39 protein-coding genes and 2 pseudogenes are annotated in these 46055 nt (G+C 71.8%); 22 read left to right on the top strand and 19 right to left on the bottom strand.

What is annotated here, in order from left to right:
• The first annotated feature begins 347 nt into the window (after positions 1–347).
• From AB0R04_RS34540 to AB0R04_RS34515, 6 genes are all read left to right on the top strand, one after another.
• The gene (locus AB0R04_RS34540; RefSeq protein WP_363377546.1) at positions 348–1811 is read left to right on the top strand and encodes a DUF2971 domain-containing protein; all 1464 of its coding nucleotides are present in this window, start codon (positions 348–350) and stop codon (positions 1809–1811) included.
• A gap of 193 nt (positions 1812–2004) precedes the next feature.
• A complete protein-coding gene (locus tag AB0R04_RS34535) occupies positions 2005–2277 on the top strand; it encodes a hypothetical protein (RefSeq protein WP_363377545.1) in 273 nt (90 codons plus the stop codon).
• A gap of 418 nt (positions 2278–2695) precedes the next feature.
• Entirely contained in the window at positions 2696–3679 is a 984-nt protein-coding gene (locus tag AB0R04_RS34530) for a hypothetical protein (RefSeq protein ID WP_363377544.1), read from the top strand.
• A 133-nt stretch (positions 3680–3812) separates the two neighbouring features.
• Positions 3813–4571, top strand: coding sequence for a chitinase (locus AB0R04_RS34525; RefSeq protein WP_363377543.1), 759 nt, complete (start codon positions 3813–3815; stop codon positions 4569–4571).
• 16 nt (positions 4572–4587) lie between these two features.
• Positions 4588–5436 carry a thaumatin family protein gene (locus AB0R04_RS34520; RefSeq protein ID WP_363377542.1) on the top strand — a complete coding sequence of 283 codons (849 nt, stop codon included), beginning with the start codon at positions 4588–4590 and terminating at the stop codon, positions 5434–5436.
• Between the two features lie 89 nt (positions 5437–5525).
• Positions 5526–6344 (top strand): glycosyl hydrolase, encoded by an 819-nt coding sequence (locus AB0R04_RS34515; protein ID WP_363377541.1) that lies wholly within the window; start codon positions 5526–5528, stop codon positions 6342–6344.
• 562 nt (positions 6345–6906) lie between these two features.
• Here the strand turns inward: AB0R04_RS34515 and AB0R04_RS34510 are convergent.
• Positions 6907–7236, bottom strand: coding sequence for a hypothetical protein (locus AB0R04_RS34510; protein ID WP_363377540.1), 330 nt, complete (start codon positions 7234–7236; stop codon positions 6907–6909).
• Between the two features lie 265 nt (positions 7237–7501).
• Between AB0R04_RS34510 and AB0R04_RS34505 the strand changes: the two genes are divergently transcribed.
• Complete coding sequence (locus AB0R04_RS34505) at positions 7502–7852, top strand: beta/gamma crystallin domain-containing protein (RefSeq protein WP_063351706.1); 351 nt, start codon at positions 7502–7504, stop codon at positions 7850–7852.
• On the opposite strand, the gene AB0R04_RS34500 is transcribed toward AB0R04_RS34505, so the two are convergent.
• From AB0R04_RS34500 to AB0R04_RS34490, 3 genes and pseudogenes are all read right to left on the bottom strand, one after another.
• On the bottom strand, positions 7819–8214 hold the full coding sequence (locus AB0R04_RS34500; protein ID WP_363377539.1) for a hypothetical protein: 396 nt from the start codon (positions 8212–8214) through the stop codon (positions 7819–7821). The genes AB0R04_RS34505 and AB0R04_RS34500 overlap by 34 nt on opposite strands.
• 803 nt (positions 8215–9017) lie before the next feature.
• Positions 9018–9344 (bottom strand): DUF6299 family protein, encoded by a 327-nt coding sequence (locus AB0R04_RS34495; protein WP_363377538.1) that lies wholly within the window; start codon positions 9342–9344, stop codon positions 9018–9020.
• A gap of 402 nt (positions 9345–9746) precedes the next feature.
• Positions 9747–10699: pseudogene (locus AB0R04_RS34490) on the bottom strand (zinc-binding dehydrogenase).
• Between the two features lie 167 nt (positions 10700–10866).
• Here AB0R04_RS34490 and AB0R04_RS34485 point away from each other — a divergent pair.
• Complete coding sequence (locus AB0R04_RS34485; RefSeq protein ID WP_363377537.1) at positions 10867–11511, top strand: helix-turn-helix domain-containing protein; 645 nt, start codon at positions 10867–10869, stop codon at positions 11509–11511.
• A 344-nt stretch (positions 11512–11855) separates the two neighbouring features.
• On the top strand, positions 11856–12605 hold the full coding sequence (locus tag AB0R04_RS34480; RefSeq protein WP_363377536.1) for a hypothetical protein: 750 nt from the start codon (positions 11856–11858) through the stop codon (positions 12603–12605).
• Between the two features lie 203 nt (positions 12606–12808).
• Here the strand turns inward: AB0R04_RS34480 and AB0R04_RS34475 are convergent, their stop codons facing one another.
• Genes AB0R04_RS34475 through AB0R04_RS34465 form a run of 3 tightly spaced genes read right to left on the bottom strand, consistent with a single transcriptional unit; the run spans position 12809 to position 13821 of the window.
• Positions 12809–12988 (bottom strand): hypothetical protein, encoded by a 180-nt coding sequence (locus AB0R04_RS34475; RefSeq protein WP_363377535.1) that lies wholly within the window; start codon positions 12986–12988, stop codon positions 12809–12811.
• Positions 12989–13017: 29 nt separating this feature from the next.
• Positions 13018–13395 (bottom strand): hypothetical protein, encoded by a 378-nt coding sequence (locus AB0R04_RS34470; protein WP_363377534.1) that lies wholly within the window; start codon positions 13393–13395, stop codon positions 13018–13020.
• Positions 13396–13437: 42 nt separating this feature from the next.
• Positions 13438–13821, bottom strand: a complete 384-nt coding sequence (locus AB0R04_RS34465) for a hypothetical protein (protein WP_363377533.1) — start codon at positions 13819–13821, stop codon at positions 13438–13440.
• A 300-nt stretch (positions 13822–14121) separates the two neighbouring features.
• Here AB0R04_RS34465 and AB0R04_RS34460 point away from each other — a divergent pair, with 300 nt between their 5' ends.
• Entirely contained in the window at positions 14122–14694 is a 573-nt protein-coding gene (locus AB0R04_RS34460; RefSeq protein ID WP_363377532.1) for a 3'-5' exonuclease, read from the top strand.
• Between the two features lie 182 nt (positions 14695–14876).
• Here AB0R04_RS34460 and AB0R04_RS34455 read toward each other — a convergent pair whose 3' ends face one another.
• Positions 14877–15461, bottom strand: coding sequence for a DinB family protein (locus AB0R04_RS34455; RefSeq protein WP_363377531.1), 585 nt, complete (start codon positions 15459–15461; stop codon positions 14877–14879).
• A 687-nt stretch (positions 15462–16148) separates the two neighbouring features.
• On the opposite strand from AB0R04_RS34455, the gene AB0R04_RS34450 reads away from it, so the two are divergent.
• From AB0R04_RS34450 to AB0R04_RS34415, 8 genes are all read left to right on the top strand, one after another.
• Positions 16149–17522, top strand: coding sequence for an NUDIX domain-containing protein (locus tag AB0R04_RS34450; protein WP_363377530.1), 1374 nt, complete (start codon positions 16149–16151; stop codon positions 17520–17522).
• 157 nt (positions 17523–17679) lie between these two features.
• Positions 17680–18162, top strand: coding sequence for an NUDIX domain-containing protein (locus tag AB0R04_RS34445; RefSeq protein WP_363377529.1), 483 nt, complete (start codon positions 17680–17682; stop codon positions 18160–18162).
• A 170-nt stretch (positions 18163–18332) separates the two neighbouring features.
• Positions 18333–18809, top strand: coding sequence for an N-acetyltransferase (locus tag AB0R04_RS34440; protein ID WP_363377528.1), 477 nt, complete (start codon positions 18333–18335; stop codon positions 18807–18809).
• Complete coding sequence (locus AB0R04_RS34435) at positions 18806–19318, top strand: HIT family protein (protein WP_363377527.1); 513 nt, start codon at positions 18806–18808, stop codon at positions 19316–19318. The genes AB0R04_RS34440 and AB0R04_RS34435 overlap by 4 nt, the downstream gene beginning before the upstream one ends.
• Positions 19319–19320: 2 nt before the next feature.
• Positions 19321–19833, top strand: a complete 513-nt coding sequence (locus AB0R04_RS34430; protein WP_363377526.1) for an NUDIX hydrolase — start codon at positions 19321–19323, stop codon at positions 19831–19833.
• 39 nt (positions 19834–19872) lie between these two features.
• A complete protein-coding gene (locus tag AB0R04_RS34425) occupies positions 19873–21918 on the top strand; it encodes an ABC transporter ATP-binding protein (RefSeq protein ID WP_363377525.1) in 2046 nt (681 codons plus the stop codon).
• A 470-nt stretch (positions 21919–22388) separates the two neighbouring features.
• Positions 22389–22628 carry a DUF397 domain-containing protein gene (locus tag AB0R04_RS34420; protein WP_063351721.1) on the top strand — a complete coding sequence of 80 codons (240 nt, stop codon included), beginning with the start codon at positions 22389–22391 and terminating at the stop codon, positions 22626–22628.
• 139 nt (positions 22629–22767) lie between these two features.
• Entirely contained in the window at positions 22768–23865 is a 1098-nt protein-coding gene (locus AB0R04_RS34415; RefSeq protein ID WP_363377523.1) for a helix-turn-helix transcriptional regulator, read from the top strand.
• Here the strand turns inward: AB0R04_RS34415 and AB0R04_RS34410 are convergent.
• The 8 genes from AB0R04_RS34410 to AB0R04_RS34375 all read right to left on the bottom strand — a co-directional run bounded on the left by AB0R04_RS34410 (position 23862) and on the right by AB0R04_RS34375 (position 37740).
• The gene (locus AB0R04_RS34410; RefSeq protein ID WP_363377522.1) at positions 23862–24680 is read right to left on the bottom strand and encodes an SAM-dependent methyltransferase; all 819 of its coding nucleotides are present in this window, start codon (positions 24678–24680) and stop codon (positions 23862–23864) included. The two genes, AB0R04_RS34415 and AB0R04_RS34410, sit on opposite strands and share 4 nt — an antisense overlap.
• A 196-nt stretch (positions 24681–24876) precedes the next feature.
• Positions 24877–25296, bottom strand: a complete 420-nt coding sequence (locus AB0R04_RS34405; protein WP_363377521.1) for a hypothetical protein — start codon at positions 25294–25296, stop codon at positions 24877–24879.
• Positions 25297–26047: 751 nt separating this feature from the next.
• Entirely contained in the window at positions 26048–27550 is a 1503-nt protein-coding gene (locus AB0R04_RS34400) for a hypothetical protein (RefSeq protein ID WP_363377520.1), read from the bottom strand.
• Positions 27551–27566: 16 nt separating this feature from the next.
• Complete coding sequence (locus AB0R04_RS34395) at positions 27567–28481, bottom strand: ATP-grasp domain-containing protein (RefSeq protein WP_363377519.1); 915 nt, start codon at positions 28479–28481, stop codon at positions 27567–27569.
• Positions 28478–29239: a hypothetical protein gene (locus tag AB0R04_RS34390; RefSeq protein ID WP_363377518.1), complete on the bottom strand. Its 762-nt coding sequence runs from the start codon at positions 29237–29239 to the stop codon at positions 28478–28480. Before AB0R04_RS34390 ends, AB0R04_RS34395 begins: the two co-directional genes overlap by 4 nt.
• A gap of 7 nt (positions 29240–29246) precedes the next feature.
• Entirely contained in the window at positions 29247–30221 is a 975-nt protein-coding gene (locus AB0R04_RS34385; protein WP_363377517.1) for a hypothetical protein, read from the bottom strand.
• Between the two features lie 37 nt (positions 30222–30258).
• The gene (locus tag AB0R04_RS34380; protein WP_363377516.1) at positions 30259–34098 is read right to left on the bottom strand and encodes a hypothetical protein; all 3840 of its coding nucleotides are present in this window, start codon (positions 34096–34098) and stop codon (positions 30259–30261) included.
• Between the two features lie 3 nt (positions 34099–34101).
• Positions 34102–37740: a hypothetical protein gene (locus tag AB0R04_RS34375; protein WP_363377515.1), complete on the bottom strand. Its 3639-nt coding sequence runs from the start codon at positions 37738–37740 to the stop codon at positions 34102–34104.
• A 671-nt stretch (positions 37741–38411) separates the two neighbouring features.
• Here AB0R04_RS34375 and AB0R04_RS34370 point away from each other — a divergent pair.
• The 3 genes from AB0R04_RS34370 to AB0R04_RS34360 all read left to right on the top strand — a co-directional run bounded on the left by AB0R04_RS34370 (position 38412) and on the right by AB0R04_RS34360 (position 41467).
• Positions 38412–40625, top strand: coding sequence for a hypothetical protein (locus tag AB0R04_RS34370; RefSeq protein WP_363377514.1), 2214 nt, complete (start codon positions 38412–38414; stop codon positions 40623–40625).
• On the top strand, positions 40622–40774 hold the full coding sequence (locus AB0R04_RS34365) for a hypothetical protein (RefSeq protein ID WP_363377513.1): 153 nt from the start codon (positions 40622–40624) through the stop codon (positions 40772–40774). The genes AB0R04_RS34370 and AB0R04_RS34365 overlap by 4 nt, the downstream gene beginning before the upstream one ends.
• A gap of 162 nt (positions 40775–40936) precedes the next feature.
• Positions 40937–41467 (top strand): RHS repeat-associated core domain-containing protein, encoded by a 531-nt coding sequence (locus tag AB0R04_RS34360; protein WP_363377512.1) that lies wholly within the window; start codon positions 40937–40939, stop codon positions 41465–41467.
• 270 nt (positions 41468–41737) lie between these two features.
• Here AB0R04_RS34360 and AB0R04_RS34355 read toward each other — a convergent pair whose 3' ends face one another.
• Positions 41738–42958 (bottom strand): RNA-guided endonuclease TnpB family protein, encoded by a 1221-nt coding sequence (locus tag AB0R04_RS34355; protein WP_363377547.1) that lies wholly within the window; start codon positions 42956–42958, stop codon positions 41738–41740.
• Positions 42959–43108: 150 nt separating this feature from the next.
• On the opposite strand from AB0R04_RS34355, the gene AB0R04_RS34350 reads away from it, so the two are divergent.
• On the top strand, positions 43109–43582 hold the full coding sequence (locus tag AB0R04_RS34350) for a hypothetical protein (protein WP_363377511.1): 474 nt from the start codon (positions 43109–43111) through the stop codon (positions 43580–43582).
• Between the two features lie 370 nt (positions 43583–43952).
• Here the strand turns inward: AB0R04_RS34350 and AB0R04_RS34345 are convergent, their stop codons facing one another.
• Together AB0R04_RS34345 and AB0R04_RS34340 are read right to left on the bottom strand one after the other, a co-directional pair.
• Positions 43953–45464 carry an HNH endonuclease gene (locus tag AB0R04_RS34345; protein WP_363377510.1) on the bottom strand — a complete coding sequence of 504 codons (1512 nt, stop codon included), beginning with the start codon at positions 45462–45464 and terminating at the stop codon, positions 43953–43955.
• A 411-nt stretch (positions 45465–45875) separates the two neighbouring features.
• A pseudogene (locus tag AB0R04_RS34340) lies at positions 45876–46055 on the bottom strand (hypothetical protein); the annotation flags it as partial.

Genomic DNA, 46055 nt, shown 5'->3' with positions numbered 1-46055 from the left:
CGGTTACGCAAGGCCGAAGAACAGGCCCAGCCGTCCGGGTACTGGGTGCTGTGGCGCTGGCCGCACCAGAACTCGGCAGCCAGGTCACCGACCTGTCATCCCAATTTGGTGACCACCGATCTGCGTCTCCCGCCACCCGGCTACCCTCCCCCAGCCGGGCACATTCACGTGTACCTGCCTGAGCGCTTACCCGTGTACGCCGACACCCCTGACCCAAGCACCGGAGAACCCCAGACATCACACACCCTACGCCATTATCGTCATTCAGACGATAATGGCGTAGGGTGTGGGCACCGGAAGGCCCGTCCCGAGGGGGGACCGCCGGTTGAGCGGCAGGAGAAGGCCGGATGTCCAGGTCACGGCAGGTGGGGACGCTCCAGGACCCCTTCGAGGCGTTCGCCGAGCGCGGCGCCCGGAGGGCGAAGCCGACGGAGACCGGCGATCTGTACCACTACACGAGCGCCGACGCGGCGATCACCGGGATCCTCGCCACGGGGACGCTTCGCCTGGGCCCGTTCGAGTCGATGAACGACCTGTGGGAGGCAGACCCGTTCCATCCCGTTCTCAGCGTCCACGAGGACGACCAGTCCGACGTCGATGCCGCCGACTGGGTCTGGGAGGAGATCGACCGCAGCATCCGGCTGCACACCAAGGTCGCCTGCCTCACCCGGGACTTCGTCTTCCTTCCCGACGCCCTTGACCCGAACGCGCTGCGCGGGTGGGCGCACCTGTCGCTGTGGGCCCACTACGCGGGCCGTCACAGCGGTGTCTGCCTGCGGTTCGACCGCGACAGGCTCATCGGCGCCTTCGACCGCGCGGGAACCGACGACGACCTGCGGTTCCACGGGCCGGTGTCCTACAACCTCATGGACAAAGCGGTCGACGGCCGGGGGTTCGACCTCGGGCAGGCCAAGGCCTTCGGGGTGGACGCCCTCGCCCGCGTCTACGCCCGGGACACGGCGGAGCAGCTCTTCTTCCGCAAGCACTACGACTGGTCGAACGAGAACGAATACCGCCTGATCCTGGTGGACCAGTCCCTCCAGCACAACAGCGTCGACATCCGCGGCGCGCTGACCGGCGTGGTCCTCGGCCACCGGTTCCCCACCGGCCGTGTGGCGGCACTGCGGGAAGCCCTGCAGCGCCACCCGGACGTGGAGGTGCTGCGGCTGCTGCACCACAGCCGCACGCTGTCCCTCGTGCCCGAACTTCCGCCCCCGCCACCGCAGGCGCCGTCGTCCATGGCCAAGGACCCCGCCACCCTGCTCGACCGGATCGCCGCCCTCGACACGGCCGAGGAGGAGGCGATGCGCCTGCGCTACGAGGCGTTCGAAGACTTCTCCCACCTGATCAGCAAGATCAGTGCCGGGATGGCCCGCACCGCCGCCGACCTCGACGCCTGGCCGCGGACCGAGGTCACCAGCGTCGACACCGCCACGGCCGTCCCCGATGGGCAGCGGCGCCGACGTCCTGGAGTCCCCGGAGAACAGGCCCACCTCGAACGGGGCCAGCGGATCAGCGTCCGCCACGTGCCCGGCACCCAGGAGACGACCGACGAGGCCCGCGGACTCGCAGTGTCGGTCGCCTTCCAGGTCCTCGACCAGAGGCGGCTGCGCTTCCACGCGCAGATCGCCGCCTCCCGGCCGGGCGGTCCCTCCGAGGAGAGGTGGCGGTATCAGCAGGAGGCCGAAGCGACGCAGGCCGAATCCGCCCTGGCCTCGATCCTCGCCGAACTGCACAACGCCGCCCTCGCCACCCGCCCGGCCTTCGACGCCACCCGGGGCCTGCCCGTCGAAACCGCGAGCCAGGGTTGACAACCGCAGGGCCCCGGCTGGCGGTACCCCGCTATCCGCAGAAGCCCGGGTACTGGCGCGAGAGCCCCGGCGGGACCGCCAGTACCCGAACAGCCGAGGTACTGGCTCTCTCAGCGCCAACCTTGGACGACTGGCGCCCCGCTGTTCAGGTGAACACCCGTCACCCGACACCCGGGGCCGGCACAGCTTGACCATGATCACCACTACCGCGTGGCGCCGCGCCACCACCGCCCTCGCCACGCTCGCCCTGACCGCCCTGACCGCCGCGGGCCCCGCCTTCGCCACCACCGCCACGGCGACGGCCACACACCGCGCGCTGCCCGTAGTGGGCGCGGCCGCTGGCGCTGTAGCGGCCGATCTCGGTGATCAGCGCGGCGCCATCGGCGGGACGTCAGAAGTCAGGCGAGGTGTCGATGAGGAAGTGCACGGCGACGGAGAGCAAGCGGGTGGAACAGGGTGTCGGTGAGCCGTGGCACTGCGCCCTGTGTCAAGAAGAATTGACGTTCTGCTGGCGGAGGGGGCTGTACAGAATCCCTGCTCTGTTTTGGTGCGGGGGCGGGTCGGCGGGGGCGGGTCGCGGGTGGACGAGCCCGGCCCGGGAGGAGGCCGGGAGGCTGTGCTGCCCGTTCCCGTGAACGGGGCCGGGCGCCGGGGCCTCACGGCACGGGGACACCGCGATGCGCGGCCGGATGCCGTTGGGGTACTGGCGATCTGACGGCCTGTCGGTTCGTGGGCGCGGCGACTAACGTACGGGTGCAGACTTGATGACGCTTCGTCACCAAGTGCCGCCATGGGTCCGCCATGGCCTGCGCAGTACGGACGGGACTCCATGCCCGGACGCACCCACACCTGCCGAAGACGTCCATCGTGCGACTGGAGGCCTCATGAACCCCCTCTCCGTTTCCCGCCGGCGGCGCCTGCGCGCTTGCGGCGCCGCGTGCGCCGCGATGGCGTGTGCCGTCGCCCTCGGCGCCGCGACACCGGCGCACGCCTTCAGCGGGGGCAACCACGAGAAGATCACCCGGGCCGCCCTGGGCCCGGGGGGCTGGCACCCGAACTCGCTGACGGCGATGGCGGACGGGAACTCGGGCGCGATCGTCGCCAACGACCACGGCGAGTACTTCGGCATCGGCAAGCTCCACTGCGACAACGCCGACTACCTCGACCCCCGGTACGACAGCCGCTACCCCCGCACCCGCGAGCAGTCCAACGCCGAGATCATCGACTGCGTCGAGGGCTCCGTCGACCACGTCAGGAGGGCCGTCGCCGCCGCGGACCGGCTGGTCGACACGAACGGGCGCGTCATCGCCGCCCAGACCTCCATCTCCCCGGCCTGCTCGTGGAACGACCGGCCGGGACGGGCGAAGTGCGAGGTGCTGGAGGACCTGGGCCGCGGCTGGCACCAGATCGAGGACTTCTACGCCCACAGCAACTGGATCGACCAGGCCGGCCCGGGAGCCATCGGCGTCAAGAACCCCCCCGGCCTGGGGCGCACCGATCTGCCCGCGTTCTTCTCCATCGGTCGTTACAGCTCCATGAGCAGGGCGGACTGGGTCAAGGACGCCACCGGCCACATCCCTCACGACCTGGCGACGGGCTGCTATCCGGACCGCGACCACAGCGGGACGGTTTCCAACTGCACAGGCCGCACCACGCATGACGGGGTCCTGAACAAGGACACGAAGGACAGTCCCCGCTCGGTCGTCGCCCACAACTTCGACCACGCCTACGACCTCGCCGTCAAGGACATCGCACGCCAGTGGAAGGACTTCAAGAACGAGCTCCAGCGCAGGTACCCGAACAACGGCCGGGCACAGGCGATGATCTGCGCCATCACCCACGACCACCCGGACAAGACCTGCTCCTGACACACCACCGCGGCGCCGGCCAGGCCGACCCGAACGGCCAGGCCGGCCCGAACGACCCGACCACACCCGCCGGTGGGAGCAGGAGACCGGCGGACCCGATGTCCCGCACTGCGCAACGGGAGGAAGGCCCCGCGTGTCCCCTCGACGCACAGCCCCGAGGATCGCCGCCGCGGCGACGGCCGTATCGGCGATCGCCCTGCCCACCTGTGCCCACGCCACCGGCCTGTCGACGGCCGCACCGGCACACGCGACAGCGGCGGACCAGGCCGGCTTCGTCATGGACAAGGCCCAGTCCGACCGGATGTTCCCGAACAGGGACCGGTTCTCCACCTACGACGCACTGGTCGGCGCGACGAGCGCCTACCCCGGCTTCGCACACACCGGGAACGACGCGCTCAAGCGGCGGGAGGCCGCGGCCTTCCTGGCGAACGCCAGCCATGAGACCGGCGGCCTGCGCCACGTCGTGGAGCAGAACACCGCCAACTACCCGACGTACTGCGACACCGCCCGCCCCTACGGGTGTCCGGCGGAACGCGCGGCCTACTACGGACGAGGGCCGCTCCAGCTCAGCTCCACCTGCAAAGCGGCGGGGGACGCCCTGCACATCGACCTGCTCCACCACCCCGACCTGCTCCAGACCAACCCCCAGATCGCATGGAAGAGCGCGCTCTGGTACTGGAACACCCAGTCCGGCCCCGGCTCCATGACGGCCCACCACGCGATCGTCACCGGGGCCGGATCCGGCCAGACGATCCGCAGCATCAACGGCGCCGTGGAGTGCGACGGCAGGAACACCGCCGAGATGCAGGACAGGGTCAACCTGTACCAGCGGTCCGCACACGTCCTCGGCACCTCCCCCGGCACCTCCCCCGGCACCAACCTGACCTGCTGAACGGAACGGAGAAGTCATGCGCGGATTCCTGACCAGACTGCTCGTCACGGCGGCCGCCGCCGCACTGACCGCGGTACTACCGAGCGCGGGCCCGGCGACAGGCGCGACCGTCACGGGCACGACCATCACGGGTGTGGCAACGGGTGCGGCCGTCACGGGTGCGGCGGCGCCGGCCCGCACCGCGACGGTCGCGGCCGCCGCGGTCAACCACACGGTGACGTTCGTGAACCACTCGTCGCAGAAGCTGTGGATCGGAAGCGGCGTCAACGCCGACGGGTCGAAGCAGTTCACCCGGCTACCGGTCCTGGCTCCCGGCCAGTCGGCGACGGTGACGATCCCCGAGAGCGCCGCCCCGTTCCACTGGCGTGGGAAGTTCTTCGCACGCCAGGGATGCGGCGGGACCCCCGGCAGCACCTTCCACTGCCGGGTGGCCGACTGCGGCCCGGCCGCCGACCACTGCACGACGGGCGAACAACCCGCCAGCCTCGCGGAGTTCAACTTCGACGCCAAGGACGGCGCCGCCCCCTGGTACGACGTGAGCTACGTGAACGCGTTCTCGCTGCCGATCACGATCACTCCGGTGAACGCCACGATCCCCGCCGGCGGGGGCTGCGACACACGGGGCTGCGCGGCGAACCTGCTGCCCTACTGCCCGCCCGCCGACCTGACGCGCGGGCCGGACGGCAAGCCGATGCTGTGCACCAACCCCAGCCGGGACGCCCCCAGCAGCTACAGCCGCGCGCTCAGCGCGAAGTGTCCCAAGGCCTACACGTGGTCCAAGCAGGACCAGACGCCGGGCAACAAGGTGATGCAGCAGTGCAGCCGCTGCAGCGGCTTCACCGTCGCCTTCGGCCCCACCGCGTGAGCCACCCGCCCCGGACCCCGGCCCCCGGCCCGAGCCGCCGCGGCCCCCGTCACGACCGCGCGACCGCGCGACCGAAGAGAGGAACCGCCTTGCCACGTCGAATGCGCCTGTTCACCGCCCTGCTCGCGGTACTCACCTGCCTCACCGTCGGCAGTGCGGCCGACGCGACCGCCGCCCCGGCGAAGAAGAAGGGCGTGAGCGCCTGGAACTTCACCGACGTCACCAAGGCGCTGGCCGACTCCAGGGCCGGCTGGTTCTACACCTGGGCCCCGGACCGCCAACAGATCAAACCGCCCGCCGGCGTCGAGTTCGTCCCCATGATCTGGGGCGCGGGCTCGGTGACCGACGCACAACTGCGAACAGCCAGGCAGGAAGGCACGACCCTGCTCGGATTCAACGAACCCGACCTGCCGGCACAGGCCAACATGAGCGTGACCAGGGCCCTCGACCTGTGGCCCCGGCTCCAGTCGACCGGGATGCGCCTGGGCGCACCCGCGGTGGCGGGCGGCGGCGACGCCGCGGGCGGCTGGCTCGACCAGTTCATGAAGGGCGCCGCCGCCCGCCACGACAAGGTCGACTTCATCCCCCTGCACTGGTACGGCTCGGACTTTCGCGCCGACGCCGCGACCGGTCAACTGCGCAGCTACCTCCAAGCCGTGTACAACCGCTACAAGAAGCCGATCTGGCTCACCGAGTACGCCCTGACCGACTTCTCCAACGGCACCCCGAGGTACCCGACACCGGAACAACAGGCCGCGTTCGTGACGAAGTCGACCACCATGCTCCAGGCACTCCCCTTCGTCGAGCGCTACGCGTGGTTCACCCTCTCCGCGGACCGTGGCGGCACCGGTCTCTACAACCGGGCGACCCCCAACCGGGTGGGTACCGCCTACCGCGCGGCCGGCTGAGCACACACTCCACCCCCGTCCACGCACGGACGCGGGCGACCACGACGCCCGGACCGGCGCAGAACCAGGGTGTCGGCGAGCCCGGCGGGCCGGACCGACGTGTCCACCCGCCGGGCGACGGCTCGCGGCCGATCGGCTCGGCCCGTCGGCCGCCCCTGCGCCGGTCCGGGGGATTCCCAAGGCCGTCACCGCCCACGAGCGCGCCGCTCGTCACGGCCCGTACGGGGTCACCGCCAAGGCCGCCCCATCGACGCCGGGCGGCAACGTCGGCAACGTCCAGGACGGATCCGGCGCCCAAGCCGGCCGGCCAGCCAGCCGCCGACGAACGGACCAGTGCGCTCCTCCAGCATGCCGAACGCCCGGCCCCGGGCCCGCCCGACCTGACAGCCCCCACAGTCGTCGACCACACCGAGACGACGCGGCCGGGCGTACTCCCCGGTGTCCTTCCAGCAGTGCCCCGACAGATCGGAGGCGATGGCCAGACGGCCGGACGGCGGCAACGGTGGCGGTGGCCGGCCCCGGGCCTCGTTCCCCGGCTCCGTCACCCGGGGCCCGCCGGCGGTCAGCCCCCGGCGCAGCCGCCGTTGCGGCAGTCGCGCCAGGGGCCCCAGAGACCGGGGGCACTCTGCTCGTTGACGTACAACTGCGGGCTGCCCGAGCCCTGGTAGACCTCGAAGAGGGCCAGCGCGCCGTCCGCCCGCTGGAAGGCCACCGGCACCCCGAAGAACCTCGGCACGCCCGCCCCGGCGGGGCCGAAGAGCTCAGGCGCCGACCACGGCCCGTCCGGGCCCGCCTGGTGCATCCGCACCGGGACCGACGACTGGTACCCGATAGTGAACACCTCCAAGGCGCCGTCGGCATCCGCGGTGGCGGTGGCGCCCAGGCGCAGCACGGCGAGCAGGTCCGTAGACGCAACGGCCCGCCGTCGCCTTCCTGGAGGAGCAAATCGGCCCGGCCCGGACGGCCATGCGGGTCCGTGTGACAGGTGCGGCAGGTGTGACAGGTGTGGAATTCTGCTCAGCAAAGTCCCGCAAAATTCCCGGCAAATGGGATGATGTCCGAAAATCGTTACACCAGGTTGCGACCTCAACACCTCTTGTTAGTGTCCCTTCAGTTCGACTCGCATGCCCCACCTCACACACCAGGGAGTTTGCGTCATGCTGAAGCGACGAATCGCCGTGGCCGCAGGGGTCGCCATGATGGCTCTGGCCGTCGGCACCGTGCCCGCCCACGCGACCAACGAGGTCAACTTCGCCGAATGCCTGTTTGCCAGCGACTACTTCACCATCGGCATCACCAACGACAACGGCACCGGTTTCAGGAGGTGCTTCGCGAACGCCGGCGACATCTGGATCGACCAGAGGTCGGTCACGAGTTTCAGTAGCGGCAACAACGCCGGGTACTTCGAGTACGAGCCCGGCGACGGCTCCCTCTACCGCCACACCTTCGGCAAGAACCAGGCCATCACCAAGAACTACGGCACCGTCACGACGCTCCACATCAACTGAACCCACCGGCCGGTCACAGGGAGCCGTGCCCCTGTGACCGGCCCCCCCACGGGGAGCCGTCCCTCGGCGCAGCCGGCGGCGGGCGGGCGCTGTGGCACGCGGTCGGCGAGGCCCGGGACGAGGGGCCCGAGGACGCTCTGGGCGGGGTTGGTGACCTCGTCGTTGTCGAAGTCGTCGTCCGAGTTCACCGAGGCGGTGACCGACCCCGTCGCCCAGGAGGCCACGCCGAGGAGGAGGAAGAGGACGAGCAGGCCGCGCCCGGCGCCGCCGAGGACCAGCGGACGGGTGGCCGACGCCGGGCCCTCCGGTTCGCCGCCCGGCTCCTCGCCGAACAAGCGCTTGGGGCAGGCCCACGAAAGCATCGTCAGGCAGGCGGTGCAGCACATCCGGTAGCACAGGACCGCGACCGTCGCCTCGTACAGCGGCTACGGCATCCGGCCGAGGACCAGAACCACGAGCCAGACCACGAACAACGCCGCCCACCAGCCCGCGTACACCAGGCCCTACACGATCGAGGCCGGGATCACCAGGACGATGCGGAAGTCAAGCGCCCCGGGCCGCAGCCGACTCAGCCCGTCCTCCGCCATGACGAAACCGGCGCTGGCGGCGACGTCGAGCACGTGCTCGCAGTACGCCGCCGGTGTCCTCGATCCGCTTGTGCAGGGTCTCGTTCTTCAGCGCGCCGTGGTTGCCACGTTGGCTGCCGAAGTCGTGGTGGGCGGAGCTGAGGAGGAGTTCGCCCTCGGGGACGATGCGTTCGAGGACGCGGATACCCGCCGATACGCTGGTGGCCGGATACCCCGCGCCGACGAGCGTGGGGTACCCGGCCATTGCCGCGGGGCGCAGCTCAGGGTGTCGGCGGTGCGGATCGGCTGGGCGCTGGTGGCCTCGGCCATCGCCCGGGTCTGCCTGTCGATCATCTCCGGGAGGCGGTCGGCGGCGACCACGGCCGGGACGGACTCGGCCATCGTCCTGGCGGCGCCCCGGAAGACGATCGGATCGGGGCGGCTGGGCGAGGCGTTTCGGGCCGGGCTCGTGGGACTCCGCGGAGAACGGGTCCTGCCTGCCGATGTCCGCCCTCCGCACGCCGGTGCTCCCCCACCAGGTCGTCCGCGGTCACGTCACGACGAGCACGAGCCCGTCCCGCGTGCCGGCGGGCCCTGCGTCACTGCGCAGCAGCCTGCAGATCGACGCTCTTCCGATCGATCGCGAGCGTGACAATGCGCGGGAAGCCATTGCTCCCTGTTTCCCACCGCTGCAAGCGCGTAGCGACCTCGGCCTGACCGACCCTCACAAGAGGCCCCGGGTTGGGCCTGCCATGGTTGACCCACACGTGTTCGGCACCGTCACAGATGACAGACGTGCTGATGGCGACCCTGTCCCCCACCGAGCTGTTGACGACGGCGTAGGAAGAAGGCCCTGAGCAGCGGTAAGTACCCGAGAGGGTCACAACCGCCTCGCTGTCGACCGTACCGGTGGAGTTGAGGGACACCGTCCCGGTGAAGTCGGCGGGTGTCGTCCCCGAGACGGCCGCCTGGGCCGGAGAAGCGGCCCAGAACCCCGAGAGCAACGTGACGGATACGACTGTGGACAGAGCAGCAGAAGCAGAGCGACGCAACGAACTTCCCCTCACCGAACGATCATTGACTTGTCTAGACCTGCTGCCGGGACCGTACCACCCAGCCCGGAACCATCCGACACGAACTCATAACTCTTCACCCACAGGCCATCCAGGCCGGGACACAACACGGCGACACACCCCGAACACCCGGGCGGAAACGCCCGGGTACGGCCGACCCCGCACACCAGCCCCTCAACGGGAGTCACCCGCCGGCGCGGACCAGGTCGGCCTTGCTGCGATAGTGCGGCGCCGCGAACACCGTTCCTGCCCGGCTCAGGGCGCCAGCACGACCCTGCCGAATACCTTGCCCGCGTCCATTGCTCGGTGAGCCAGCACCGCCTGGTCCAGCGGCAGCACCTCGTGCACGACCGTGCGCAGGTCCCCGTGCGCGGCATCATCGAACTGGGACGACCGCACCGCCTGCCTGTCGGAGCCGAGCACGGTGTCGGAGCTGAAGGTGGCGAACGACAGCGACTTGCGGAAGGCGTCCATCAGCCGCATGCCGAAGTCCGCCGACGGCTGCCCGCCGACCACGCCGACAGCCACATACCTCCCGTTCGGGTTCAACCGGTCCAGGAACAGGGAAAGCTGAGGACCCCCCACGACATCGATCACCACGTCGAAACCCGACGGTGCGTCCGAGCCGCCCTCGCCGGAGCGGTCGAGGACATGGGTCGCGCCCAGGTCCCGCAGGCGGGTGCCACGCTCCGCCGATGAGGTGGTGACCGCCACCGCGCCCGCACCGCCCTTGGCTGCGAGCTGGACCGCCGTGATCCCGATGCTGCCCGCCGCACCGCGCACGAGCACCGTCTCGCCGGGCGCGAAACGAGCGCGGTCCAGGGCGAAGTGGGCGACCACACCGGAACCGCCGAGAGTCACCGCGTCCGCGCCGGTCAGGCCGTCAGGCAGCAGAAGGACGTCCTCGACCGAGGCGACGGCCTGCTCGGCATACCCGCCGGACAGGCCGGTGAACGCCCACACCCGCCGCCCCATCCACGAAGCGTCCACGCCCTCTCCCACCGCGGTGACGCTACCCGCCACCTCGCTGCCCAGGAGATGGCCCTCCCGGAAGCCGTACGCGGCGAGCGTTCCCCGGCGTCCACGCCGCCTACCCCGATGGCCTCCGTGGTGATCCGCACCTGCCCCGGGGCAGGGACGGGCACGGGCAAGTCGACGACCTCCAGACCGTCAGGGTTTCCAAACTCCCTGATCACGACGGCTTTCATCTCTGCTCCTTAGGCCGGTGAACGAACGGGCCACAACTGCTGCGACCGTGAGCGGCGAGCCCGGCTCCCCAGCCCGAGGCACCACCAGCAGGGTGCCGGGACGGGGCGGCGTCACCGCCATCGGACCGTAACGGACGCCCCCGTCCAATTGGCTAAAGTGAGAGGCCATGACCGACCGTTTGCCTCACATCGCGCGCTCCGACGCCCGCGACAACCGGGCCCGCATCCTGGACGCCGCCCGCGCGGTGTTCAGCGAGGAAGGCCTGAATGCGCCCATGCGCGAGGTCGCCCGGCAGGCAGGCGTCGGCCCCGCCACGCTGTACCGGCACTTCCCGACCAAGCAGGCGCTGATCGTGGAGACCTTCGCCGAGCAGCGGCGAGCCTGCCATGCCACCGTCCGCGACGCCCTCGCAGACCCGGACCCGTGGCACGGATTCCGGAGCCTGGTCGAGCGCATCTGCGAACTCCACGCACACAGCCGGGGATTCGCCGACGCCTTCATGACAGCCTTCCCCGAGGTCATGGACTTCGCCGCCGACCGAGAGCGGACTTCGCTCAGGGTTGCCGAACTGGCCCGCCGCGCCCAGGACACCGGCCAGCTCCGCCCCGGCTTCGTCGTCGACGACCTGATCCTCATGCTCATGGCCCACCGGGGCCTCCAAGACGCGCCGCGTGCCGCCCGGCTCACGTCCTCTCGCCGCTTCGCTGCCTACGTGATCGAGGCGTTCCGCGCCGCACCGGAGACGGGAGCGCCTACACCGCTGCCGCCAGCACCACGCCTGCAGCTCGCATGCTCGCCCAGCACGCAGTAGACCCGTCACCACGAGGTCCGTCATGGGTACCGGCCGGGCGGCACCGCGAAGGTGTCGTCATGCCGCAGGCTCTGCCCACCGTGCCAAGGTGCCGAACCCCGCCATCACCCGGACGGGGTAGCACAAGGGGTTCTCACCAGCCCCTGACCTGCGGCAACACCCGAAACTCACCGGATCCGAGGCGAAACTCACCAGCGGCCCGGGACGAAATTCACCGCCCCCGCCGCCCGGTCGTTTCAGGTGAAGTTCCACAAGCGTGGTGCCCCGGGCCGCTGCGCCCTGGGAAGCCTCCTGCGTGACGGCTGCTCGCCCGAAGTGGCCGCGCCCCGTCACGGAGAACCCCCATGAGCCTCGCCCCGCGCTCCGCTGCGCTCGTAGCCGCCGCCCTGTCCGTCGCTGCACTGGCCGGTCCGGCTCCCGCCGCAACCGGCCCCACCCCCATCGCTTCGCAGCCCCCTGCCGGCCGGTACCTCAACCTGCACCAGTGCGTCTACAACAGCCCGCTCGGGGCGAGCAACTTCGACCTCATGACAACCCTGGTCCCGAGCCTGGACGGGCGGTTCAGAGCCGGAACGGACGTCTCCGACACCCCCGTCCCCGCCGCCGTCTGCGGCCCCGGGGACGGGCGCTACGAGCCCAACGTCTACACGGCCGCCGAACCCTACGACCTGACGTCCGGGCACTACCTGAACCTGCACCAGTGCATCTTCTGGAGCGACTTCGACCAGGACCACCTCACCACGGTGGTGGGGACCACCGATGTCAAGTTCGTCGCCGGCACCAACATCTCCAACTCCCCTGACACCACCGTCAGCTGCGGCGGCGGAGGCACCGACCACCCCATCCCCCTGCTGTCGAGCGCCACAGCCCTGGACCTGACCGCCGGGCGGTACCTGAACCTGCACCAGTGCATGTACTACTTCGACGGTTACCGCGACCACCTCACGACCTTCGCCCCGAGCGGAGACGGACGCTTCAAGGCCGGGACGAACATCTCCAACACCCCCGACACCAAGCCCTCCTGCGGCCCCGGCGACGGGCGGTACCAGCTGATCCCGGTGCTCTCGGGCGTCAAGGCCCTCCTCGTGCACTGAGGACCGCCGCGCAACAGCCGGCCCCGCGCCCACGAGGGCGCGGGGCCGTGGTGGCCGATCGCCGGGCCCAGGGCCGGAAAGCGGGCTCGTGCCAGGTGGTCCGGACGCTCCTTCCGGCCCGGATCGCGGGTGTTCTCACGGGTCAGCGGTGCATCGCGGCGGGCTGGAGGCGGGCCAGGCGGCCGGGCGCGGCCCGGCACCGGTCATCGTTCCCCCGGCACGTGGCCCGGACCACCCTCCACCGCCTCATCCGGCTGGTCGTCCGGCCGTTCGTCCGGCTGGTCGTCCGGGTCGGCCAGTGCGAGACCGGCCACCACCCCGTCGGCGATCCGCCGCCCCAGGTCCGGGGAGAGCCCGGCTTCCCCGGCCGCGTCGAGCACCATGCGGTGGACCAACCGCTGCTGATCGCGGGTCAGTGGCGGGATGACCTCGGGAGCCGACCGGCGCGCCGCCGCACCCGCCGCCGTACCCGCCGCCACAGCGCCGACGATCCGCGCGAGGCGACCTCCACCAGGTTCTCGGCGAGCTTCTCGCGGGCCCGGTCCAGGGTCAGCCACAGCAGCGGGGCCACCAGCGGAGCGATCTCGGCGAGACCGAAACCGAGCGGATCACGGTCGCCGCGCCGCCGTCGCCGCCGTCGCAGCCGTCGCAGCCGGGCGAGCACCTCGGCGTCGCTCCGTCGCAGCAGGCCGTCGACCATGACCGCCTCCCCGGGCGCGCAGGCGGCGACCACGTCCCGTACCAGGTCGCGGACCCGGACCCCGACCACCTGCTCAGATGGCGAATTCAACTGTCCTCCCGTCGAAGGAAGCTCGTTTACTCCGCTGCTCCACTACTCCGCGGCGAACTCTCGGTCCGTTGCGAACGACCTCGACGCGACTCGGTCGCGCGAGCGGTCGAACCCGAAGGCACTGTCGAAGAGGGCAGCGGCCCTGGTCACTTCCGCCACGAACCGGGTGGCCCGGTCATGGGCCGCCCAGACCTTGACCTGATGCTCCCGCCAGTAGGGGTGTACCCGAGTCGAGTTCGGCGACTCTTCGGTCAAGGTGGGCACGTCCCGGGAGGCGCGGGACATGGCCTCGCGCACTGGGGCGACGGAGAGCAGGAGGGCGTTGCCTACGAGCCGACGGCTGCGGCTGCGGCTGCGGGAGTCACGGGCAGTCCGGACGCCCTGTTCGAAGGAGGCGAGGCGCGGGTTGCCGTCGTTCTCGAACATCGGCTTGATGCATGGGAGTTGGACCCGTTGATCAGCCCTGGGACTCAGGACGCGCTCGCCGCCATGCTCCCTCGAAGTCACCACGGCCGATCTCCATGGCCACGTTTTGCGGATCACGAAGATCGAACGGCGCATTGAACGGCCAGTCCTCAACGCTCGTCTTGACTGAACCAGCGTCCCGGCTGATCTCGACCTGCCGCAACCGCCGTCCGCACCCGGGGGTGCGGGGCGGCGGCGCATCCGCGCCCCGGCAGGCAAAACCAGGTGCCGCGGCCGCCGCTCCTCCCTACGCTTCCCGCCATGGACAGCACCGGGGCCGAGCGCCTCCTGAACGTCGTGGACGTCGAAGCAACCTGCTGGGCCGGCGGCCAACCGCGGGGAGCGGTCAGCGAGATCATCGAGATCGGACTGACCGTCGTCGATCTGGACGCCGGCGAACGCCTCGCCCGCCACCGGATCCTGGTGCGGCCCGCCCGATCCACGGTCAGCGAGTTCTGCACGGAACTGACCGGCCTCACCCAGCACGAGGTCGACACAGGGGTCGGCTTCGCCGAGGCGTGCCGGCTCCTGGCGGCCGAACACCATGCCGGGGCACGCCCGTGGGCCAGTTGGGGCGACTACGACCGCAACCAGTTCACCCGGCAGTGCCAGGCCACCAGGACGCCGTATCCCTTCGGCCGGCACCACACCAACGCCAAAACGACCTTCACCGAGGCATACGGCCTGCGCAAACGCCCCGGCATGGCGAAGGCCCTGGAGATCGCCGGGCGGCGACTCGAAGGCCGTCACCACAGCGGCGAGGACGACGCCTGGAACATCGCCGCCCTCGTGCTCCACCTGTCCGAGCGGGGCGTCTGGCCGGATCCATGCTGACCACTGGATTGCCGACCATCGTCAGTGCCTGTGCCTGTGCCAGGTGATGGATCACTGGGTTCCGATGCTGTCAAGGTAGGGAGACAAGCCGCCGCCAGCAGATGAGTGCGCATCCGCGAGTGAGGAAGGCTTCGTGGATGTCGTCACAGGAGTAGAGCTCTCCAAACGCCCACTTAGGCTCGTCAGGGTGTGCCCACCGCCGCCCTGGCGGCCCGCTCGACCTCGGCGAACCGGGACTGCCGGAACGCGGCGTCGGGCTGCGAATTCGCGTGGCTCGCCTCGGTCCCGGTGGCGCCGTCGAGGTGCTCGCGCAGGATGTCGGCGTGCCCGGCGTGCCGGTTGGTCTCGGTGAGCACGTGCACCAGGATGCTGAACAATGTGACGTTCGGACGGGGCCACCAGGGCACGTAACCCGGTGCCTCGACGGTGAGGGCGTCGATCGTCGCGTCGGAGTGCTCCGCGACCCGGCGGTACCGGCCGATGATCTCCTCGCGGGTCTCGTGCTCGGTCACCCACATCGCCTCGGCCCAGAGCCGCTCGTCGTCCCACCGACCCAGCGGCTCCGGGCACGGGCGGCCGAGGACGTTGCCGAAGTACCGGTACTCGATGTTCGTGAGGTGCTTGACCAGTCCGAGGAGGCTCGTGCCCGAGCCGGTCAGAGGTCGGCGGACGTCGTATTCGGACAGCCCGTCGAGCTTCCAGACGAGCGCCTCCCGGACATCGCGCAGATCGCTGTGCAAGTATTTCTTGGCGAATTCATCGATCACGGGGACGCAGTCTGCCATGCACGGTCCGTGAGACCGGCCCGGGCCCGACAGGCAGCCGACGAGGAACCGGCACTGCGGGAAGCCGGGACCGAACGCTCCGCATCCGTTGGTCCGGGACCCTGATGAATGAACAGAAGAACTCGACAGGGAAGCACACGGCATCGCCGGCCCCCTCGCCCTGCTTGCCCCTTGCCCTGCGCCACGGTGCGGAGGTGGACAGCTGGCGCTCGGCGATCATCCGAACGGGTGAATCCGGCGACGGCTACGCGCTGCGCGACCTTCTCGGCCGCCCGGGCGTCCGCGGCCGCCTCGAACCCGGCCTGACGGCCGGGCTCGAACAGGCTCTCGCCGCCTGCGCGCTGGGCTCCGCCCCCTGTCCGAGCCCGTCCGCGGCCAGTTGGAGGACGCCCTCGGCCGCGCCCGGAGGTGCTCGAAACCTCCCCGTTCGACCCGGGCTCGCCCGGAGGTAATCCGCTTGAACGCCGCGCTCGAACAGCACCATCATCGGAGACCGCCAACCTCTGGGAGGTTCCTTAACTCAGGTCCGCAGAAAGAAACTTGGACGTCGGATCGCCTTCTTCCAGCACACTTGCGCGCCCGCGCGCCGACGGTGTTCGGAGGAGCTGCGGCGAAGACCGGCACCGACCGGCGGAACACACCCGCCCGAGAGACCGAGGAGTCCACCCGGTGATCGACTTCGACATGCTGACCGGCCTCGCCTTCCGCGAGGGCGCCGAACGGATCGGCGTCGGCGTGGTGGTCCGCGACGCCTGCGGCCGGATCCTGATGATCCGCCGGGCCGCGCACGACGTCCTGCCCGGCCTGTGGGAGTACCCGGGCGGCGGCCACGAGGACGGCGAGCCCGTGGCGGCGGGCGCGGCACGGGAACTGGCCGATCAGACCGGGCTCGCCGGGCTGCCGCTGGAGTACGCGCGGAGCCTGGACCTCACCGACCCGAACGGCCGGCGCGTGCGGCAGTTCGTCTTCGCCACCGTCGTTCCGGAGGGCGCCCCGGTCGTCCTCTCCGGCGACCACGACTCCCACCAGTGGGCTCCAGCGGACCGGCTGCCCACGACCAGCGACGGCCAGCGCGCGGTGATCGAGTGGCTGACCGGCCGCCTGGCGATCCCGGGCTGGCGGCCGGTCGGCGGCTACCTGACCACCATCGCCCGGCCCAGCGCCTACGGCTCCTTCCTGGTCACCGACCCCGCCGGCCGCGTCCTCGGGATGCGCTCGACCATCGACCCGAGCGTGTGGAACATGCCCGGCGGCAACGTCGAGCACGGCGAGAGCCCCTTCGACGCCGCGCTGCGCGAAGCCCGGGAGGAGCTGGGCCTGGACCTGGCCGCGGAGAACCCGCAGGTGCTCCGGCGGCGCCTGGTCGCCGTGATCCACACGCAGGCCGACGCCGACTACCCGGTCCCGGTCGCCGGCTACGTGTTCGACGGCGGCACGCTGACCGTGGAACAGCAGGCCCGGATCCGGCTCGATCCGGCCGAGCACACCGAGTTCCGGTTCGAGACGGCCCACGACTGGCGCTCCCGGATGACCCCCGCCCACTACCAGCGGCTCCGGCAGGTGCTGCGCGCCCACCGCTGCGGCGTCCCGCTCTACCTGGAGCGCCCCGCCCCGGATGGCGACGACTTCGAGGGCGTCCTGGTCTTCGTCACCGACCGCGCGGGTCGACTGCTGATGCACCTGCGCGAAGACAGGCCGGGCATGGCCTGGCCCGGCTACTGGGCTCCGATCGGCGGCTGGCGCGAGGGGGACGAGAGCGCCGAGGAGAGCGCGGTGCGCGAGGTCCGCGAGGAGGCCGGCGTCGAGATCACCGGGCTACGGACCCTCCCCGGCCCGCACCAGGACCTCGGCCTCCCGCTCACCCGCGTCCTGCACGCCGTCTGGGACGGCCCCGAGAGCGACCTGCGGCTCGGTGACGAGGGCCTGGCCGTGCGCATGGTGCCCTTCGACGAGGTGCTCGATCTGAAGGTCCCGCCCTATCTGCACCACTACCTGCCGCTGCTCGCCGCAGCGGCCGACCAGCCCACCGGGGAGGCCTCGTGACCCGGCCCGGCCCCGTCGGCCCCGCCAGCCGCCCAGCCGACCCGTGCGCGTGATGCTCCAGCTCACCCCGCACCGTCCTGGAGCCGCTGCGCGGACCGTCGCCGGCCCCGTGAAGTCCCCAAGTCCCCTTTGATCGAGCGTCCTTGGAGGTAGTGCTGTGGAGAGCCTGCGACAGGCGGTGGCCGTCATCGTCCACGACCGGAGTGGCGGCCGGGTCGCGACGATCAACTACGCGACGAACAGTTGGAGCACGACGCCGGTGTGGACGATCCCCGGCGGCAAGGTCGAGGTCGGCGAGCGCCTGGACGAGGCCGCCGCCCGTGAACTGGCGGAGGAGACGGGGCTGGAGGTCGACCCGCGCGACCTGCGGCTGGTCCACACGATCCAGGTCCGCCAGGGCTGGGACGGCAAGGGTCCCTTCCTGCTGTCGGTGTTCCTCGCCACCGCCTGGCAGGGCGAGTTGACGAACACCGAGCCCGGCAAGCACCTCGCCGTGGTGTGGTCGCCGGAGGGCGAGCTGCCGCTGCCGATGTTCCCATCCTCCCACGCCGCCCTGTCCGCGTACCTGTCCGGTGGCCGCGGGTTCTCCACCCACGGCTGGGCCGAGGGGTCCGACCCCCGCGACCTGGTCCAGGGCTGAGGAAGGCACCGTCGCCTTCCCCACCCCAGCCGGATCCCGTACGCCTACCGCACCGTGCAGCGGCCCGACGGCGGCACCGGCCCGACGGCGGCACCGGCCGGCACCTCGTCCGCCTCGGCCTCCCCCGACAACCACCCGAGTGACCCACCGAACCCCGGAGGCAGTCCCGCATGACCGGATCCCCCGTACGCCCCGCCGGCCCCGAGGACGCCGACGAACTGCTGCGCCTGCGCGTCGCGGTGCTCGACGGCGCCCGGCTCACCGACGACTGGCGCACCACCTTCCGCGACGACATGCGCGAGCGGCTCGGCACCGACCCGAACCTGCTCGTCTATGTCGTCCCCGCCGACGACGGCACGCTGGCCTCCTGCGCCATCGGCATCGTCTACCGCGGCTACCGTGGCCCCACCCACCCCACCGGCCGGTGGGCCCGGATCCACACCGTGGCCACCGACCCGGCCCACCGACGGCGCGGGCACGCCCGCGCCGTCACCACCGCCCTGGTCCAGGCACTCCGGCACAGCGGCTGCGGATCGATCGAGCTGCGCGCCACCGAAACCGGAGCCCCGCTCTACCGCACCCTCGGATTCGACCCCGTCGACGGCTACATGGCGCTGCGCCCCGGCTCAGAAGGCTGGACGCGGTGACCGCCTTCGACCTCGACGCCTACAACGAGCGGGCCCGCAACGGCCCCTGCTTCATCTGCTCGATGCTCGCCGGTGAGCCCGGGTACGAACACCGGATCGTCCTGGACGACGGCGTGCACGTCGCCTTCCTCGACCGCTACCCCACCCTGCCCGGCAAGCTCCTGGTCGCCCCGCGCACCCACGTCGAGGACACCATCAGCGGCTTCACCGAGGACCAGTACCTCGCCCTGCAGTTGGTCGTGCACCGGGTGGCGACCGCGCTCGCCGCGACCGTCCCCACCGAACGCCTCTACGTGCTGAGCCTGGGCAGCATGCAGGGCAACGCCCACGTCCACTGGCACATCGCCGCCCTACCGCCCGGCATCCCGTACGAGCAGCAGCAGTTCCACGCGCTGATGGCCGAGGGCTCGGGTGTCCTGCCCGACGACCCCGGCCGGGCCGAACGCCTCGCCGCCGACCTGCGCACCCGGCTCGGCCACCCCTGCCGTCACGACCAGCGAGGAGCCTGACCGTGGTCTTCGTCCCGCCCGAGCGGTTCGTCCCCACCCTGCCGCACGGCATCTCCTATGCCGGCGTCTTCCTGACCGACCGCCACGACCGGCCGCTGCTGCTCACCTCCGTCCACCACCCGGGCGAATACCAGTACCCCGGCGGCCTCCTCGACGACGGCGAGGACCCGTGGACGTGCGCGCTGCGCGAGACCGCCGAGGAGATCGGCTTCGTCCCCGCCGCCCTCGACGACGCCCCCCGCCTCCTGATGCTCTCCTTCACCCCGCCGGAGCCGCCGTGGCCCTGGAAGATCGGCGTGACCTTCGACGGCGGCCGGCTCACCGACAAGGAGCTCGAACGCATCACCCCCGACCCCGCCGAGCACAGCGGTCACGCCGTCCGCACCGTCGAGGAATGGGGGCGCATCGTCACCCCGCGCCGACTGCGCACGCTCCGCGCCTCACTCACCGCCCGCCGCACCGGCGTCGCCGAGTACCTCGTCTCAGAACCCCGCCGGCCGGGCGAACCCGGATGACGCCCCGCCCCGCCTCAACCGCACCGTGGAGGAGACCGCTTGAAGTCCCGTCCGGCCGAACCCCCGTCGGCCGAACCCCCGTCGGCCGAACCCGCGCCGTTCGAACCGCCGCCGACCGACCACGTCTCCGACAGTGAGCAGTTCCTGTTCGGCGGACGGCTGCTCCCCGACTGGGGGTTCACCTCCCATGAGCAGACCATGCTCAGGATCAGCTTCCTCACGGTCGCCCGCCAGATCCCCGGCATGCTCCGCACCGCCCTGCGACTGGCCTGGCAGGCCGACCGGGTGGCCCTGGTGGCCATCGCCGTCGCCGAAACCGGACGGGCGCTGGCCGCCGCCTTCGGCCTGCTCGCCACCAACCGCGCCCTCGCCTCCCTGTTCGCCTCCGGCAGCACCGACCAACTGCTGCGCGCGGCCCTGCCGGCCGCCCTCGCCATCGGCGGCGCCTCCGCGCTGTCCGCGGTCCTGGGCGTGGTCTCCTCCTGGGCGGGAGGCCGGCTGGAGCCCAAGACCGAGCGGGCCGCGACCGTCGCCTACCTGCGCCGCGCGGCCCGCGTGGAGCTGGCCGCGGTGGAGGACCCCGAGTTCAGCAGACTGCTGGAGTCCGCCAGGTACGGCACGGCGGCCGTGCGGCGCCTGATCGGCCAGAGCATCGCCGTCCTCACCGCCCTGCTCGGCATGGTGGCCGCCGGCGGCGTCCTGCTCACCCTCGACCCGGTGCTGCTGCCCATGCTGGTGCTCATCGCCGCGCCGAAGGGGTGGGGCGCGGTCCGCTCCGCCCGGCGCCGCTACGGCTCCGTGATGGCCTGGCTCCAGCACCACCGGGCCGCCAGTCTGCTCGCCCAGCTGCTCACCCAGCCGCACTCCGCGCCCGAGGTCCGCGTCCACGCCATCGGCCCGTTCATCCTGGGCCACTACATCGCGATGGCCGAGGCGTCCGAGCAGGAGCAGAACCGCCTCGCCCGCGCCACCGCGACCACTTCCCTGCTCGCCTCCGTCCTCTCCGGGCTGGCCGCCGCCGCGACCTTCGCCGTCCTGGGCTGGCTCGTCCACGACGGGCAGATGGCGCTCGCCGTCGCGGGCACCGCCGTCGTCGGCATCCGCACCGGCGCCGCCGACATCACCTCCCTCGTCGGCACCGTCAACAACCTGTACGAGGAGGCCCTGTTCGTCACCGACCTCGACCGCCTCCAGCGCGAGGCCGACCGGCGCGCCATCCCCGCCGGCGGCACCGACCTCCCGCACCGCCCCGCGGCCATCACCCTGGAGGAAGTGACCTTCACCTACCCCGGCCGCACGAGCCCGGCCCTGTCCGACATCACCCTGCGGATCCCGCGCGGGCAGGTCGTCGCCCTGGTCGGCGACAACGGCTCCGGCAAGTCGACGCTCGTCAAGATCCTCACCGGCCTCTACCTGCCCGATGCCGGCCGGATGCTGTGGGACGGCGTCGATGCCGCGACCGCCGACCGGGACCAGCTGTTCGCCTCCTCCGCCGTCCTCGAACAGGGCTTCCAGCAGTGGCCGCTCACCCTGCGGGCCAACGTCCTGATCGGCCGGCCCGAACACGGCGACGACCCGGCCCTGCTCAAGCGCGCGGCCGACTACGCCGACCTGCACCCGATCATCGACGCCCAGGACAACGGCTGGGACACCCTCGCCGCCCGCGGCTTCAAGGGCGGCGTCCAGCTGTCCGGCGGTCAGTGGCAGCGCGTCGGCATGGCCCGCACCCACCACCGGGCCACCACCACCGGGCCCGGCGGACGCCCCACCCACCTCGTGATCGCCGACGAGCCCACCTCCGCCCTCGACGCGAAGTCCGAGATCGCCGCGTTCACCCGCATCCGCGAACTCGCCGACCAGGGCCTGACCGTCATCCTGATCACCCACCGCCTCGCCGCCACCGCGGGCGCCGATCTCATCTACGTCCTGCGCGAGGGCCGGCTCACCGAACAGGGCACCCACGCGCAGCTGATGGCCGACCCGAACAGCGGCTACCGCTCCTCCTACCTCCTCCAGGCCCGCCAGTACGCCACCGAGATCCCCGACCAGCGGGACAGGACCGCGCCCGCCGCCGATCCCGCCTGACCACGCACCCGAAACGGAGCAGCCGATGCCCACCTGGGACGAGATGTGCGCCGCCGCAGGCGAAGTGCGCGCGCCCGCTCCCCGGAATCCTGGCCCGTCTGCCCGAGGACGTCAGGTATCGGATCCTCGGAACCGAGCACTACACGTCGTTCACCGCGCCGCCCCGGCACTCCCCGGCTCCGGACGGGATCGGCCTGACGGACCGACAGGCACCAGGATGCAGCCCCCGATGCCGGTAACCGCCTTCCCCGCCCCCGACCATGCCACGCCGATCAGCAGCCGAATTTAAGCAGATAATCGCTATTCAGATCCCCCATTCGGCCGGTGCGGTGTTCGAAAATAAATGGCTAGCATTCATGGCTCACGGGGTGCTGCAATTGCAGCACCCCAGGCTGTCCGAGGGATGTCCGGGTCGGGCTCCGGTCATACCCGAAGGCCGCCAGTCGAGTACGTCGAATGCGGGAGGTCACATGCAGGGCTTCACCAATGGAATGTCGGCCGCGCTGATCGAGGATGTCGCCTGGGTCAAGGCGCAGGCGAGCTACGGAGACGGTGGCGAATGCGTCGAGCTGGCCGGGCTGCCGACCGGCGACGTGGCCATCCGCAACTCCCGCGACCCAGAGGGTGCCGCCCTGATCGTCACGCGCGGTGAGATCAGGGCGTTCCTCGACGGCGCCAAGCGGAACGAGTTCGACCACTTGATCGCCTAAAGGGAGATTCAAGAATCAGATAAGTCAGATTAGCTTCATATTCTGACCGGGATTCTGCCGCGTGACGGCACGCGGGCACGGCGTGTGGGAGGATGTGGGCCATTGGTGTCAGGCCACCCGAATCGCCTACGGAGTCCGCGTGTCGTCCCTTTCCGAATCTGCCGAATTTCCCGCCGACGAGCGCCCCATCGGCGCTCGCGCGGCCGAAGGCGAGAGCCCGCTCCAGCCCGCGGAAGGCGCCAGCGACCACGGCCTCGCCGCCGTCCTGCCGCTGAACCCTCGCACCGAGAAGCCGGCGCCGCCGGTGCGGGGCACTCCCACGGCGGACCGGGTGGTCCTGGGAGAACGCCTGCGCCGGGCCCGTGACCGGCGAGGCCTGTCCCAGGAGCGGGCGGCCGCGCACGGCAAGATCCTGCTGCCGGAATCCAAACTGTCGTACTCGACGCTGTCGCGCATCGAGTCCGCCAAGACGCCGGTCTCCGGCGAGATCGTCGCCACCCTCGCCGAGGTCTACGGAATCGACTCCAGGGAACTGCGGGAGCTACAGGACCTGGTCGAGCGGGGCCGGCAACTCGAATGGTTCGAGGCCCCGGAGTGGGAGGGTGCTGTCGCCGCGCACTGCAGCACCTACCTGGGGCTGGAGCCGGTCGCCCGGGAGCTGCGTTCCTACCAGACCACGATCATCCCCGGGCTCCTGCAGACGCCGGACTACGCCTGCGGCATCATCGCCGGCCACCACCTGGCCGTCGACGAGAAGCGCGCGGAGCACAGGGTCCGCGCCAGAATGGAGCGGCAGCGGCGCTTCTTCGCTTCGCCGCCCGCGCGAACGGTCCTCATGATCAACGAGCTCGCGCTGCAGCTGACGATCGGCGGTCCCGCCGTCATGGCGGCGCAGGTGCGTCACCTGCTGCACGTGGCGGACATGCCGAGCGTGAAGGTACGCGTCGTGCCACTCGACCAGACCATCGCAACGCCCGTCAGCGGTCTCACCCACCTGATGTTCCAGCCCGAGGGGCCGCCCGAGATGGTCTACATCGAAGGCCTCAGCTCGTCCACCTACCACCCCGCCGACACCGGGGAGCCCAGCGCGCGCAAGAAGGTGCGCAAGGGCAAGAACGCCAGCGCGGACATGGAATCCTACGTACAGCTGATGTTGAAGATCAGCCAGGGCGCGGCCCACCGGCGGCGCAGCATGGACATCCTGACGCAGGCCTTGAAGCGGTTCGAGGGACGTTAGTCGGCCGACTGAGGATGCGGAACGCGGGCGATGCCCCCGTACTGCTGCCACTGGCTGGAGCGCAGGGCCTGCTGAAGGGCTGACTCGGGGCGCCAGTCGGCGACGTCGACCAGGCCGGGCTGTTCGAAGGCCAGGCCGTCGAAGTAGGCGTCGACCTCCCACTGTTCCCGTACCCGGCCCCAGAGTTCGCCGGTCTGCTCGGCCATGATCCTGGTGACGTCGCCACGCAGCTGTGGGTCGCCGCTGACGGCGTGGCTGATGACCACGAAACTGCCCGGGGGCAGGCGCTCGACGATGCGTCGCACTACGCTGCGCGGCTGGGCGGAGTCCGGAAGGCATTCCAGCGAGGCGACGAACAGGACGGCGGTCGGCTCGTCCGGACGCAGCAGTTCCTTGACGGCCGGGTGCTCGAAGATGCCTTCGGTGTCCGTCATGTCGGCGTTGAGCATGGCGGTGCGGTCGTTCTCGTCCAGGGACTCGCGGCCGTAGGCGATCACGATGGGGTCGTTGTCGACGTAGACGACGCGCGACCTCGGGTCGACGGCCTGGACGATCTGGTGGACGTTGAGCGTCATCGGCTGGCCCGAACCGCAGTCGAGGAACTGGCGGATGCCGTACTCGGCGGCCAGCGCCCTCACCGCGCGGTGCAGGAACGACCGGTTGGCGAGTGCGAGTGCGTCGATGTCCGGCACCCGCTCGCGCAGGCACTCGGCGGCGGCGCGGTCGGCGTCGAAGTTCAGGCTCCCGCCCGCCAGCACGTCGTAGATGCGTGCCGAGCTGGGCACGGTGACGTCGATCTCACGTTTGGACCCCACAGCGCCCCTCGCTCCTGGCAACCATCGCAGGCCGCACGGCTGTTGAGCGCCCATTGTAAAGATCGCATGACTGAAAGCGCCACGTGTCTGACGGTGCATCACCCAAAGGGGGTGGCGCGCGGCGCGGCGCTGGACAGTCTTGTGCGCCGCCATCCGCCCGCGCACAACGTGTGGCGGCGGGTGGCAGCGATGTCGTTCAGGCCCTGGGCGCCCTCCCTTCCATCAGGGAGAAGGCCCCGCCTGCGGCGATCAGCCGGTCAGCGCTGCGGAGCCCCGCCCTCACCGCGCCGGGGTCCGTGCCCATCAGGCGGGCCACGTCCAAGACGGACAGACCGAGCCCGTGGTGGAGGAGGGCGGCGTCGGCCAGCGGGTCCGGCAGGTGGCGGTGCAGCAGGTCGACCGGTCCTGGCCGCGACGCGGTGGCGCCGGGGCGGTGCGCGGTCACCGCGGCGCGCAGCACGCACCAGGCGTCACCGGCGGGCGAGGGACCGGCGAGCAGGGCCGCCCAGCACGCGTGGGCGTGGGCGAGAGCCTCCTCGACGGCGGCCGCGCCGCTCGCGCCATCCCTCAGCCGGGCCGTGGCGTAGTCGAGGTAGCGGTCGTACACAAGGGCCACGAACGCCAGGAATCCGGTGTCGGGTCCGGTTCGGCGGGTTCGGTGGGGCGGGCCCGGGGCGGTGCCGGGCCCAGAAGATGATGCCTGTGGCATATGCAGATCCTGGGATGGCCGTCAAAGTCCGGCGTGCGAGCCGGGCGGGGGGGTACGCGGGATGCGGGGGTGCACGGGGTGCGGGGACCGGCCCGCGGCCGTTCCCTGCACCCGCCGATGTCAACGCAGCGTCAGCCGCCACCAGGTGACAGCGCTGCCGCGCGAGAGCGCGCCGAGGGCGAGCGCGGCGACGTACCGCTAGGCGCCGTCCAGAGCGAGAAGGGCCACGGGCACGCGCGCCCCGCACACCCCGATGACCCGCCCGCACGGCGGGACGGGACTGATAGCGTTCACCGCCATCGAGGGCGCCTTCGGGCGCGCTCGATGGCTACGGTCGGGCTTGGGCATACTCAACCTACGTGTGATCGACGTCCAGCCCCGGCCGGTGGCCGTGATCCGTCGGCCAGGGCAGCCCCCGCGAGGAACCAGGGAGCCAGCACGAAACGCTACTCCCCGCACCGGCCGGTAGACCCGCTGTGGCGACTGCTGCAAAAGCCACCCTGGGAACGTTTCCGCTCGACTCCGGACAACCGGGACAACTCCCCACTCCCGTCCCGGACATGGGGCCATCCAGCGGCACACCTTCCCGGAGCCGTCGGCCGCTCGAAGAGGTGGTCGAGGAGTGTGCCGGCGTAGGGCTCGGGGAGCGGGGGGCGGGTCAGAACCGGCTGCGGCGCAGGGCGTCGGTGAGCATGAGGGCCGACAGCACCTGGTGCACCTGGCCGGTGTTGGCGTACGGGACGGCGCTGCCCTTCTGGGTGGCGAGGGTGTTCCAGGCCGCGAGGGGGAGGGAGGTGAGGGAGTTGCGGTCGTCCGGGGTGGCGGCGTCGAAGGGGGCGGGGCCGGGGGCGGTGACGCCGAGTTGGGTGAGCAGCGGGGAGAGTTGGGCGGGGTCGTTCTGGGTGTAGAGGCGGGCGGTCTTGGTACCGGAGGTGCCGCGCCTGGCCCAGGCGGCGACCTGGGTCAGCGGGGCGAGTGTCTCGGAGACCAGGTCGGCGTGCGGGTCGAACAGGTAGACCTCCTGGAGGGTGTCCAGGTAGAGCGGGTGGGCCTGGTTGGCGGTGTTGCCGAGGAAGCAGGTGAGGGCCGCGTGGCCGCTGCTGAAGGAGGCCATGCCGAGGCGGCCGATCGGTCCGAACTGGAAGTTGCCGCTGCGCCGGAGCATGAGGGCCTGGATCTCCGGCAGGTACTCCTGGAGGACGGTGGCGTCCGCGAACGACGAGATCTCGTCGCAGGGGTTGCCGGCGACCCGCATCAGCGGGAGCACGAGCACGACGTTCCGGGCGGCGCCGTCGATCTGGAGCGGGAGTCCCTTGGCGGAGGGGTTGGTGAGGAACGGGTCGCCGATGTACTGGAGGTACTTGAGCAGGCCGAAGAACTGGTAGTCCCAGCCGAAGGGGTAGGTGCTGCCGGTGGTCGGGTCGTGGCGGTCCCGGGGTTCGTTGTAGAAGGCCGGGGATTTCTGGGCCATGCCCGAGTGGAAGTAGACGAGGAAGGGCGCGGGCGGTCCGCCTGGGGCCCTGGACACGCCGGAGGGCCAGTAGACGGCGACGAGTTGCGGTGCGTCGATGCCGGGGAGCCGGAGGACGACGGCCTCGCCGCCGGGGGTCACGCTGCGGGTCTCGACCTGGATCGCGCCGCCGCTGATCGACGGCGAGGCGATGAAGGTGCTGTCCGTCACGCCCGGGGGCGGGGAGTAGGCGGCCGGCGGCAGCGCCACGCCGGGGGTGCGGAAGCTCATGTCGCCGGGTGGCGGGGCGGGCGGGCTGCCCGGGTAGTCGCTGCCGGTCTGGGCCAGGCTGACGCGTGCCTGTTCGGTGACGTCGCGCAGCGGCGAGAAGTGGACCGTCAGCTGGATCGTCTGGCCGGAGTCGGAGGACGTGACGGCGGGTGGCGGCCAGTTGCCGTCGGGCGGGAAGGTGGCCTGGACGGTGCCGGAGGAGTCGATGTCGAGGTGGGCGGTGGGCGTGCCGTACTTGGTCTGGTCGAGGGCGGCCGCCTGGATGTCGATCGACGCGTCGGTGTCCGGGATGTTGAAGATCGACTGGTCCAGGACCACGCTGTCCGGCCCGACCTGGTCACCGCCGTTCACGGCGATGGTGAAGTTGCACTGGGTGGTGGTCTGGCCGTGGATCTGGCCGGTGAGGACGAGCTGGGCCATCGGAGTCTCCTTCTCCTCAGTGCCGCGCGAGCGCGAGCGCGATGGCGTGGGCGATCGGCTGGCCGGTGTTGGCCTCGTAGTAGTTGAAGGCCGGGCAGGGGTTGACCTCGAAGCAGTAGACCTCGCCGTCGTCGGCCAGCATCAGGTCGATGCCGGCAAGTGCGAGCCCCAGTCGTGCCGCCAGGTGCAGGCAGCGTTCGGCGAGGTCGTCGGGGAGTTGCCAGGGCGAGAGTTCGGCCCGGCCGCCGTCGCTCCGGGCGTAGCGGTAGTCGACCCGGTCGGTCTCGATCCGGGTGGCGAAGACCTCGCCGGCGACCGTGTGCACGCGGACGTTGGTGCCGGTGACGTAGCGCTGGAACTGCACCGGGCAGTAGCGGATGAGCGGCAGCCGGTCGAGGGCCTCCCGGTCGAGGGTCCGGACGATCGAGCGGACCCCGCTGATCGACTTGTAGACCAGTTCGCCGTGCCGCGCGTGGAACTCGTGGACGAGGTCCGGGTCGTTGGTCACCAGGGTCTCCGGAGCCCGGAATCCGGACTGCTGGATCAGCTGGGCCTGGTGGGGCTTCGACGTGTTGGACGCCATCGCGCTCTCCCGGTTCATCACGCAGCCGGGGGCGAGCTCCGCCCAGGTGCTCAGGGCCGTGTGCCAGGACCGGCACCTGCGTACCGTGTCCTCGCCCGCCTCGCGGACTTCGGGGAGTCTGCGCCATTCCATCAGCCGGAGGTAGATGCCGGTGACGGTGGCGCAGTCGATGGATCCGCCGTCGTACGGGATGCGTCCCCGGACGGCGGCGCCGGTGGCCTCCACCTCGAACGGCAGCTCCTCGAAGCGCCGTTGGTGGAGCATGGCGTACGGCAGGCCGAGGCTGTCGAGTTCGGCCCTGACCCGGGCGAGCGGCGACTCGCTGGCGATGCCGCAGACGACGATCACGGCGCACCCCGGGGGAGCCCGGTGAGGTGTTCGTACAGGCGGTCGAGGAAGGCGGCGCCGGCTGGGCGGAGGTCGGGCAGGGGGCTCGCTCCCGCGAAGACCGCCGGCCGACCGTCGTCGCGGCGGTGGTCGGCCCCGGGCACGTCGGCCCCGAGCAGGTCGATTCCGAGCAGGTCGACCTCGGCGAGCCGGGCGAGCCGGACGTACGGCTCCTCGTCCTCGGCCGGGGGTGCGCCGAAGACGTGCTCGCCGAGCACCAGGACGTCGCCGCGCCCGGTCGGGGCCGCTCGCGGTTCGCCGTCGGGGCTGCTGGAGATCCGGGCCGGCCGGGCGGGGAGCCCCGCTCTGATCGCGAGTGCGGTCCACTCGGCGGTCGAGCGCCAGGCGCCGCACAGTCCGTACCCGGCGGGCCGGTTGACCGAGACCGGGGCCAGGCAGGTGAGCAGGCTGAGCAGGAGTGCGTCCAGCTCCTGGGCGGCGTAGGCGGCGTCGGCGTGGGTGGTGAACGGCAGGTACCCGAAGGGGGCGGAGGCCACCCGGTTGAGCACGCCGTCGACGTCACGGCTGTCCAGGACGCGCCCGTCGGGCAGGGTGATCTCGAAGCTCGCGCCGAGGCGGTCGACGCGGTGCACCGACCTGGTGGAGCTGAGCAGGGTCTGCGGGGAGAGCAGTTCCAGGGGTTCCAGCCCCCGCTCGCGCAGCCCCTCGCACGCCCACACGGCGGCCCGGTCCGCCGGATCGCAGAGCACCAGCCACATGCGGCGCCTACCTCTCGGTCCGTCCCGGCTCGGGGGGTTCGTCCCGCAGGGCGCTGTCCGCGAGGTCGGGGCGCTGCGCCGGGGGGATGAAGTGCTCGGGCGGGTGGTTGACTTCGGATGCCGGGTGCATGCCCTCGGCGGGGTGTTCTTTGAATGCGTCCTTGTCCTCCTTGGCCTCCTTCCGCTCCTTGTCGTCCTTGTCGTCCTTGTTCTCCTTGGCGACGTCCTTGACGTCCTTGACGTCCTTGCCCTTCTCGTCACGTGACAGCTGCAGGGTGACCTCCTGGGTCACCGGGTCGTTGCAGGGCAGGACGAAGTCGGCGGTCTGCAGGCTGGTGACGATCGGTTCGGACACGGGGCTGATCCCGATCTGGAGGTGGTCGCAGGCGTTGGGCGGGAGGCTGGCCGGGAAGTTCTTCAGCACGTAGCCCGCACCCATGGGCTGGTCGCCCGGACCGTTCACGTGCAGCGGTCCGGTGCCGATGTTGGAGATCGGGATCGTGATGTCCGGGACGGTCTCGCCCAAGGCCACCGTCATCCGCAGGGGGGTACGGTCCAGGATGATCCGCGGCTGCTGGGTCTTCGCCGGGGTCCGCCCCGTGGACCAGACGAAGCCGAGTTCCTGCGGGTCGGTGTTCGTGATCCGCAGGCCCCAGGGGCGTTCCCCCGGATTGGAGATGTCGATCTGCACCGTGAAGACGTCGTTGGCGTCCCTGGTCCACGACGCGGTGCCGACCGCGCTCCCGGTCCCGTCGACGATCGACGACTTGGCGGGTGCCTGCGCGACGGTGGTGAGCACTCCGGAGCCCGCCCTCAGCTCGATGTCCGGTGGCCTCGCGCCCAGGGGTGCGCAGTTCGGGCCGAGGGCCACCACCAGGACGGACCAGGACGTCGCCACCTTGTCCACGACGAGGGGCAGGAGGCCGCTGGTGGCCTGGTCCGCGAGCCGGAGCTGGCCTGTGTCGGGAAAGATGTCTGCCATGATCGCTTCTTCGGTCGTGGAGCCGCGGTGACGTCCGTCACCACGTTCCGAGGGCTACGACGTCGACGAACACGGGTCGACCCGTGGTGTCGGCGCCGGCGGGAACGGGCCGGGTCTCGAACTCCCGGACGACCAGGCGCTGGGCCCGCTGCCCGGTGTCCGGAACGCTGATCGTGATGGTCTGCCCGAGGACGGCGGAGGCCGTCAGGACGGTGGACCAGCCGGTGACGCCGTCCGGCGCCGTCACCCCCGGGTCCTGGACCTGGAGTTCGGTCCGGACGGTGTTCCCGGCGCCGCCCGGCCCGAGGCCCTCCAGGACGACGCCCGCCTGCCCCGCGCTGCGGGTGACCGTGAGGCGCCGCTGTGGCGCGAGTTGGACGGGCTCGGTCAGCACCACCTGTGACACGTCGGGGACACCCGGGATGGTGTACCGCTGGTAACGGGCCAGGGCGAGCCGGACGAACGGGAAGTAGGAGGCGGAGACGACCGGCGTCAGGTCGAGGTCGGCGAACCAGCGGTCGCCCTCGGCGTCGAACTCGACCGGGTAGAGGGCGGCGTCCAGCAGGCGGTGCAGCTCGGGGAGGGTCACCTGGGCCCGCTGCGCCGCGTTGACCTGGGCTCCGGTGAGGACGGCGGGTGGTGCCCCGGTGTCCCGGATCGGGTCGCGTCCGGCGACCGCGACGTACCGCAGGGCTTCGGCGGGGACCGGCCCGGGCGGGAAGGTGAGGACGGCCAGGGCCTCGTCGTCGCCCGAGACGTACCAGGGCCGTTGGAGGAGGACCCGCAGGCCGCCGCCCTGGCGCAGCCGGGTGAGCGACCGCTGCCCGTCGGTGGTGCGGGTCCAGCCGAACGACGGTACGCAGTCGAGCAGTTGGGGGGCGGGTGGGCGCACGGTGCTCGGCACGTCGATGTCGCCGAGTTGCCCGGCGGCGGTGCAGGCACCGGGATCGGTGGCGAGGATGCGCGCGAAGCAGTCCTCGAAGCGGGACACCGCCGTCACGGCGTAGCTCACGTGGTGGTGGCGGGTGTCGCCGAACTCCTGGCGGATCTCCGGCAGCGCCTCCAGCAGAGGCAGGTGCTGGACCTCGTACGAGCCGACGTGCGCCATCCGCCGGGTGGTGGTCGGTGCGGCCGGCGGGCTGTCGTCCTGGTCGGTCCAGTCGGCGTGCAGGTCGATCCGTCCGGTGCTCGGGATGTCGATCGCGAAGGCGTCCGTCCCGAGGACGGTGTCGCGGTCGCCGGGCCCCCGCCTGGGCGTCAGCTGCCCGCTCGGGTCGGTGAGGGGGTGTTGCACCGCGTGCACCAGGGTGACCGTGCACGGCGGGGTGATCAGGCGGTTCCGGCCGGCGACGATGTCCTGGAAGGCCGGCAGGTGCGGCACGTTCGGGTCGACGCCCTGCCAGAGCGCGATGCCGAACAGCGCGACGTCGTCGAACGTGAGGCAGGACGGGATGTCGAAGGTCACCTGCTCGGCCGGGCCGAGCGCGACCGTGACGTGGCGTGGGTCCGCCCGGCTCACCGTGCAGCCGCTCGCGGCCGCCTCCAGCCGTACGGACGCGGTCTGCAGGTCGGGCCAGGTGCCTTGCCAGATGGCGATCACGGCGTCGTCGGGCGGGTCGATCTGACCGGGCCGCCCGTTGCCGGGGTCGATGGGCCGGGGCCGGGCGTTCAGGGCGGCGCACACGCCGCTCGGGTCGGCCAGCCAGGGCAGGGCCGCGTCGGTCTCGGGCAGGACGACGTACGAGGACGGCGAGGGCGGCCCGGCGGGGACGGTACGCGCGCCCTGGACGTCGGTGAGCTCGCGGTCGGCCCGTTCGGCGACCGCGAAGAGCCGGCTCACCTCGGTGCCGGGCGCCGCGGGGCCCAGCGCGGTGTCGAAGGCGCCGTCGTACTGCAGCGCCAGGGCCAGCGAGCACTTCGGCGGCAGCAGGTGCCGCAGGTCGTGGGCACGGTAGCCGTGGAGGGTCGCGTAGTCGTCCGCCGAGGTGCCGCGGTCGCTGCGGATGACCATCCGGTCGTGGCCGTCGCCGTCGTCCCACTCCCGGGTCGGCACCAGCTCCGGCGGCGGCAGCGGCTCGAAGCGCCAGTAGGGGACGAGGTCCGACTGGGCGTCGGCGGCGCCGACCTCCTCGACGCGCAGCCCGCCGCCGGCGAGGTCGGCGATCCTGACCCGGATCCGGTACTTGCGGCCGAACCGCAGCCGTGGCAGCGAGCCGGTGTCGCACTCCACCACCGTGTCGAGGCCCGACGTGACCGGTACCGGCAGGGTGTCCCCGGTGGCGGTGACCCGCTCGGGCCGCTGGGCCACCTGGCTCCAGCCGTCCCAGCGCGCCACGATCTCGTGCAGGTACAGCGCGTCGGCGTCGCCGAAGCCGGTGACGACCGGGCCGGGCCGCAGGTAGCCCTCCTCCAGCAGGCCGTCGGGCAGCAGCGGCACGCCGCCGACGGTGTGGTGCACCCGCCGCCGGCACAGCGAGTACCAGGTCTGGCGGCTGTCGTCGAACACGTCCATCCGGTAGCCGCCGAGCAGGGAGTCCGCCAGCAGGGCGGAGGCGAGCAGGCCGGCCGGCGTGCCGCGCTGCTGCGCCCGCTGGAGCTGCTTGCCGTGCTCCTCCTCCCGCGCCCGGTCGACCAGGGCGAAGCCCGTCGAGTGCAGCGCGGGCAGTGCCCCGACCGGAACGGGGGACGACTCCCCGGGAGGGGGCGACGACGCGTCCGACCGGGCCGTGCTGACCAGTCGCAGGGCGGCGCCGTCCACGTCGAAGGGCAGCAGCTCGAACCGGGGGTTCGCGGAGGGCGCGAGACCGGCACCGGTCAGCGGCAGGAGGCCGCCGCTGAAGCCGGTGGAGGTCGGACCGTCGACGGAGGAGGGCACGAAGCGGGTGCCGGTGACGGTGTAGGCGGTGGCGGGCGAGAGGTCGGTCTGGGCGGCTGCGCTCCAGCCCGGTGACGGGTTCGGGTCGGGCTGGGGCCACAGCGGCACCACCCTCAGCTCCGCCGGGTGCGTCTGGTCCACCGGGGTGAGCGCGGAGGCGGGTACGGCGAGGTCGACCAGCAGGCCGAGCGCGCGCAGCAGGACGGGGTGGTCGGCCAGGTGCGCGATGCCCTGGTGGAACTCGTCTGCGGGCGGGGGCGTCGCCAGGCGGTCCGGTGGCGTGGTGTCGGGCGCGCCGCGCCGGTAGAAGGCGTACGCCTGGGCGAGCGCCGGCGTCGCATCGGTCGGGGTGGCGTGGGGCGGTGTGGCGCCGGTCGGGGTGGCGTGGGCCGGGGTGGCGCCGGCGGGTGCCAGCAGGCCGGGCTGCCACTGCTCGCCGATCGCCCGCAGCGCGGCCCGCAGCCCGGGGTGGCTCTCCGGCGCCGCGCCGCGGTGCGCGGCGTGGGCCTGGGCGGTGGCGGCGTAGATGCCCTTGACGTCGGTACCGGCCCGGCCGGCCGGGAAGGCCTTGGTGGCCCGCCCGTCGTAGCTGGTGGCCCGGTACGGCTCCACCGGCATCGTGGCGGCGAACAGCGTCTGCCAGACGGCGAGTTGCCGGTCCGGGGGGAACTGGACGGTGCTCCCGTCGAGGGCGGTGTACGGGACGCGCACGGACGGCAGCGCCCGCCCGCCGCGCCGGACGTCGAAGCCCACCCCGGCGAGCCGCCGCGGCCAGTCCTGCATCCCGAAGTCCGCGATGGTGAGCGCGGCTCCGTCCGGGGCGAGCAGGCGCGGTGTCAGCAGCACCGACAGCAGCGCCATCGGCACCGACTGGCCGGGAACGGTCGCCAGCCGGCCCGCCGGGAGCACCGTCCAGACGAACTGCCGCTCCAGGCCGGTCGAACTCTCCGGGCCGGTCAGGCTCTCCAGGCCGGTCAGGCTCTCCGGGCCGGTCGATGACATGGCTCACTCCCCTGCGAACGCCCGGCAGTAGGTCTGCCACGGGAAGGTCTGCCCCTGCGGCCCGAGCGCGGCCTCGACCGACGGGTCCGAGGCGGTCGAGGCGCCGCTCAGGGGGCGGCGCAGCCCGGCGGGGGGCGGGCAGTTGCCGAAGCACTTGTGGCACTCCAGCGTGAAGGACTTGGAGAAGAAGGTCAGGTCCACGGTGATCACGAGCCGGGCCGAACCGCTCAGCGAGCCGGAGGTGGAGTCGTACGTCAGGCTGAGGGTCAGTTCGATCGAGACGCTGATCAGCCCCAGCAGCGAGACGCTGCCGCCGATCCGCAGATAGCCGGTGACCTCGGTGTCGGTGCCGTTCTTGGCGAAGACGACGCCGCCGAAGACGTGCACCTCCGCGGACACGATGACGAAGTCCATGACGATGGCGGCGCCGAACTCGATCCCGCCGGTGAAGCGCTGCAGGCCGCTGTCGGTGCCGCCGGCGCTCAGGCCGAGTTCCAGGTACCCGCCGCCGCCGAAGCCCGACACGGTGACCAGGAACGGCCGTTCCCGGGTGCCGAACGCGAAGTCCATGACGATCGGCTGGTCGGTCAGCGACAGCGTGACGCCGGCCTGCACGGTGAGGTTCTGCACGCTGAACACCAGCAGGCCGACGCTGGGGACGGCGACGGTGTACGAGGCCGTGATGCTGGTCGCCGAGGTGTCGATCCTCGGGCCGTTCCCCCCGAGCGGGAGGTACTGCTCCAGGGTGGCGAGGAACCCGAGGTCCCCGCCGAGTGTGACGTTCGTCAGGCGGGTGGAGAGGTCGAGCCGCTTGCCGGGGTCGGCGGTGAAGGTCACGGACGCGAAGGTGAGGGCGACGTACGCGGGGGCGCCGACGTCGGGGACGATCAGCTTGAAGTTGCTGATCGTCCCGGTGGCGTGCATCTCCGGCTTCCCGTCGACCGACAGGGCCCGGACGTCGAGGTCCAGCGCGCACCCGGTGTCGGGCGTGAACGGCGGGAAGGACTTCTGCAGGCCCTGGTGCCAGGTCAGCTCCGCGGACGGGGTGGGCGTCTGCTGCCCGACCCAGAGGAGCTTCGGCGGTGCGCTGACGACGTCGATGAGGCTGCTCAGCGGGACCACGCCGAACAGGGTGGCGTCCGGGGCGAACAGCTTCGAGGGAACGGTCTGGAAGGCGTCGCTGACGGCCGGCCCGAGCGTGCGCGAGATCTGCGACACGGTCATGTTGGGGGCGGACAGCCCGCCGACCCGGGCCCCGGCGGCCCCGAAGTCGAGCGTCCGGGGTGTGACGAGGTCGAGCAGCGCTTCGGGTGTCGGGCTGCCCCAGGGGGTGTCGACGAGCGCCTGCGAGATCGTGGCGGGGAGCGCCGGGAGCGGGCCGAGCAGCCGGCGGACGGCCGGCAGCCCCACGGCCAGCTGGGTCACCTGCGGGTAGAAGCCGACCCCGCTGGGGGAGAGCCCGGCCCCGATCCCGCCGAAGGTCATCGACTGCACCTCCTGCACGGCGTCCTCCACCGCCTGGGTCGGGGACGTCATGACGAGCGGGATGCGGGCGGCGATGTCGCAGAGGGGGCGGCCGAGGCTCGCGAAGGCTCCGGTGCTCGGACCGTTTCCGTAGATTCTGTCGAGTGCCGCGCCGTAGCCGGCGCCGGTGGCGGCGTCCTCGACGAACAGCAGTGGCAGGTTCAGCTCCACGTACTCCTGCCCGGCCGTGGCCTGGAGGGTGAACACCACGGGGGTGCCGGCCCTGGTCGGCCAGAAGCACCTCGGCGGGGCGGCCGAGGAGCCCACCGGGATCCAGGAGGCGTCGTCGAGGCCGTCGGTCTGTCCGGGGTCGATCGCGACGCTCTGGAACGGGAACCGGCGTTCGTGCGGGCCGCCCGCGCCGATGCCGTAGTCGTCGCGGACGGGCTCGGTGACGATCAGGAAGGCCTTGCGGTGCAGGGCGGCCACGGCGGGGTCCGTGCCGTCGAACCGGCGGTCGGAGACCTCGATGTAGGCGGCCCGGTGGCCGAACGGGAACAGGGCGCCGGGGGCGGAGACCTTGACGTGGAAGTCCCGGCCGAGTGCGGCGTCTTGGGCCCACTCCAGTTGGGGCCAGTGGGCGGCGGCGGAGAACCGGGCGCCGTAGGCGCTCAGGATCAGCCGGTCGACGGTGAGGGGGACGGCCGGGTTCTCGGCGGCGGCCGCGACGATCCGGTCGTACCAGGTGTCCAGCGGGGTGCCGTGGTCGGTGCCGTCGGCCAGGGACCGGAGGGGCCGCGCCGTCAGGTGTCCGTCGGGGCCCGCGATGCGGCTGTGCCACAGCTCGGTGCCGCCGGCCGTGCCGGTGGCGGGCAGGGTGCGGTGGGTGCACCGGGCGTCCGGCTGCAGGGTGAGCAGCAGGTTCCAGGGGACTTCGAGCCGGGCCAGCAGGTCGGCGGTGGTGGCCGTCGTGACGATCAGCGGCAGGCGGTTCATCGCGTCGAGCAGGCCGGCCACGGTGAGCGTGACCGGGTCCGGGCCGACGGCGAAGCACAGGGTGGAAGGGCCGGCCAGGAAGCCCTGGGGCGGCTGACCGGACTCCACCACGGTCTCGGCCAGGTGCTGTGGGGGGACGTCCACCAGGAGGTGGCCGCCACCGGGGTCGGCCACCAGCTGGACCGTGCCGTCGGGCCGGGTCTGTTCGTGCAGGCCCTGGCTCCGGACGGTCAGGGTGACCAGGTCGTCCGCGCGGAGCACGGGGTAGCTGCCGGTGGGCGCGTCCGGCAGGTCGAGGAGCTGCCAGTCCTGCCAGCCGCGGTCGAAGCGCCGGTGCATCAGCGCGGCACCGGCCCAGACGGCGAGCACGTCGGTGCGGCCGCCGCCGGAGGCGACGGCGGCCAGTCGGGGGCCGGTCGTGTCGGGGGCGGTGAGGTCGCCGCCGACCTGCTCCCAGCCGAGCCAGGGTGCCAGGGCGGAGTGCCGCAGGCCGTGGTCGCCGCCCAGGAAGACGTCACGCTCCGTCGCGGCGAGGCAGGTGAAGGAGCGTTCGTCGCCGTCGGGGAGCGGGCCGAGCTCCTCCCACACCGGTGGCTCGCGCATCGGCGGGGTGTCGCTCTCCAGGTGTGCGCGGAGCAGACGTCGTTCGCGGGTGTCGGCGAGGAGGAGGTCGATCCGGCCGGGCGCGACGGGCACTGCCGTCAGGTGCCCGGGTGCGCGCTCGCCCGTGCGGAGCACAACTGGCCCCTTGGTCGGGTGTCCGCGCAGGAACTCCCAGCCGTGGGCGCCCGCGTCCAGGACGAGGTGGACATCGCCGGGGCGGCTCGACACGACGGTGAAACCGGTCGCCGAGCCGCCCCGGGCGAGCGTGCCGAGCGAGGTCCAGTGCGGGTGCTCCCCCGCGCCGGGGCGTAGACGTAACAGTTCGCCCGCCGCGCTGAGGGCGAACAACTCGACCGGGCGGCCCTCGGCCGCCGTCGCGCTCAGCCAGTTGAACGCGGGGGCGCCGGTGAACGCGGGGGCGCCGGGCGAGGGCCAGGGGCGGTCCAGCGCGTGCCAGGCGTGCCAGCGGCCGTCGAACACCCGGTACCGTACGGCGCCGTCGTGCGCGCCGACGAAGAGGTGGAGTCTGCCGTGCCCTGGCGAACAGACGGCCAGGGCCCGTGCCGGGTGGGTGTGCATGGGGCGCCCCCAGCAGATGGACGCGGTACCGGTGGACGCAGTACCGGTTGGACGCAGTACCGCTCAGCGGGGCCGACGCATCGGGCACCCGCCAACTCTCAATGGTTCCAGGCTATTCCCGCTTCGGGCACGTATCAATTCCTGGCCGCGGCCCCCGCCTCCGGGCCGCGACGGTTTCACTGTGCGTAGCCGCCTTCGGGTAGCACTCCCCCGAGGACGTCGCCCGCGGTGTTCAGGGCTGCCACGGTGCCGGTCTCGGCGGCGTTCGACGGGAGCGACAGAAGGCGGGGGTGAGCAGAAGGCGGGGGGTCGGCGGGGCGGGGTCGGCCGGCCGCGGCGGGTGCCGGGCCGAGGAGCACGGTGGCGGCCGTCGCGGCGGCGGCCAGGGCTGCTGCCGGGCGAAGGGTGTGTGAACCAGCCACCGGGAACTCCCCTCTCGCCAATGATCCATTGGATCAAGAGAATTGATGTAGCGTCAGTTTCCGGTTCGACCAGATGACCGGCCCGGGGGCGCCGGCCCGCCGACCCGGCGACCCCGGCACGTTGTTCGAGGAATCGGTGGAGACTCCGCAGTGCAGCCTGCTTGATTGTTCATCTACAAGAAGCCGACTGAGGGTCAGGGGGCGGCGGACAATCAGGTCCGGCCGCCGGACAGGACAAGGGGGCACGGGGTGGCTGGTGTTGGACGTCCGCAGGGGCGCCTCAAGGGGGAGACCGAGCAGGCGGATGCCCTGGCCCGGTTCGTGCGGGAGGTGACATCGGGGGTCACCGTCCGCGAGCTCGCCCGGCGTTACCCCGCGGGCAAGACCAGTTGGAGCGAATACCGCTCCGGGGAGAAGGACATCCCGTGGCACCTGCTCCAGCGGCTGGTCCACAACCGCGTGACCGACCCGCGGGCCCGGACGGTGCTGCTGGAACGTGCTGCCCGCCTGCACGAACAAGCCACCCTGGCGGCCCGGGGACTGCGGCCGCCCGAGGCGGGACGTTTCGCCGCCCAGCAGGCGCTGGACCTGGCCCGCCAGGCGCAGCGACAGGCCGAGGAGGGGGTCGCGGAGGCGGATGAACTGATCCGTGTGCTGGTGGAGGTCGTGGCCGAGCTGCGGGGTGAACTGGGCGACGACGCGGAGGACGACACGTGCCCCGCTTCGCAGCAGGCGCCCGGCGGGGGCGCGGCGCAGCTGCGGCGGGCCCGGCTGCGGGAGGCGACGCGTTGCCTGGCCGAGGTGCGGCGCATCAGGCAGAGTGCACGTGAGGCGCAACAGGCGGCGCAGCGGGAGCAGGACGCCGTCGGGCTTCTGGCCGATCAGGAGCGTACGCACGCCCGGGCGGACGAGGGCCGGGCGGACGAGGGCCGGGAGCCGGGGTCCGAGCTGGTGGTGACCGACGGGGTGCGGGCCCGTCTGCCCGTGCTGTGGCGCCTGGACGCCGACCTCGTGGCGGTGCGGGAGGCCTTGGCCGACCGGCGCCGGGAGGTGCTCGGGGCGACCTCCGTCGTACCGCGCTCACCGGTACCCCGGATTGTCCGCGGCGAGGTCGTCGACGCCCCGGACAATCGCCTGACCGGCCTCATCGCCCCGTTCGGCCAGGCACGTAACGCCCCGCACGCCGCAGGCGCCCCCAGCGCCGCGGGCACCCGCCGCAGGACCGGCACCATCCTGTTCGCGGCCCTCGCCCTGCTACTGGTCGGAGTGCTGCTCGGTATGCACTTCAGCGCACCGGCACCGGGCATCCCGGTGCCGTACCTGGCGGATTCCTACCGTGTGCCGGCGGTCACCGAGGCCCACAGTCCGTCCCCGTCCCCCTCCGCGGCCGGCACGTCCGCGGACACGTACCGGCCGGCTGCCGGCATCGCGTCGGCTACGGCCCCGGCCCCGGCCCCGGCAGACGCAACCGCTGCCCCCGGACCGCAGCAGGCTGCGGCCTCGCCTTCGGCCCCGCTTTCGGTCGAGGTGACGCCCACCCCCGGGTCGGCACCGACCCCGGCCGACGCGACACCCGCCCCCGAGACGTCGAGCACCCCGCGGAACCGCGACACCCAGGGCGTTCCGTCTGACACGGCTCTCCAGCAGCCGGGACAACCCGTGGTCGTCGCCTCCGCTCCGGGCACGCTGTACTCCATCGCCCCGGACCACCGCGCCGTCTACCAGTGGCAGGGCCGGGACATGGCCTGGACACCCATTGGCGGTCCCACCGAACGGATCCTCGCGGGAGGCGCCGGCGTGTTCGCCGTCAGCGCCGACGACAAACGGCTGCTCGGCTACAGCGGGACCCCCGGCAACTGGACACCCGTCAGCGAACCCGGTGCCGACTTCGCCATCAGCGGCACCCGCCTCTACCGCCTCGCCCAGGACCACACCGGCGTCTACCGCTGGAACGGCACCGGAACGAGCTGGACCAAGATAGGAGGCCCGGCCGGACGCCTGTACGGCGGCGGGGCCGGCCTGTTCGCGACCGACCCGCGCGACGGCCGCATCTTCCGCTACGACACAGCCAGGGAAATCTGGACCTACGTGGGCAACGACGGGGCGACCTTCGCCGTCAGCGACACCCACCTCTACGGACTCTCACCGGACCGCAGCCAGGTGTTCCAATGGGACGGTACGGGCAGCGACTGGACCCTCATCGGCGGCCACGCCCAGGACCTCTACGCCGGACCGGCCGACCTGTTCGCCACCAGTCCCGATCACGGCACCTTCCTGCGTTACGCCCGCACTCCCCGGTTCTGGGATCCGGTCAGCGAGGCGGGAGCCGAATTCGCCGTCACCGCCGACCACATCTACCGCCTGGCGCCCGACCACAGCGCTATCTACCAGGCACCCAGCAACGGCGCCGCCACCTGGACGAAAATCAGCGGACCGGCCGCCACCCTGATCACCAGCAGGTGACAGGCGGGCTGATCGAGTCCACGAACACCAGGACCCGCCCGATCGTCCGCCGGGGCATCCGCTCCCGCAGCGCGGACACCGTCATCGCGCTCGTCATGCCCTGCCTCAGCGGCAACCGCCCCGTCCTGCCCCGACGCCAACTCGTGTGACCGCACCCACAGGTCCAGCCCAACCTGCTCTCCGACGGCTCGTCCTCGTACGTCTACGGACCGGACGACCTGCCGGTCGAGCAGATCACCGGCACGGGCACCCTCTGGTTCTTCCACGACCAGCTGGGCTCCACCCGGGCCCTGACCGACGCCTCGGGCTCCGTGGCCGGAGCGTACGCCTACACGCCCTACGGCGCCGTCAGTTCCCACACGGGCTCCGCGTCGACCGCGCTGCGGTACGCGGGCCAGTACAGCGACGACGAGAGCGGACTGGTGTACCTCCGGGCCCGCTCCTACGACCCGGCCACGGCTCAGTTCCTCAGCGTCGACCCGGTGGTCGAACAGACCCTCAGCACATACGGCTACGCCAACGCCGATCCGCTCAACCAGACGGACCCGGCGGGGCTCTGGGGCTGGAGCAACGTCAAGAAGTTCGCCCATGACCACTCCGACGTGATCTCGCACATCAACTCTGTCGCCACAGCTGTCTGGGCCGCCTCCGGCACGGTGGCGGCGAGCTGCGCCCTCGCGGGCGCGCTGCCCTGCGCGGCCGTCGCCGGGGGAATCTCCGGGGCAGCCTGGTTGGTGACCACCGTCACCCAGGTTGGCCTGGTGGCCGACAAGTACAGCAGCGGAACGTCCGTCTGGGACTGCGGGGAGGCGGCCGGCTACCTGACTCACCCCTCGGACTGAAGGGGCTGGGCGCGCTGAGGGGCGTCCTCCCGGCCCGGACGGACAAGAGCCTGGACGTCTGGCGCAAGATCTGCGAGGGCTGACCGGCCCCGGTTCCCGGCCGACGCACACCGGCTACGGCCGACTCGATACTGTCCCTTCGACGACACCACGGCGGGCCGCCTCTCCTCGCGGGGGCGGCCCGCCGCTCGCGGTGGCTCGCGCTCCGTACCTCTCGACGACAGGAACGGCACTTGACTTCCTTCCCCGGCTGAAGCCGGGGGATTCCCCTCAGCCTCGCGGCTGAGCCGCTGCGCGTGAGCGCTGCGGTCGGGATGTTTCCTGCTTCACCGACGACTGCCCGCCCGGAGTGCTCCGTTGAGATCTCACACCGTCTCCACAGGCTGTAACCGCCAGTCCGGCGGCCAGGATGTTGCGTGCCGCGTTCACGTCCCGGTCGTGCTGTGCGCCGCAGGCGCATTCCCACTCGCGGACGTTCAGTGGCATCTTCGCGGCGGTCGCGCCGCAGGCCGAGCACAGTTTCGAGCTGGGGAACCACCGGTCGACAGTCACCAGGTCCCGGCCGTACCACCGGGCCTTGTACTCCAGCATGGACCGCATCTCGGCCCAGCCCGCGTCACCGATGGCACGGGCGAGCGTCCGGCCCTTGAGCATGTTCCGGACCGTCAGATCCTCGATCACGACCGTTTGGTTCTCGCGGACGAGCCGAGTGGTGAGCTTGTGCAGGAAGTCCCTGCGGCGGTCGGCGATGCGCGCGTGCACACGGGCGACCCTGAGCCGGGCCTTCTCCCGGTTGGCGCTGCCCTTGACCTTGCGGGACAGCTCCCGCTGGGCCCTGGCCAGGCGTTCCCGGTCCTCGCGCCCGTACCGGGGGTTGGTGATCTTCTCCCCGGTGGACAGCGCCACCAGGCTGGTGACACCGACGTCGACGCCCACGGCCGGGTTCACGGGTGCGGGCACCGACGGGCGGTCCTCGCACAGCAGCGAGACGAACCAGCGCCCCGCACTGTCCTGCGACACGGTCACCGTGGACGGCGCAGCGCCCTGCGGCAGCGGCCTGGACCACACGATGTGAAGCGGCTGGTCCATCTTCGCCAGCGTCAGCCGGCCGTCCCGGAACCGGAACGCGGAGGACGTGTACTCGGCGGACCTGCGGGACTTCTTCCGGGACTTGAACGTCGGGTACTTCGCCCGCTTCTGCCAGAAGTTGGTGAACGCCCCCTGCAAGTGCCGCAGCGCCTGCTGCAACGGAACCGACGACACCTCGGACAGGAAGGACAGCTCCCCGGTCCTCTTCCACCCCGTCAGCATCGCCGACGTGGCGTTGTAGCTGACTCTCTCCTGACGCAGCGTCCACGCCTGCGAACGGGCCTGCAACGCCATGTTGTAGACCTTCCGCACACACCCGAAGGTGCGCGACAGCTCAGCCGCCTGCGCATCCGTCGGATAGAAGCGGTACTTGAACGCCCGCTTCACGTGAGCCGTGGTCATGACCCACAACCTAGCGGGGCAATCCGTGCAGCTCGAATCCCGCACGTCACAGCACCGCGGTCCGCCCCGGGGCGAACGCAGCCACCTGACCCGCTACACGGGCAGTCCAATTCCTCCCCCGGCTGAAGCCAGGGGCATCCACGGAGGTCCATGATGACCGACAAGGCGTTACCCCCGTCCGCGCCGATCTCCGTACGGCCGAACCCGCTCCTCGGAATGCCCCTCGCGGCGGGCGGCCTGCTGATCTCCCTGCCCAAGGCGCTCGACGGCGGCCCCACGGCCCCGGTGTACGCCGCCGCGGCGGTCGTGAGCGCCCTCGCGCCCGCGCTGGTGCTCCTCCTTTCCGTCACCGTGGGCCGCGGCCGGATCACCGTCCGCCGAGGCCTGCACCGCACCTCCGTCCCGCTGGCGGAGCTGCGCTCGGTGACGGCCGAGGCGGACGCCGGCCGGGGGCCGCACACCCTCCGGCTCGAGAGCCGCACCGGGGCACGCTGCCGGATCCCGCTACTGGCCGTGCGGCGGCGGGACCGGCAGCGGCTCGTGGCCGCCCTCGAACGGACGGCTCCGCCCGGCGCCGTCCGAGAGGACCAGGCTCTGCGCGACCTGCTGGGCCTCCCGGGCTGACAGCGAGGATACGCAGTGGCTCCTCCAGCGGGTCCGACTCTCGGGCTGACCAACGCCGGCGCCCCGGCTGCCGCGTGATCCGGCCGTCGAGGCGGGCGGTGGCAGGACGAGTAGCCGCAGCAGCCGTAGGAGTTCGGGGCAGGTGCGTGGGTCCTCCAGCTCCATCAGCAGCGCCGGCACACCGTGATCCGGGTGGTACTGGAGGTCGACGGCCGTCACCGTTCGGCAGCCCCGTAGCCGTGTGGGCGAGCCGCCCGGTTCTGGCCGTGCAGCCGGCCCCGCATCAAACGAGCCCAGCCGGTCGCCGGCAACGGACGGCTGCGCGGCCATAGCCCGCGAACTCCGCCTCTCCGCAATGGCCTAGCGTCCGTCAGCGCCCTCCGCGCGTCTGCCTGACAGGCTGGATGTACTGTGCCCATCGCGCACGGTGCCAGCGAACGTACTCCAGGCCGACGTCATGGCCGGGCTCCGTTTCCAGACGCTGCCGCACTGTGCCGGTCACCGTTTCCACGACGCGCAGGTCGTCGGTCAGGTAGAGGCCGCCCTGGTCGAACTGCGTGTGGCAGTTCGGGCACAGGCACAGGACGTTGCCAGTGTAGTCGGGTCCGCCTTGGCTCAGCGGGCGGATATGAGCACCTTCGCTGATCGTCTGGCGTGGTCCCGGGATTTTCAGGACGCTGCCGCACATCTGGCACTGGTTGCCGTACCAGTCCTTGACGTCCTGAACGACCGCCCCGTCACGCCTGACCCGGCCCTTCCTGTCCCTTACCCCGCTGGCGGGCACCGCGGCGGGCGCGCTGACGGCATGGAGACCACCCGGCGGGAACAGTTCTCCCAGCGGCAGGGCCTGCGGCGAGCCGGTCGCGGTCCGGACCTGCCCGCCGATCTCGTCGAGAATGCCGCCGACGAGGTCCAGGGCATCAGGGCAGAGCAATCGGGCCCGATCCCGGCCGGAACGAGCAACCAGGGACCATGCCGCCTCGATGTGGCCGCCGGTGATCACGTCCGTGTCCTCGGCGAGGGCGAGCGCTGCCGCGATCCGGTGGGTGTGGGCGTCCAGTCGGACGAACTGGTCCTCCGGCAGGGACTCCTGATCGTCGAAGCGAGCAGCGCTGAGCTGGACCGGCCAGAACTTCGCGGCGGCCTCACCCGTCATCGTGAACTGCACCTGTTGGTGCGACAGGCTGTCGTAGATCCGGGCGAGGCCCTCGACGGCCTGGGAAGCCACCGGCACTATCCGGCGGCCAGGGAGCGTGACACCGGGGATTACCGTTTTCCGGCGGAAGACCAGGAACCTGCTGGAGGAGGCCGCTTCCGTCTGTGCTCTGTACCTCCAGTCGCCCGCCGACATCTCCCACAGCACCCCGATCCTGGGGGCCTCCCCCGCCTGGCCGCTCGCGCGCGAACGACGCTGATGTTCGAGGTTGCGGTACTCGTTGCCGTCCCAGGCCTTACGCAACGCGTACGCGAGGGAGTCATCGGAAAACATCCTCGATGGGCGGTGCTTGACAGGGCTGCCGGTGAGCAGCAGAGAGAAGCCGGTGCCGGGCCGGGTACTCCGGGCGGACCGGCGCCAAGCGGCCCGCAGCCTGTCCGTTGTGGTGATGTCGTGGTGGCTGGTGAGCCGGCGAAAACGGCTGGAGTCCATACCGGCCGCGGCCAGGGCCGTGACCAGTGGAGGCCGGGCGTCGTCGGTCAGGAAGGCTCCCCACACCAGACAAGGCCATTCCATGTGGCCGACCGGCAGGACCGCCGAGGGGGCCACGGCGGCCGCCCACCAGCACAGGGCCGCCGCATAGACGTCCTCGGTGTGGATACCGTCCTGCAGCCCTGCCTGCCGCGCGATATCTCCCAACGGACCGCACATCACCACATCCGACACTGCGCCCTCCCCCTGTCTGCCATGCCACCCGGCCCTGGTGAACATCTATCACCCGTCACCGACAGAAGCCGTCCGGTGGCTGCCTCTCGTCCGGAGGCCCCTGTGGTCCCGGACGGCGACCGCAGCCGGGGCGCAACGGGCCTGGGAAAAGGCCGGCGTCGAGCGATCCCCGGAGATCCCAGACGGGCAGCGAGGAGCACCACCAGGCCGACGGCCGACACCGGAGTGCCAAGGAAGGCTCTTGTGTCAGGCCCGGCAGCAGGACTCGCTCGGGTGGCTGTCGATCGCGGCCAGCAGGTCCTGAGCCGCTACTCGCACCGCAGGGTCGCTGTCGTGGGTGAGCCTTCGTCGGGGCGGGTCGATGTGGGCCGACGGTTCAGCTCGACGCGAGTGTGCGCTGGTGGTCCCCGGTCAGCGGCGGCCGGTGGCCAGGATGACGAGGAACTGGCCGCCGCCCGCCTCGATGTCGGCGGTCACCGGCAGCCCCGGCGCCAGCCGGGAGAACCGGTCCACCAGCCAATCCGCCGCTTCCTGGGCGTCCTGCCTGGTCGGACAACGGCCCACCATCTCGCGGCCGCCCTTGCGCTCCAG

Source organism: Kitasatospora sp. NPDC056731 (assembly GCF_040687675.1).
Classification (GTDB): domain Bacteria; phylum Actinomycetota; class Actinomycetes; order Streptomycetales; family Streptomycetaceae; genus Kitasatospora.
The sequence above is the reverse complement of the archived record's forward strand: the minus strand, read 5'-3'. Positions and strand labels throughout refer to the sequence as shown.

Coding starts and splice junctions, on each gene's coding strand:
- AB0R04_RS34540 (WP_363377546.1), top strand. CDS start 348: ATGTCCAGGTCACGGCAGGTGGGGACGCTCCAGGACCCCTTCGAGGCG.
- AB0R04_RS34535 (WP_363377545.1), top strand. CDS start 2,005: ATGATCACCACTACCGCGTGGCGCCGCGCCACCACCGCCCTCGCCACG.
- AB0R04_RS34530 (WP_363377544.1), top strand. CDS start 2,696: ATGAACCCCCTCTCCGTTTCCCGCCGGCGGCGCCTGCGCGCTTGCGGC.
- AB0R04_RS34520 (WP_363377542.1), top strand. CDS start 4,588: ATGCGCGGATTCCTGACCAGACTGCTCGTCACGGCGGCCGCCGCCGCA.
- AB0R04_RS34505 (WP_063351706.1), top strand. CDS start 7,502: ATGCTGAAGCGACGAATCGCCGTGGCCGCAGGGGTCGCCATGATGGCT.
- AB0R04_RS34500 (WP_363377539.1), bottom strand. CDS start 8,214: ATGCTTTCGTGGGCCTGCCCCAAGCGCTTGTTCGGCGAGGAGCCGGGC.
- AB0R04_RS34485 (WP_363377537.1), top strand. CDS start 10,867: ATGACCGACCGTTTGCCTCACATCGCGCGCTCCGACGCCCGCGACAAC.
- AB0R04_RS34480 (WP_363377536.1), top strand. CDS start 11,856: ATGAGCCTCGCCCCGCGCTCCGCTGCGCTCGTAGCCGCCGCCCTGTCC.
- AB0R04_RS34475 (WP_363377535.1), bottom strand. CDS start 12,988: ATGGTGCTCGACGCGGCCGGGGAAGCCGGGCTCTCCCCGGACCTGGGG.
- AB0R04_RS34465 (WP_363377533.1), bottom strand. CDS start 13,821: ATGTTCGAGAACGACGGCAACCCGCGCCTCGCCTCCTTCGAACAGGGC.
- AB0R04_RS34460 (WP_363377532.1), top strand. CDS start 14,122: ATGGACAGCACCGGGGCCGAGCGCCTCCTGAACGTCGTGGACGTCGAA.
- AB0R04_RS34440 (WP_363377528.1), top strand. CDS start 18,333: ATGACCGGATCCCCCGTACGCCCCGCCGGCCCCGAGGACGCCGACGAA.
- AB0R04_RS34420 (WP_063351721.1), top strand. CDS start 22,389: ATGCAGGGCTTCACCAATGGAATGTCGGCCGCGCTGATCGAGGATGTC.
- AB0R04_RS34400 (WP_363377520.1), bottom strand. CDS start 27,550: ATGGCCCAGCTCGTCCTCACCGGCCAGATCCACGGCCAGACCACCACC.
- AB0R04_RS34390 (WP_363377518.1), bottom strand. CDS start 29,239: ATGTGGCTGGTGCTCTGCGATCCGGCGGACCGGGCCGCCGTGTGGGCG.
- AB0R04_RS34385 (WP_363377517.1), bottom strand. CDS start 30,221: ATGGCAGACATCTTTCCCGACACAGGCCAGCTCCGGCTCGCGGACCAG.
- AB0R04_RS34380 (WP_363377516.1), bottom strand. CDS start 34,098: ATGTCATCGACCGGCCCGGAGAGCCTGACCGGCCTGGAGAGCCTGACC.
- AB0R04_RS34375 (WP_363377515.1), bottom strand. CDS start 37,740: ATGCACACCCACCCGGCACGGGCCCTGGCCGTCTGTTCGCCAGGGCAC.
- AB0R04_RS34355 (WP_363377547.1), bottom strand. CDS start 42,958: ATGACCACGGCTCACGTGAAGCGGGCGTTCAAGTACCGCTTCTATCCG.
- AB0R04_RS34350 (WP_363377511.1), top strand. CDS start 43,109: ATGATGACCGACAAGGCGTTACCCCCGTCCGCGCCGATCTCCGTACGG.